The sequence below is a fragment of the Ursidibacter sp. B-7004-1 genome (assembly GCF_053654055.1).
Genome location: NZ_JBSIUP010000004.1, coordinates 1 through 57,671 on the forward strand (window position 1 = coordinate 1; position 57,671 = coordinate 57,671).

General features: G+C 36.6%; 49 protein-coding genes and 1 pseudogene. 37 read left to right on the plus strand and 13 right to left on the minus strand.

The annotated features are described in order from the left end of the window. Positions 1 to 212 precede the first annotated feature (212 nt). The 5 genes from glgC to ACWIW0_RS02100 form a co-directional block, all read right to left on the minus strand. Positions 213 to 1,508 carry a glucose-1-phosphate adenylyltransferase gene (gene glgC, locus ACWIW0_RS02080; protein ID WP_454446495.1) on the minus strand — a complete coding sequence of 432 codons (1,296 nt, stop codon included), beginning with the start codon at positions 1,506 to 1,508 and terminating at the stop codon, positions 213 to 215. Positions 1,509 to 1,533: 25 nt separating this feature from the next. Further along, positions 1,534 to 3,510, minus strand: coding sequence for a glycogen debranching protein GlgX (gene glgX, locus ACWIW0_RS02085; RefSeq protein ID WP_454452009.1), 1,977 nt, complete (start codon positions 3,508 to 3,510; stop codon positions 1,534 to 1,536). Positions 3,511 to 3,610: 100 nt separating this feature from the next. Then, positions 3,611 to 5,899, minus strand: a complete 2,289-nt coding sequence (glgB, locus tag ACWIW0_RS02090; RefSeq protein WP_454452010.1) for a 1,4-alpha-glucan branching protein GlgB — start codon at positions 5,897 to 5,899, stop codon at positions 3,611 to 3,613. 307 nt (positions 5,900 to 6,206) lie between these two features. Continuing rightward, positions 6,207 to 6,416, minus strand: coding sequence for a cold shock domain-containing protein CspD (gene cspD, locus ACWIW0_RS02095; RefSeq protein WP_454446505.1), 210 nt, complete (start codon positions 6,414 to 6,416; stop codon positions 6,207 to 6,209). A 111-nt stretch (positions 6,417 to 6,527) separates the two neighbouring features. Further along, complete coding sequence (locus tag ACWIW0_RS02100; protein ID WP_454452011.1) at positions 6,528 to 7,097, minus strand: DUF1439 domain-containing protein; 570 nt, start codon at positions 7,095 to 7,097, stop codon at positions 6,528 to 6,530. A gap of 101 nt (positions 7,098 to 7,198) precedes the next feature. Here ACWIW0_RS02100 and ACWIW0_RS02105 point away from each other — a divergent pair, with 101 nt between their 5' ends. The 14 genes and pseudogenes from ACWIW0_RS02105 (at position 7,199) to ACWIW0_RS02170 (ending at position 23,318) form a co-directional block, all read left to right on the plus strand. Next, the gene (locus ACWIW0_RS02105; RefSeq protein ID WP_275895808.1) at positions 7,199 to 7,330 is read left to right on the plus strand and encodes a hypothetical protein; all 132 of its coding nucleotides are present in this window, start codon (positions 7,199 to 7,201) and stop codon (positions 7,328 to 7,330) included. Between the two features lie 77 nt (positions 7,331 to 7,407). Continuing rightward, the gene (gene lolA / locus ACWIW0_RS02110; protein ID WP_454452012.1) at positions 7,408 to 8,046 is read left to right on the plus strand and encodes an outer membrane lipoprotein chaperone LolA; all 639 of its coding nucleotides are present in this window, start codon (positions 7,408 to 7,410) and stop codon (positions 8,044 to 8,046) included. A 77-nt stretch (positions 8,047 to 8,123) separates the two neighbouring features. Then, positions 8,124 to 8,432 carry a trp operon repressor gene (trpR, locus tag ACWIW0_RS02115; RefSeq protein ID WP_454446508.1) on the plus strand — a complete coding sequence of 103 codons (309 nt, stop codon included), beginning with the start codon at positions 8,124 to 8,126 and terminating at the stop codon, positions 8,430 to 8,432. Next, positions 8,419 to 9,189, plus strand: coding sequence for a monofunctional biosynthetic peptidoglycan transglycosylase (mtgA, locus tag ACWIW0_RS02120; RefSeq protein ID WP_454452013.1), 771 nt, complete (start codon positions 8,419 to 8,421; stop codon positions 9,187 to 9,189). The genes trpR and mtgA overlap by 14 nt, the downstream gene beginning before the upstream one ends. Before the next feature lie 8 nt (positions 9,190 to 9,197). Then, entirely contained in the window at positions 9,198 to 10,109 is a 912-nt protein-coding gene (locus tag ACWIW0_RS02125) for an ATP-grasp domain-containing protein (RefSeq protein ID WP_454452014.1), read from the plus strand. A gap of 80 nt (positions 10,110 to 10,189) precedes the next feature. Beyond that, positions 10,190 to 11,521 carry a chromosome partition protein MukF gene (mukF, locus tag ACWIW0_RS02130; RefSeq protein ID WP_454452015.1) on the plus strand — a complete coding sequence of 444 codons (1,332 nt, stop codon included), beginning with the start codon at positions 10,190 to 10,192 and terminating at the stop codon, positions 11,519 to 11,521. Between the two features lie 82 nt (positions 11,522 to 11,603). Further along, entirely contained in the window at positions 11,604 to 12,332 is a 729-nt protein-coding gene (mukE, locus tag ACWIW0_RS02135) for a chromosome partition protein MukE (RefSeq protein WP_454452016.1), read from the plus strand. Further along, positions 12,332 to 16,795: a chromosome partition protein MukB gene (gene mukB, locus ACWIW0_RS02140; protein ID WP_454452017.1), complete on the plus strand. Its 4,464-nt coding sequence runs from the start codon at positions 12,332 to 12,334 to the stop codon at positions 16,793 to 16,795. Before mukE ends, mukB begins: the two co-directional genes overlap by 1 nt. Before the next feature lie 337 nt (positions 16,796 to 17,132). Beyond that, positions 17,133 to 17,312, plus strand: a pseudogene (locus tag ACWIW0_RS02145) (ACT domain-containing protein); the annotation flags it as partial. A gap of 453 nt (positions 17,313 to 17,765) precedes the next feature. Next, the gene (locus tag ACWIW0_RS02150; RefSeq protein WP_454452073.1) at positions 17,766 to 18,731 is read left to right on the plus strand and encodes a sigma 54-interacting transcriptional regulator; all 966 of its coding nucleotides are present in this window, start codon (positions 17,766 to 17,768) and stop codon (positions 18,729 to 18,731) included. Beyond that, positions 18,731 to 20,407, plus strand: a complete 1,677-nt coding sequence (locus ACWIW0_RS02155; RefSeq protein WP_454452018.1) for an ABC transporter substrate-binding protein — start codon at positions 18,731 to 18,733, stop codon at positions 20,405 to 20,407. The genes ACWIW0_RS02150 and ACWIW0_RS02155 overlap by 1 nt, the downstream gene beginning before the upstream one ends. 22 nt (positions 20,408 to 20,429) lie before the next feature. Next, a complete protein-coding gene (locus ACWIW0_RS02160; protein WP_454452019.1) occupies positions 20,430 to 21,389 on the plus strand; it encodes an ABC transporter permease in 960 nt (319 codons plus the stop codon). Beyond that, the gene (locus ACWIW0_RS02165; protein ID WP_454452020.1) at positions 21,379 to 22,269 is read left to right on the plus strand and encodes an ABC transporter permease subunit; all 891 of its coding nucleotides are present in this window, start codon (positions 21,379 to 21,381) and stop codon (positions 22,267 to 22,269) included. Before ACWIW0_RS02160 ends, ACWIW0_RS02165 begins: the two co-directional genes overlap by 11 nt. 2 nt (positions 22,270 to 22,271) lie before the next feature. Continuing rightward, on the plus strand, positions 22,272 to 23,318 hold the full coding sequence (locus ACWIW0_RS02170) for a peptide ABC transporter ATP-binding protein (RefSeq protein ID WP_454450203.1): 1,047 nt from the start codon (positions 22,272 to 22,274) through the stop codon (positions 23,316 to 23,318). 43 nt (positions 23,319 to 23,361) lie between these two features. Here ACWIW0_RS02170 and ACWIW0_RS02175 read toward each other — a convergent pair whose 3' ends face one another. After that, positions 23,362 to 23,703 (minus strand): helix-turn-helix domain-containing protein, encoded by a 342-nt coding sequence (locus tag ACWIW0_RS02175; protein WP_454452021.1) that lies wholly within the window; start codon positions 23,701 to 23,703, stop codon positions 23,362 to 23,364. A gap of 127 nt (positions 23,704 to 23,830) precedes the next feature. Here ACWIW0_RS02175 and ACWIW0_RS02180 point away from each other — a divergent pair, with 127 nt between their 5' ends. Together ACWIW0_RS02180 and ACWIW0_RS02185 are read left to right on the plus strand one after the other, a co-directional pair. Next, positions 23,831 to 24,790 carry a GTPase family protein gene (locus ACWIW0_RS02180; protein ID WP_454452022.1) on the plus strand — a complete coding sequence of 320 codons (960 nt, stop codon included), beginning with the start codon at positions 23,831 to 23,833 and terminating at the stop codon, positions 24,788 to 24,790. Between the two features lie 5 nt (positions 24,791 to 24,795). Beyond that, entirely contained in the window at positions 24,796 to 25,533 is a 738-nt protein-coding gene (locus ACWIW0_RS02185; protein WP_454452023.1) for a GTPase family protein, read from the plus strand. A gap of 416 nt (positions 25,534 to 25,949) precedes the next feature. Here ACWIW0_RS02185 and guaA read toward each other — a convergent pair whose 3' ends face one another. The 5 genes from guaA to guaB form a co-directional block, all read right to left on the minus strand. Beyond that, positions 25,950 to 27,521: a glutamine-hydrolyzing GMP synthase gene (gene guaA, locus ACWIW0_RS02190; RefSeq protein WP_454452024.1), complete on the minus strand. Its 1,572-nt coding sequence runs from the start codon at positions 27,519 to 27,521 to the stop codon at positions 25,950 to 25,952. A gap of 39 nt (positions 27,522 to 27,560) precedes the next feature. Continuing rightward, positions 27,561 to 28,436 carry a DMT family transporter gene (locus ACWIW0_RS02195; protein WP_454452025.1) on the minus strand — a complete coding sequence of 292 codons (876 nt, stop codon included), beginning with the start codon at positions 28,434 to 28,436 and terminating at the stop codon, positions 27,561 to 27,563. 129 nt (positions 28,437 to 28,565) lie between these two features. After that, positions 28,566 to 29,006 carry a GFA family protein gene (locus ACWIW0_RS02200; protein WP_454452026.1) on the minus strand — a complete coding sequence of 147 codons (441 nt, stop codon included), beginning with the start codon at positions 29,004 to 29,006 and terminating at the stop codon, positions 28,566 to 28,568. A gap of 49 nt (positions 29,007 to 29,055) precedes the next feature. After that, positions 29,056 to 29,676 (minus strand): DUF1919 domain-containing protein, encoded by a 621-nt coding sequence (locus ACWIW0_RS02205; RefSeq protein WP_454452027.1) that lies wholly within the window; start codon positions 29,674 to 29,676, stop codon positions 29,056 to 29,058. A 235-nt stretch (positions 29,677 to 29,911) separates the two neighbouring features. Continuing rightward, on the minus strand, positions 29,912 to 31,375 hold the full coding sequence (gene guaB / locus ACWIW0_RS02210; protein WP_454452028.1) for an IMP dehydrogenase: 1,464 nt from the start codon (positions 31,373 to 31,375) through the stop codon (positions 29,912 to 29,914). Positions 31,376 to 31,628: 253 nt separating this feature from the next. Between guaB and hisC the strand changes: the two genes are divergently transcribed. The 15 genes from hisC (at position 31,629) to yciH (ending at position 46,531) form a co-directional block, all read left to right on the plus strand. Further along, complete coding sequence (hisC, locus tag ACWIW0_RS02215; RefSeq protein ID WP_454452029.1) at positions 31,629 to 32,723, plus strand: histidinol-phosphate transaminase; 1,095 nt, start codon at positions 31,629 to 31,631, stop codon at positions 32,721 to 32,723. 88 nt (positions 32,724 to 32,811) lie between these two features. After that, complete coding sequence (gene aroA / locus ACWIW0_RS02220) at positions 32,812 to 34,110, plus strand: 3-phosphoshikimate 1-carboxyvinyltransferase (protein WP_454452030.1); 1,299 nt, start codon at positions 32,812 to 32,814, stop codon at positions 34,108 to 34,110. A gap of 151 nt (positions 34,111 to 34,261) precedes the next feature. Next, positions 34,262 to 34,687: a universal stress protein UspA gene (uspA, locus tag ACWIW0_RS02225; protein ID WP_157394807.1), complete on the plus strand. Its 426-nt coding sequence runs from the start codon at positions 34,262 to 34,264 to the stop codon at positions 34,685 to 34,687. A 162-nt stretch (positions 34,688 to 34,849) separates the two neighbouring features. Next, positions 34,850 to 37,474: an alanine--tRNA ligase gene (gene alaS / locus ACWIW0_RS02230; protein ID WP_454452031.1), complete on the plus strand. Its 2,625-nt coding sequence runs from the start codon at positions 34,850 to 34,852 to the stop codon at positions 37,472 to 37,474. Between the two features lie 60 nt (positions 37,475 to 37,534). Further along, entirely contained in the window at positions 37,535 to 37,726 is a 192-nt protein-coding gene (gene csrA / locus ACWIW0_RS02235; protein ID WP_157394809.1) for a carbon storage regulator CsrA, read from the plus strand. A gap of 41 nt (positions 37,727 to 37,767) precedes the next feature. Continuing rightward, positions 37,768 to 39,132: a phosphomannomutase CpsG gene (locus ACWIW0_RS02240; RefSeq protein ID WP_454452032.1), complete on the plus strand. Its 1,365-nt coding sequence runs from the start codon at positions 37,768 to 37,770 to the stop codon at positions 39,130 to 39,132. Positions 39,133 to 39,205: 73 nt separating this feature from the next. Then, positions 39,206 to 40,093: a UTP--glucose-1-phosphate uridylyltransferase GalU gene (gene galU, locus ACWIW0_RS02245; RefSeq protein WP_454452033.1), complete on the plus strand. Its 888-nt coding sequence runs from the start codon at positions 39,206 to 39,208 to the stop codon at positions 40,091 to 40,093. Between the two features lie 53 nt (positions 40,094 to 40,146). After that, positions 40,147 to 41,178: an outer membrane-stress sensor serine endopeptidase DegS gene (gene degS / locus ACWIW0_RS02250; RefSeq protein ID WP_454446088.1), complete on the plus strand. Its 1,032-nt coding sequence runs from the start codon at positions 40,147 to 40,149 to the stop codon at positions 41,176 to 41,178. A gap of 8 nt (positions 41,179 to 41,186) precedes the next feature. Continuing rightward, the gene (cmk, locus tag ACWIW0_RS02255) at positions 41,187 to 41,858 is read left to right on the plus strand and encodes a (d)CMP kinase (RefSeq protein WP_454446076.1); all 672 of its coding nucleotides are present in this window, start codon (positions 41,187 to 41,189) and stop codon (positions 41,856 to 41,858) included. Between the two features lie 96 nt (positions 41,859 to 41,954). Next, positions 41,955 to 43,622: a 30S ribosomal protein S1 gene (rpsA, locus tag ACWIW0_RS02260; protein ID WP_454446075.1), complete on the plus strand. Its 1,668-nt coding sequence runs from the start codon at positions 41,955 to 41,957 to the stop codon at positions 43,620 to 43,622. Positions 43,623 to 43,684: 62 nt separating this feature from the next. Then, positions 43,685 to 43,966: an integration host factor subunit beta gene (locus ACWIW0_RS02265; protein WP_454446074.1), complete on the plus strand. Its 282-nt coding sequence runs from the start codon at positions 43,685 to 43,687 to the stop codon at positions 43,964 to 43,966. Between the two features lie 41 nt (positions 43,967 to 44,007). Next, positions 44,008 to 44,295 (plus strand): LapA family protein, encoded by a 288-nt coding sequence (locus tag ACWIW0_RS02270; RefSeq protein ID WP_454452034.1) that lies wholly within the window; start codon positions 44,008 to 44,010, stop codon positions 44,293 to 44,295. After that, positions 44,295 to 45,485 carry a lipopolysaccharide assembly protein LapB gene (gene lapB, locus ACWIW0_RS02275; protein ID WP_454452035.1) on the plus strand — a complete coding sequence of 397 codons (1,191 nt, stop codon included), beginning with the start codon at positions 44,295 to 44,297 and terminating at the stop codon, positions 45,483 to 45,485. Before ACWIW0_RS02270 ends, lapB begins: the two co-directional genes overlap by 1 nt. Positions 45,486 to 45,498: 13 nt before the next feature. Further along, positions 45,499 to 46,191: an orotidine-5'-phosphate decarboxylase gene (pyrF, locus tag ACWIW0_RS02280; RefSeq protein WP_454452036.1), complete on the plus strand. Its 693-nt coding sequence runs from the start codon at positions 45,499 to 45,501 to the stop codon at positions 46,189 to 46,191. 28 nt (positions 46,192 to 46,219) lie between these two features. Next, the gene (gene yciH, locus ACWIW0_RS02285) at positions 46,220 to 46,531 is read left to right on the plus strand and encodes a stress response translation initiation inhibitor YciH (RefSeq protein ID WP_454444192.1); all 312 of its coding nucleotides are present in this window, start codon (positions 46,220 to 46,222) and stop codon (positions 46,529 to 46,531) included. A gap of 43 nt (positions 46,532 to 46,574) precedes the next feature. Here the strand turns inward: yciH and bioD are convergent, their stop codons facing one another. Both bioD and ACWIW0_RS02295 read right to left on the minus strand, forming a co-directional pair. After that, on the minus strand, positions 46,575 to 47,294 hold the full coding sequence (bioD, locus tag ACWIW0_RS02290; protein WP_454452037.1) for a dethiobiotin synthase: 720 nt from the start codon (positions 47,292 to 47,294) through the stop codon (positions 46,575 to 46,577). A gap of 47 nt (positions 47,295 to 47,341) precedes the next feature. Then, entirely contained in the window at positions 47,342 to 48,544 is a 1,203-nt protein-coding gene (locus tag ACWIW0_RS02295; protein WP_454452038.1) for an ROK family protein, read from the minus strand. Positions 48,545 to 48,697: 153 nt separating this feature from the next. Between ACWIW0_RS02295 and rnd the strand changes: the two genes are divergently transcribed. The 6 genes from rnd (at position 48,698) to queF (ending at position 57,508) form a co-directional block, all read left to right on the plus strand. Further along, positions 48,698 to 49,843 carry a ribonuclease D gene (gene rnd, locus ACWIW0_RS02300; protein ID WP_454452039.1) on the plus strand — a complete coding sequence of 382 codons (1,146 nt, stop codon included), beginning with the start codon at positions 48,698 to 48,700 and terminating at the stop codon, positions 49,841 to 49,843. A gap of 104 nt (positions 49,844 to 49,947) precedes the next feature. Next, the gene (locus ACWIW0_RS02305) at positions 49,948 to 51,390 is read left to right on the plus strand and encodes a DUF3375 domain-containing protein (protein WP_454452040.1); all 1,443 of its coding nucleotides are present in this window, start codon (positions 49,948 to 49,950) and stop codon (positions 51,388 to 51,390) included. 11 nt (positions 51,391 to 51,401) lie between these two features. Then, a complete protein-coding gene (locus ACWIW0_RS02310; RefSeq protein ID WP_454452041.1) occupies positions 51,402 to 51,986 on the plus strand; it encodes a DUF4194 domain-containing protein in 585 nt (194 codons plus the stop codon). Between the two features lie 14 nt (positions 51,987 to 52,000). Continuing rightward, on the plus strand, positions 52,001 to 55,381 hold the full coding sequence (locus ACWIW0_RS02315) for an ATP-binding protein (RefSeq protein WP_454452042.1): 3,381 nt from the start codon (positions 52,001 to 52,003) through the stop codon (positions 55,379 to 55,381). Continuing rightward, positions 55,374 to 56,555, plus strand: coding sequence for a Wadjet anti-phage system protein JetD domain-containing protein (locus ACWIW0_RS02320; protein WP_454452043.1), 1,182 nt, complete (start codon positions 55,374 to 55,376; stop codon positions 56,553 to 56,555). The genes ACWIW0_RS02315 and ACWIW0_RS02320 overlap by 8 nt, the downstream gene beginning before the upstream one ends. Before the next feature lie 110 nt (positions 56,556 to 56,665). Then, entirely contained in the window at positions 56,666 to 57,508 is an 843-nt protein-coding gene (gene queF / locus ACWIW0_RS02325; RefSeq protein ID WP_454452044.1) for an NADPH-dependent 7-cyano-7-deazaguanine reductase QueF, read from the plus strand. The last annotated feature ends 163 nt before the right edge of the window (positions 57,509 to 57,671 follow it).

Here is a 57,671-nt window from a genome sequence, read left to right on the forward strand (position 1 = left end):
ACCAGTGTCTAAGCACTCAGGGACGCCACAATTTACGGTTATGCTTGGTGGTAAAATAATACGTTTTTATTTTACCAATTTACAGTTGAGTAAGATACAAGGGACGCCACGCTTGGCGTCCACTTATTAAATACAACAAATTAGGGTTTGTCGTCAGTCTGGAACACACTGAGTGTGTCCGTTCTTATAGATTATATCTAAGTATATGATATTTAAGCCGTTTGAGATGCTTTTTCTTTAGCTAATTTATCCAACATTTTTTGGCAAACTAACACAATGCCGTTTTTACTGATACGGAAATATTTTGCATCTTGTTCAGGATCAACACCGATCTGTAAACCGTCAGGAATATCACAATGGCGATCGACAACGGCGCGTTTAATCACACAATTTCGACCAATTTTTACCTGCGGTAAGATAACGGATTGTTCAATAATACTGTCTTCATTAACGTGTACACGTCCAAATAAGACCGAGTTACTGATTTCCGCATCAGTAATAACACAGCCACCCGCAATTAAGGAATTATCAAGAGTATGTGCACGCGATTTTTTATAGAAGAAACGAGCAGGAGCTGTCTGTTGTGGACGTCCGTGAATTGGCCAAGACTCATCATAAAGATCGAGCTGTGGTTTTTCACTAACTAAATCCATATGCGCTGACCAGTAACTGTCAATAGTCCCTACATCACGCCAGTAAATTGCACCTGTGGTATTGCGACCTTCGCACGAACGTTCAAATGGGTGAGCGTAGATTACACCTTGTTCTACGGCTTTTGGAATGATGTCTTTACCAAAATCGTGAGAAGTATCAGGATTGCTAACTTCTTGTTCTAACATTTCATAAAGATAATCAGCATCAAATACATAAATTCCCATTGATGCCAGTGATGAATTTGGTTTATCTGGCATTGCAGGTGGATCGCTTGGTTTTTCAACAAATGCTTTAACTTTTAATTTTTCATTAACCGCCATTACGCCAAATTCCGTAGCTTGTTCTCTTGGTACTTCAATACAACCAACAGTACATCTTGCTCCAGAATCAACGTGATCTTCTAGCATCTTGTTGTAGTTCATTTTATAGATGTGATCACCTGCTAAGATTACAACATATTTTGGACGGTAGTGCGATTTCATCATTTCCATATTTTGATAAACCGCATCTGCCGTACCACGATACCACGTTTTATCATCAATTTGCTGACGTGCGGGGAGCATATCAATATATTGATTACGTTCATAAGGTAAGAATGACCAACCACGTTGTAAATGGCGGAGTAGTGAGTGAGCTGCATATTGAGTAATAACCCCAATTTTCAGTAGATTTGAGTTAATACAGTTAGATAATGCAAAGTCAATAATTCGGCGACTTCCCCCAAAATAAACGGCAGGTTTTGCACGCATATCGGTTAGTTCATAAAGGCGAGAACCACGCCCCCCCGCAAGAATTAACACAAGGGTTTGAGCGGCTAAGTTACGTCTGTCTGTTGATGCTTCCTGTTTTAACATAGTTGTTATCTCCAAATTGAATAATTTATGAATTCCGTTGAAGGACGCATACTCCATAATTCAGAGTAACGGCAGGCGTCGTCAGCGTTGCTTTTTCTAAGCCCAGACGGACGAGCCACCGTCCTTCGGGGAGTAAAAATTGTTGTTCGGAATGAGCACTGTTAATTAAAATTAACCAGTGATCATTTAACTGAATTTGTAAACTACGAATTCGTTCATTATGCCATTCGTGATTTGAGATTAGATTACCGTCCGCTTTTCTCCATCTAACATCTTTTTCGCGCCACCACTGATTGCGGGCAAGTTGTGGAATTTCTTTACGAAGTGCGATCAATTCTGCGGTGTAATCAATAAGATCCAAATCTGCATTTTCCCAATCAATCCAAGTTATTTCATTATCTTGACAGTAGCCATTATTATTACCTTGCTGACTATTGCCCAATTCGTCACCAGCCAATAACATTGGAGTGCCAGCGGAAAGAAATAATATTGCCAATAGAGCACGGCGTGCAGCATTTCGCTTTGAAAGTATCATAGGATCATTTGTATGACCTTCCACTCCGTGATTGTTGCTGATATTGTGAGAGTGTCCGTCGTAATTTTTTTCACCGTTAGCATAGTTATGCTTTTCGTTATAACTTACCAAGTCTTGTAGTGTAAAACCATCATGAGCTGTAATAAAATTGATACTATTATGCGGTAGACGATTATGTGCAAAAGTTGTATCGCTACCAGCAAATTTGCAAACAAAATCACTTAACTCACCGCTTGCAGCTAAAAAGAACTCTCTCATTTGATCGCGATAACGATCGTTCCATTCAGCAAAAGGTTTTGGAAATCCTCCCATTTGGTAACCACCAAATAATCCTATATCCCAAGGTTCTGCAATCATTTTTACATTCGCAAGGTTCGAATGACTGGCTATTGCCGTAAAAAATGCTGCTTTTTGTTGAAAACTTGGGGTTCTACCTAGAGTTGCTCCTAAATCGAAACGAAAACCATCAACTTGGCAATCTTCTACCCAGTAATTTAAGCAATCAATTACCCAACGTAATACATTATTTTCACTATTTACATTAAGTGAATTACCGCATCCACTCCAATTGTGATAATTACCTTCCTCATTCAGCCAGTAATATGCACTGTTATCAATACCTCGCTGAGAAAGCATAGGACCATCTTTACCCGCTTCTGCGGTATGATTAAAAACCACATCTAAAATTACTTCGATACCGTGTTGATGTAATGTTTTTACCATTTGTTTGAATTCAAGCAATGGATTTTGTTTATTTGTGGCAAGCGTAGTATCAACGGCAAAATGTCCTAATACGTTGTAACCCCAATAATTTGATAGACCTATTTTTTGTAGGTGGGGTTCGTCAATGTGGTAGCTGACGGGAAGTAACTCTACTGCTGTAATTCCTAATTTTTTTAAATGTTTAATAGATTCTGAATGGGCTAAGCCTGCAAAGGTTCCTGATATATCGTTAGGAATATGCGGGTTAAGTTTACTAAATCCTTTAACATGCATTTCATAAATTATAGTTTCAGCCCAAGGTGTATGCGGTTTTTCAACACCCTCCCAATCAAAAGTAGTATCGATAACAACAGATTTTGGAGCTAAAACAGCATTATCTCGCTCATCACTCCAAACGAATAGCGCTTGTTTTTCATCGTTACTTAAATCTGGTATTCCAACAATTGATTTTGCATAAGGATCAACCAAGAGTTTCTGCGGATTAAATATATCACCGGTTGCTTCATTAACATTTCCGTAAACACGATAACCGTATTGACAACCAGCTTGAATATTTTCGACAAAAATGTGCCAAATATCATCGCTTTTGAACATTGGAAATCTAATTTCACTTTGTTCTTCAAAAATACAGAGTTCAACAACCGTTGCATTACGTGAAAAAATCGCAAAATTAACACCTTGTTTACCATCAAAAGCCATTAACTGACTACCAAGAGGATAAGGTCGTCCTTTCAGATACAGCATAAAAATCCTTAGGTTACTACTCAAATACTACAAAGGGCGAATTTTCGCCAATGACCATAATTAGGTTATTATTGATATTTAACAATAGTCAGATAATTACCTAAATTTTATTTTTAGATATAGTTTTTTTAACAACTTTTTTAGTCTTTAAAATTTCAATATTTTTTGTTTTTTTAGTAATTTTCTTAACTGTATTTTCTTTCTCAATAAATAGAGTCGAGAGAGGTGGTAAAGTCAGGCTAATTGAATATGGCTTGTTATGCGATTCTATTTCTTCACAATGAATCATACCGAAATTACCTTCATTGCTACCCATATAATAAACGGAATCTGAGTTAAGAACTTCTTTGTAATAGGCATAATTATTTACACCTATGCGATAGTTATAACGAGTAACAGGTGTAAAATTACTTATGACAATCATTGATCTACCATCTTTTGCTTTACGTTCAAAAGCAAAAACGGAATTTTCACTATCATCTACTACAAGCCATTCAAAACCGTCAGGGGAATAATCTAATTCATAAAGAGCGGCTGTTTTGGTATACAGATGGTTGAGATCTCGAACCCAACTTAGCATACCTTTGTGCCAGCCACCACCTTCTTCGCCGAGTAAGAACCAATCTAGGCTTTCTTGGAAATTCCACTCACGACCTTGTGCAAATTCATTGCCCATAAACAGTAATTTTTTACCAGGGTAACCCCACATATAGCCGTAATAAGCACGCAAATTCGCAAATTGCTGCCAACAATCCCCAGGCATTTTACCCAACATTGAGTATTTACCGTGAACAACTTCATCGTGCGAAAGTGGAAGCATAAATTTCTCGCTATATTGGTACATCATTCCAAATGTCATTAAATCGTGATGATATTTACGATAGATAGGATCGGTACTCATATAACGTAGCGTATCGTTCATCCAACCCATATTCCATTTATAATCAAAGCCTAAACCATTACTTTTTACACAATGAGTCACTCCAGCAAATGATGTAGATTCTTCAGCGATGGTAACACTACCAAGATTTTCAGCTTGTAGCATAGTATTTGTGTTACGCAGAAAATCTAAAGCTTCTAGGTTTTCACGTCCACCGTATTTATTCGGAATCCATTCACCGTCTTTTCGTGAATAATCTCGATAAATCATTGAGGCAACAGCATCGACCCGTAGTGCATCAATGCCAAAACGTTCAACCCAATAGAGAGCATTTCCCGATAAGTAGTTTTGTACTTCGTGGCGACCATAATTAAAGATTAAGGTATTCCAATCTTGGTGATAGCCTTCTTTAGGATCAGAATGCTCATAGAGGTGTGTGCCATCAAAATAGGCTAGTCCGTGTTCATCAGTTGGGAAGTGTCCAACAACCCAATCTAAAATAACATTTATCCCTTCTTCGTGTGCTTTACTGATTAAATGACGTAATCCGTCAGGCGAACCAAATCGGCTTGTTGGTGCATAAAGCCCAGTTGGTTGGTAACCCCAAGAACCGTCAAATGGAAATTCTGATATTGGTAATAACTCAATATGGGTAAATCCCATCTCTTTGACATAAGGAATAAGTTCATCGGCAATTTCTTGATAATTTAGCCAATAATTATTTTCTAGATTACGACGCCACGAACCTAAATGAACTTCATAAATGGAAATAGGTTGGTCAGGCTCATTTGCTTTACGACGTTGCTCATTAGGCTCAATTTTGGCGGGTAAACCCGTTGCAACAGATGCAGTATCAGGACGAAATTGCGAAAAGAAAGCATAAGGATCGGATTTTAATCTAAGTTTGCCATTATGATCTAAAATTTCAAATTTATAGAGTGTCCCTTTTTTAGCGTTAGGGATAAAAATGTCCCAAATACCGCTATTACTATGATAACGCATTGGGTGGCGACGACCGTCCCAGAAATTGAAATCTCCCACTACCGATACCCGTTTCGCATTTGGTGCCCAAACACTAAAATGAATACCACCAACTTCATTTTGGGTGACTAAATGAGCTCCTAGTTTTTCATAAGGACGAGTGTGTGAACCTTGGGAGAGTAGCCAACTATCAAAGTCAGAAAAATGGGATTGGAAACGGTAAGGGTCTTCCATATCAAGGGTAATGTGGGCATATTCAACGAGTAAGCGGTAAGATAAGTCGGTTTTTTTACCACTTAACTCAACGGCAAAAAAATTACGCTCATCTATTTTTTGCATTTGAGCGATAGGATTAGCTTGCTCGTCAATAATTGTTACCGTTAAAGCTTCAGGTAAATAGGCTCGAATAATGACACCTTTAGCAACAGAGTGAATACCTAAAAAAGCGAAAGGATCTTGGCATAAACCTAAAGAGAGTTGCTCAATAAAAAGAGCATCTTTATCAGATAAGTTAATCATTTTTTTCATTTGCTCTCCTTAGCTTGTAGGCAAAATATAGAAAAAAAATAGATAAAACTATTGCTTGGATTGTATCAAAAACAAGTTTACAAAACAATAGTAAACTTTGAATTAGATCACAAATTGGGAAGATAAATATTTAGAATGAAATCAAAAGGTTATTTTAATAAAAGGAAGATATTGTTTGAAATTTAATATATTATTGAATAGTTTTTGTGGGAAATTTACTACTAGTTTATTACAAAAAGCGGTTGGATTTATAAAATTTTTTACATATCCCACCGCTTATTGAAATGATATATTCTATTCATTCACACTATTCAATAATAGGAATAATGCGTGAAGCTGAAGCACCTTTATCACTGTTAGTAAATTCAAATTGAACTTTTTGTCCCATTTTTAATGAGCGATAACCTTCACCTTCAATGACAGAAAAATGGGCGAAGATATCACCTTCAAATACGTCAGATGTAATAAAACCAAACCCTTTTGCATTGTTGAACCATTTAACGATGCCAATTTCCATTAGAAAATCTCCTTTGTTATCTAAGTAACTTAATCTTAATTGAAAATAAGTTATTATTAAATTAGCAATTTTTAAAATATCGACATAGATCACAAAATTTTAATAATTTCTTTAAAAAATTGACGTTTCTAATTGTAAAACACCTTTTTCAATTACGATTGATTTACCTATTTTTTTAAAGATAGCCTCTTTTGTTTTATTTTCATCTAAGGTATAAACTGGATAATGTTCTAAAACATCAGCTAAACCGCTTTCAAGTGCGGGTAAAAATGTTTGTAGTTCATTTTGATATTTTTCAGGAGTAATATACCAATTTTTTAAGCGTACATCTTTAAGAAAAATTGCCCCTTTGGTTTGATCGTAAAAAGGTACAGTATCTAAATTTAAGTGTGCTTTAATATTATAAGATTTACCTTTTAACCGCAGTAAACCATCAACAATTCCTCCAATTTCAACACGTTTTTCAGGTGTTTGCCCAATTTGAGTGGCAAGATTATGTAAGTGGTAATCTAATTCAAATAAATTGGGAATACCAATACTATCTTTTAACGGAATTTTTTCGGCTAAACGTGTATCTAAATATTGATTGATCTCTTGTTGAGTAATGCTTAATAAACCAGCATTTGCGACAGTTGCACTTAAAGAAAGCAACAATAGAGCAGATTTACCTAATTTTTTCATAAAAACTCCTTTAAAAAATTGGTTTATAAGAAATAAACCAAGTAGAATGTTTGAATTATGATGTAAACGGTATAATAGTTTTATAAGAAAAGGAATAAAAAATGAAAAAAATTTTTATTATTGCATTCGCATTATTCATTTCTGCTTGTAGTCTTGGTGGCAGCGTGAGTGCAGGCGGTGGTTCGAATGGAATGGGTGTTGGATTAGGAATTGGCACTGGTATTCGTTTTTAACTTTTAAGATTTTACTCGGAATGAACTTTTTGCCAGAAACCTGTCAAAAAGGCACTTTTATGAGAAAAGGATAAACAATGAAACAACTTATTAAGAAATCATTCATCAGTTTAGCGTTATTTTCAGCTAGTTCTTTTACTTTTGCAGATGCACAAGCCGTAGTCGAGCTACAAAAGCGTTTAGAGCTTGTTAGTCAATATAGTGCAGACTTTGAACAGACTGTTCGTTCAAGTAAAGGTAAAGAAGTCCAAAAAGGTAGTGGGAAATTTCAGGTAAAACGCCCGAACTTATTTCGAATGGATACCAAAAGCCCGCAAGAGAATTTAATTGTGTCTGATGGGCAAACATTATGGTTTTACGATCCATTTGTTTCTCAAGTAACCGCAAATTGGGTAAAAGATGCGGTTAATAATACACCTTTTGTATTATTAACTAGTAATGATAAAAGCCACTGGGATCAATATGACGTTCAACAAAATATGGACGCTTTTGTCTTAAAGCCAAAATCTAAGAAAAGCAGTATTAAACAATTTGATGTGCGTATTGATGCAAACGGTTTATTAAAGGGTTTTAGCACTATTGAGCGTGATGGGCAAAGTAATTTGTATGTATTGCGAAATATCACAACTGCACCATTATCTGCTGATTTATTCAAATTTAATGTGCCGAAAGGGGCAGAACTAGACGATCAACGTAACAAAAAGTCGAAAAAATAATTAAATTGTTGGAGCGTTTAATTGACGCTCCATCAAGATTATAAAATCTCTTTTTTCTTATTTATTTGGTAACAGCAATGAAATCACTCTATCAACAACGCGATCCTTCAGAATGGCAACAGTTTATTGATCTACTTAAACAGGCTGTAAATGAAGATAAAACCGAAGATTTGCTTTCAATGTTATTAACTGCAGATGAGCGAAATGCGTTAGGTTTACGCGTACAAATAGTCAGTGCATTGCTTGATAATCAGGCTTCTCAACGTGAAATTCAACAACAACTTAATACCAGTGCGGCTACTATCACAAGGGGTTCTAATATGTTGAAAACCGTTGAACCGAGCATTCGTGATTGGGTAAGTGAAAAACTCAATGGCAAAGCGTAAAAAAAAGAAATCACTATGGGCTAAATGGCTGAGACCTTTCTTTTCAGTAAAGAAAAATGCGTCTATCAAAGAATGGGCTTGGTTTTTATTTAGTCGGGTAGGATTTGCAATAGCAAATTTTTATCTCTGTTTAACCTTAATTTTCTCTGTTGTACCCGTTCCATTTTCTGCTTATATGTTACAAAAGAAAGCAGAAAATCTGCTGCAATCAGATTATCGTATTCACTATGATTGGGTCAGCATTGATGATATTGCTTGGCAAATGCAAATGGCAGTAATTGCAGGAGAAGATCAGCGTTTTGACAATCATTTTGGGCTTGACCTTGATGCGATTTTACTTGCCTTAAAGCGGAATAATCAAACCCACAAAAAGCCCATTGGTGCATCAACCATCTCTCAACAAACAGTAAAAAATCTCTATTTATGGCACGGTACAAGTTGGATTCGTAAAGGAGTAGAAATTCCATTAACTTTGCTGGTTGAAACGGTATGGTCAAAAAAACGAGTATTAGAAGTTTATTTGAATATTGCCGAATTTGGTAAAGGTATTTTTGGGGTTGAAGCAGCAGCGAGACATTATTTTAATAAATCGGCAAAGCAATTAACAATGCAAGAATCTGCATTGTTGGCGGCTGCTTTGCCGAATCCGTTCATTTATCAAGTAAAAAGCCCAACACAGACAATGCGAAAGCGTCAACAATGGATTATTCAACAGATCCATAATCTAGGTGGAAGGGCTTATTTAACTAATTTATAGGTAGTCAAATGCGATTTTTAATGTTGTGTCGTGAACCCCGTTTATATAGTTGCCAACGCTTATTGTCAGTAGCTAATCAACTTGGGCATTCAATGGATATTCTTGATCCTAATCGCTTTCTACTGAAACTCTCACAAAGGCAATTTGAATATTATTACCAACAGGGCGATCTCTATGATAAGCATCGCCCTGAGCCGATTAAATTAGATCAATATGATGGTGTTATTCCCCGTTTTGGCACAACAAGTACGGAAATGGGTATTAACGTACTGTATCATTTCCAACAGCAAGGTATCAATGTATTAAACTCTGCGGAGTCATTCCGCTTAGCAAGAGATAAATGGCAAAGTTTACAGGCATTGGTTGGAGCAGGTATTGCTATTCCTGATAGTGCAATGGTTGGAGAGTTATATTCACTTAATCCAAGTGTTAAGCAGTTTCAACTCCCCCTTGTAATCAAAACCTTATCAGGCTCTCAAGGGGTAGGTGTAATGCTTGCAGAAAAGCCAAGTAGTGCCGTAAGCCTATTAGAAACCTTAAAAATGGCAAAGGTAAATTGTTTACTACAACACTTTGTTGCCGAATCGACAGGAGAAGATATTCGGGCTTTTGTGGTCGGCGATAAGGTTGTGGCATCAATGGTTCGTTATAGTACAAGCGGTGACTTTCGTGCCAATATTCACCAAGGCGGACGAGCGGAATCAATCTCTCTTTCAGAGCAAGAGCAACAAATTGCGATTGGAGCGACTAAAGCACTTGGGTTAGACGTGGCAGGAGTGGATCTTATTCGATCACAAACTAAAACATTAGTGTTGGAAGTGAATGCAAGCCCTGGATTAGAGATGATTGAAAAAGTAAGTCAGCAAGATATTGCAACCAAGATGGTCAAGCATTTATTGCAAAAAATCGAAAGAAACTAACCGCTTATCTTTCCTATTTTTATAGGATTAGGTTAGAATAACGGCTATTTTTGATAATTAAAGGGTAAATGTAGTCGCCTATGTATAATGAATTGGCACAAACACTTCCAGAATTGATTTCGTGGACAAAAGATCGTGAATTTTCACTCTCGCTTTCAACCGAACGCTTAGCTTTTCTATTGGCAATATCCCTTTATAACAATGAGAGAACAGATGGCGAATTACTCGAATCTGATTTACAAGATCTTTTCCGCCACGTTTCTACTGTTTTTGAACAGTCCGATAGCACTCTAACTCAACGTGCAAACAATGCCATTAACGAACTTGTTAAACAGCGTTTTCTTAATCGTTTTAGCAGTGAATTTACCGAAGGATTAGCAATTTATCGCTTAACGCCATTAGGGGTTGGCGTTGCTGACTACTACGTCCGCCAACGTGAATTTTCTACATTACGCCTTTCAATCCAACTTTCTATCGTTGCCGATGAAATTCAAAGAGCATCAGCATCTGCCGAAGAAGGTGGAGATGAGCGTTTTTGGCGTCAGCAAGTTTTCGCCCCATTAAAATATTCAGTTGCAGAAATTTTTGACAGTATCGACCTTTCACAACGAATGATGGACGAAAATCAACAGCAGATCCGAGAGCGAATTGCGGCATTATTAAGCCAAAATTGGCACCAAGCAATCGCTACTTGTCAGCAATTACTTGATGAAACATCACTGAATTTACGAGAATTACAAGATACACTTAATGCCGCAGGGGATAAATTACAAGCTCAATTATTGCGTATTCAAAGCTGTTTAATTGGACGTGATGATCTTGAATTTGTTGATGTACTCGTGGTTAATCTACAAAATAAACTTGACCGTATCATTAGCTGGGGACAACAGTCGATTGATTTATGGATCGGTTACGATCGCCACGTGCATAAATTTATTCGTACTGCCATTGATATGGATAAAAATCGTGTCTTTGGTCAGAGATTACGCCAATCAATCCAAGATTATTTTGAACAACCTTGGCAACTCTACTTTACCAAAGCTGATTCACTACTGGATCTGCGTGATGATGAAACCGAATTTAATGAAGCGGAAGCAATAGGTGAATTACCGACCGAATTAGAGTATGAGTCGCTTTCAGAAGTCCAAGAACAAATCGTTACTATTATGCAAGCACATCTTGCCCCATATCGAGAGCAAGGCAAACCAATTGATTTAAGTGAAATTTTGCGTGAGCAACTCGCAAAATATCCACTTTCACGCCACTTTGATGTGGCTCGCATTATCGTTGATCAAGCGGTTAAACTGGGTATGGCAAGTCAAGATAGCCAAGCGGTTTACCCACAGTGGCAATCCATTAACCATAATGGTGCAGAAGTACAAGCGAATGTGATTGATCAATATAACCCATAATAAATTTCTAAGTAATTGAAGCGGTAAGATTCCGCATAAATTTTGAAAAAGGTGATGATTCACCCTAATTGAGATATAAGAAATGACAGACACTCAAGAACTTATCCCGACCAAATTAGCACAAGCGATTGCTAATCCTATTTTTCCTGCGTTGGATAGCCAGTTACGCTCGGGGCGACACATTAGCCTTGAAGCCTTAGATGAACACGCTTTCCTAATGGATTACCAAGCAGAATTAGAACTCTTTTATCGCCGTTATCACGTTGAGTTAATTCGTGCACCTGAAGGTTTTTTCTATCTTCGCCCGAAAGCATCAACCTTAATTACCCGTAGTGCGATGAGTGAAATGGAAATGTTAGTCGGTAAAGTGCTTTGTTATCTCTATCTCAGCCCAGAGCGTTTGGCACAGCAAGGCATTTTTAGTTACGATGAAGTTTACGATGAGTTACTGAATTTAGCTGATGAAAGTAAATTACTTAAAGCAATTAATCCACGTTCAACAGGATCGGATTTAGATAAAGCAAAACTCGCTGAAAAAGTCGGCGGAGCATTACGCCGTTTACAACGTTTAGGAATGATTGTGCGTGTTGGTGATCAAAACAGCAGAAAGTTTGTGATTTCTGAATCAGTATTTCGTTTTGGTGCGGATGTTAGAACAGGGGACGATCCAAGAGAAGCCCAACTTCGTTTAATTCGTGATGGAGAAGCCACTACGCCTGAATTACTGGCTCAACAAGCGGTGAGTTTTGATGAAGAAATTACAAATGATACAGAAACAGAAGATGAAATAGAACAAGGCGGGGAAGAGTAATGGAAAATATCGAATTGCAAAATAATCAACCAATCGCACCGCTTGCACGCCCTGAAGGGATTGTTCGTGGCAAATTCCGTTCTCTAACATTGATTAACTGGAACGGTTTTTTTGCTCGTACCTTTGATTTAGATGAGCTAGTAACGACCTTATCAGGCGGAAATGGTGCGGGTAAATCTACCACGATGGCAGGTTTTGTAACGGCATTGATCCCTGATTTAACTTTAATTAACTTCCGTAATACCACCGAAGCAGGTTCCACATCAAGTTCTCGTGATAAAGGCTTATATGGTAAGCTCAAAGCAGGTGTGTGTTATGCGGTTTTAGAAAGTGAAAATTCACGCCAACAACGTGTGATCACAGGCGTGCGTTTACAACAGATCGCAGGGCGAGATAAAAAAGTCGATATTCGCTCTTTCTCTATTCAAAATATCCCAGCCGAACACTCAGTGATCTCTATTTTTACTGAGCAAGTCGGCGATAAAAATGCTCGAGTTTTAGCACTCAATGAATTAAAAGATCGTTTTGATGGTTCAGAAATTCAGTTTAAACAATACAGCTCAATTACAGATTATCATAGTTTTTTATTTGATCTTGGGGTTATTCCTAAACGTTTACGCTCATCGGGCGATCGCAGTAAATTCTATAAATTGATTGAAGCATCACTTTACGGTGGGATTTCCAGTGTAATTACCAAATCTCTGCGTGATTATTTACTCCCTGAAAATTTAGGGGTTCGTCAAGCCTTCCAAGATATGGAATCCGCATTGCGTGAAAACCGAATGACCCTTGAGGCGATTAAAGTTACTCAGTCTGATCGTGATATGTTTAAAAAGCTGATTACGGAATCAACTAACTATGTTTCAGCAGATTTTATGCGTCACGCAAATGAACGTCGTGGTAATGTACAGTTAGCCGTTGAAAAACGCCAAGAATGGTATCAAGCTAAATCACAAATTCTACTGGAACAGCAACGCTTTGTGGAATTTAGCCGAGAAGCAAATGAACTCGCAGAAAATGAAGGGACGTTAGAAGCGGAATATAATAGTGCGTCCGATCATCTTAATTTAGTAATGAATGCGGTTCGCCATCAAGAAAAAGTAGAACGCTACCAAAGTGAAGTTGATGAACTTAACGAAAAGTTAGAAGAACAACAAATTGCTGTTGAAGAAGTGGCAGAACGTACCGAACAGATCCAAGCTCGAGCAGAAGAGAGCGAAGAGGTGGTAGAAGGGTTACGTTCACAAATGGCAGATTATCAGCAGGCTTTAGATGCACAACAAACTCGAGCATTACAATATCAACAAGCCATTAACGCCCTTGAAAAAGCTAAACAACTTTGTGGTTTACCGCATTTAGATTTACATAATGCGGAAGATTACCTTGCGGAGTTTTCGGCTCAAGAAACGGAAATGACCGATCAGGTGTTCGATTTAGAACAACGTCTCTCTGTTTCTGATATGGCAAAAACACAATTCGATAAAGCCTATGAACTCGTTTGCAAAATTTCGGGCGAAACGGACCGCTTACAAGCGTGGGAAGAAGCGAGAAAACTCTTAGCTCACTACCCAGCCAAAAAAAATCACGCACAACAAGCGGTAGCATTACGTCAGAAATTAGCCGATCTTGAACAGCGTTTACATCAGCAACAAAATGCACAACGCCTACTTACAGAATTTAATCAGAAAGCACAACTACAGCTAGAAAGTGCCGAAGAATTAGAAGTTTACTATGAAGAGCAACAAGCCAAAGTTGAAGATTTAGAAGCAGAGTTAGCGGAATTTGTTGAAATCCGTTCTACCCAACGACAACAGCGTGAACAGCTTAACCAGCAATATCAACAACTGGCTCAAAATGCTCCTGCGTGGCATACGGCACAATCTGCCTTATTACGTTTACAAGAACAATGTGGTGAAACTTTTGAAGCAAGCCAATCAGTAATGCAGTTTATGCAAAACATCCTAAGTCGTGAGCGTGAAGCAACCCTTGAACGTGATAACTTAGCCCGTTATGAACAGCAGTTAGAAACACAAATTTCACGTTTAAGCCAACCTGATGGGGCGGAAGATATTCGTTTAAATCATCTTGCTGAAAAATTCGGAGGGGTATTACTTTCAGAACTTTATGATGATGTGTCATTAGAAGATGCACCCTATTTCTCTGCGTTATACGGCGAAGCTCGCCACGCTATCGTTGTGCGTGATTTAGAAGCAACTAAAGCCCAATTAGCCCAGTTAGATGATTGCCCTGATGATCTTTACCTGATTGAAGGCGATCCAAACGCTTTTGATGACAATGTATTTAATGCGGAAGAATTAGCAGATGGTGTGGTTGTTCAAGTCTCTAATCGTCAATGGCGTTACTCTAAATTCCCTGAAGTACCATTATTTGGACGAGCATCTCGTGAAAAGCAACTAGAAAAGCTCAAAGTAGAACGAGATGAAACCGCAGAAAAACACGCAGAACGAGCTTTTGATGTGCAAAAATGCCAGCGTTTACATCAACATTTAACACAATTTGTTGGTACGCATTTAGCGTTAGCGTTCCAACCAGATCCTGAAGTGGCAATGCAACAAATTGCTCAAAAACGAGCTGAAATTGAACGTGAACTTAATCAAGCAAACGGACTGGAACAACAAATTCGCCACCAGCTTGATAATAGCAAAGCTCAACTACAACTATTAAATAAAGTGTTGCCACAGCTCAATGTGTTGGCGGACGAAACTTTAGAAGATAGAGTAGAAGAGTGCAAAGAGCAGTTATTGTCGGCACAAGACGATGAACAATATATTCGCCAATTTGGGCAGTATTTAGCACAACTAGAGCCGATTGCGTCAGCATTAAAGAGTGATCCAACACAATTTGAACAACTTCAAGAGCGTTACAAGCGGTCAGTTGAGCAACAAAAATTGCTTAAACAGAAAGTCTTTAGCTTGTCTGATGTGCTTCAACGCCGTTTACATTTTAGCTACCAAGAAAGTGTAGGGATAGAAGGCTCGGCATTAAATGAACAACTTCGCCAACGTTTAGAGATTGCTCAACGAGAGCGTGAGCTAGTACGTGATCAGCTCCGCCAAGCACAAACTCAACTAACACAGTACAACCAAGTTCTGACATCATTACGCAGTTCTTATGATGCAAAAAATCAGATGTTACAAGAACTTCTGCGTGAAATGGACGAGTATGGTATTCGAAATGATTTAGAAGCCGTTGAACGAGCAACTTTACGACGTGACGAATTACAACAACGTTTGAGCCAACAACGTATGCGTAAGAGTTATCTTGACAAGCAAGTCGCCGTAATTGGGGCAGAGATGGATAATCTGACTAAAGCGATGCGTAAAGCAGAGCGAGATTATCATAGCCAACGTGAAATTGTGGTACAAGCGAAAGCAAGTTGGTGTCTAGTATTACAAATGTCACGCAATAGTGATGTAGAAAAACGCCTAAATCGCCGAGAGCTGGCTTATCAATCTGCTGAAGAATTACGCTCTATATCTGATAAAGCATTGGGAGCATTACGCCAAGCTGTTGCTGATAATGAATACCTGCGTGATAGTCTGCGTGCATCGGAAGATAACCGTAAACCAGAAAATAAAGTTGCGTTCTTTATTTCAGTGTATCAACATCTACGTGAGCGTATTCGTCAGGATATTATTAAAACCGATGATCCGATTGATGCGATTGAGCAAATGGAAATTGAACTTTCTCGCTTGACTAATGAATTGACTAGTCGTGAGAAAAAATTAGCAATCAGTGCAGAAAGTGTGGCTAACATTCTACGCAAAACCATTCAACGTGAACAAAATCGTATTTTACAGCTTAACCAAGGGCTACAAAATATTGCCTTTGGTCAAGTAAAAGGCGTGCGTTTAGTGGTGAATATTCGTGATACTCACGCTATTTTACTGAATGCACTTTCAAGTGAACGAGAACAGCATACTGATCTATTTGAAAATCAGAAATTAAGTTTCTCAGAAGCCTTAGCGATGCTTTATAAACGAGTAAATCCACATTTAGAAATGGGACAACGTACTCCACAAACGATAGGCGAAGAGCTACTAGATTACCGTAATTACCTTGACTTAGAAGTGGAAACTTTCCGAGGTGCAGATGGTTGGATGCGTGCAGAAAGTAGTGCATTATCAACAGGGGAAGCGATTGGTACTGGTATGTCCATCTTACTTATGGTTGTACAAAGTTGGGAAGAAGAATCTCGCCGTTTAAGAGCGAAGGATATTCTGCCTTGTCGTTTACTCTTCTTAGATGAAGCAGCTCGACTTGATGCAATGTCTATCAATACGTTATTTGAACTATGCGAACGTTTAGATATGCAATTATTGATTGCTGCACCTGAAAATATTAGCCCAGAAAGAGGGACAACCTATAAACTAGTGCGTAAGATTGCAAATAACCAAGAATACGTTCACGTCGTTGGACTAAAAGGATTTGGACAAGTATAGTATAAGCTAATTTGTAAAGAAAAGCGGTCAAACTTATTATGATTTGACCGCTCGGATACAAAGTTTTTTTATTCGGACGCTCTGCGTCCGTTATTTTTATTTTCAAATATACTAATTTAAAAACGGTATAAAAATTAAATAACTATACTAATATAACGGCATTTATCAATGCCCGTATTGCATTTGTTGAGGATAAAGACAACAGTGGGTTTCAATACTAAAATACCAACATAGAGGAAATTATTGTAAACAAAAATTTCCAAAATGTGAATTTGGCGGTATCATAGGCATCTATAAGCGATAAGATTTGGCTTGAAATTTGCAAAAGGATAGAACAATGAGATTAGCGATAACCTGTGTAGAAAGAGTAGGCGTAGCCCAAGATATTTTAAGTTTATTAGTAAAAAATCAGATAAATTTAGAAGGCATTGAACTACAAAAATTTGCAGATAAAGGAGTGGTATATTTACGCACCGAAGTTGTAGATGAAAATGTACAGCCTAAATTACTCAAAGAAATTACTAAAATCTCAGGGGTAACACAGGTTCAGCATATTCATCATTTACCCCAAGAACGTAAAAATTTAGAGTTACAAGCGGTATTAGGTGCTTTACCTAATCCTGTTTTATCCATTGATTTACAAGGGAATATTGAGTTTGCTAATCAACAGGCGATTAAGTCTCTATTGCCTGTGTATAAACAAAATTTATCTAAACGTAAACAGGATAAATTACAGACACTCAATGGTATTCCATTGAATGATGTATTAGCAAATTTAAATAAAACCAAATGGTATAGAGCTTTTCTTGAACAAGGTGCTGCTGCACAGCAAGATACCTTACAACCTATTTTCTATCCAATTCAATTTGATAATCAGATGTGGCGTATTGATTTATTACCGATCGAATTATGGGAAACCGATCAAAATCGCCCATTAGGTTATGTGGTGGCATTGCAATCACAACAAGCGATGCAACTCGATTTACATCAATTTATGGCAAATCAAACCAGTGAATTTGATGCAATGATTGCAACTAGCCCTAAAATGAAACTGGCAATAGAACAAGCTAAGAAGTTTGCTATATTGAAAGCTCCTTTACTCATTCAAGGGGAAACAGGGACTGGTAAAGATTTATTTGCTAAGGCTTGCCACCAATTTAGTTTTAGACGAGATGAGCGTTTTATTGCCGTAAACTGTGCGGGCTTGCCCGAAGATGATGCCGAAAGTGAAATGTTTGGTTACAACATTGAAGGCAAAGAGAGAATGGGCTTTTTTGAATACACTAATGGTGGTACGGTTCTGCTAGATAATGTTGCGGAGCTATCTTTAGATATGCAAGCTAAGTTGCTACGTTTTTTAAATGATGGGGTATTCCGTAGAGTGGGTGCTGAACGAGAAATTCAGGTTGATGTAAGGGTGATTTGTACCACTCAAAAACCATTAGCACAGCTAGTAAATGAAGGAAAAATGCGAGAAGATCTTTATCATCGCCTAAATGTTCTTACATTAAATTTACCGCCACTGCGTGAGCGACAAGCCGATTTGCCTTTACTTGCCGATCATTTTATTAGCCAAATTAGCCAGCAGCTTGGCATCAAAGAGCCGAGCTATGACGAATTTTTCTTACAAGCCTTACAGCGACACCGTTGGGCAGGAAATTTACGAGAACTCTATAATGCAATTTATCGTGCTTGTTCTTTGGCAAATCAACAACTCCAAGTTAAAGATTTAGATTTGCCTGAAGAATCGTTGCCTGATGCAGAAATGTTAAATTTAGAGCAAGCTTCTCTTGATGAATTACTCAATCAATTTGAGTCTTCACTATTACGCAAATTCTATGCGGAATATCCAAGTACTCGTAAACTTGCACAACGTTTAGGGATTTCTCACACTGCAGTGGCGAATAAATTGCGACAATATGGAATCGGTAAATAATGAAACGCTATCAACAAGCGGTTGCTTTATGCAGTTTTTTTGCAATATTTAGCTTAAATCCAACCGCTTATTCCGCCCCGAGTATTCCTCAAGCTTTGCTAAATAATAGCGTGGTTTATTGTACTGATGGTTCAGATTTCTCTTTTAATCCCCAACGGGCAGAAGTGGGGAGCAATATGAATATTGTAACGGAACAGCTTTACGATAAATTGATTGAGTTTGATCCCGTTACCAATAAATTGAAACCCGCTCTAGCAGAACGATTTGTAGTCAGTGATGATGGTTTAACTATTACATTTTACTTGCGTAAAAATGTACCATTTCACCATACTCCTTGGTTTACACCAACTCGTAAACTAAATGCAGAAGATGTAGTATTTTCATTAAATCGAATGATGGCGAGGGAGTTTGAGTTACCAGAGTTAAGTACTGAGCAACAAGCGACTTTAGCTCGTTATCGTATCAATAGCGAAATTGCTGAGCGAACTTATTTTCCCTATTTTGACAGTGTAAGACTAAAACATCGTATTGAGACAATTACTGCTCCAAATAGCCACACTGTAACGATTAAATTAGTGGCTGCCGATAATGCTTTATTACATCATCTTGCGAGTCAGTATGCGGTTATTTTATCGAAAGAGTACGCTTTACAATTAAATGCTGATGAAAATCTCGCTCAGTTAAACCGTTTACCTATTGGTACAGGAGCGTATCAAGTGGAACGTTATGTGCAAGATGATCACGTTCGTTTAATTCCAAACCCAAATTATTGGGGGAAGAAAGCTCACATAGGGAATATGATTGTTGATTTTTCAACGACAGCGACAGGGCGAATGGCAAAATTCTTAAATAAAGAGTGTGATATATCCGCTTTTCCTGAGCCTAGCCAGCTATCTGTTTTAACCGACAAGCAAGCGATTGTGCAAAGTGATGGAGCAAACTTAGCGTATTTAGCCTTTAATTTTCGCCAAGAAAAGATGCAAGATATTGCACTTCGTCAGCAAATTGCACAAGCTATTGATCGCCAGCGATTAGCAAAATTACTGTTTTATTCAATGGCGGACGTTGCTGAAAATGTATTACCCAAAGCGATTTTTCCTGAAACAAACCTAGATGGTTATCTTTATCCGCACATTGTTCGCAAAAAATCAGCGGAAACTGACCGCTTGAATCTATGGGTGGTAGATGAGAAAAAAGTTTATAATCCACATCCATTAAAAATGGCGGAACTGATTAGGGCGGATTTAGCCAAAGTTGGCATTACTGTTCAGGTTCGTCAAGTCAGTCGAGCTTATCTAGTACAGCAATTAGAGAATAATCAAGCAGACTACGATCTCATTTTAGGTGGCTGGCTAGCGAATAATTTTGATGCTGACGGTTTTTTGTCGCCTATTCTGAGTTGTGATGCACAAAATGCAGTAACTAATTTATCAAATTGGTGCGATCACGATTTTGATGCGTTGCTACAAAGTGCAAGGTTAAGTGAAGATAATTTTGTACAACGACTACTGTATCGCCAAGCACAAATGTTATTGCAACAGCAACTGCCGATCCTACCGCTTGTGAATACTAAAAGGGTGTTATTAGTTAGCCCTAAAGTTGCCAAGGTCAATATTAGCCATTTTGGGCAAGTGAAGCTAGCTGAAATCACTTTAAAGACGTTATCTACTCACTAGTAACGCAAAGAGAAATTTAAAGATGTTATTTGCATTGATTAGAAAATTATTTTTAACCTTGATTACGCTGATTATTTTATCTTTTATCAGTTATCATATTTTATTGCGAGATCCGCTAAATAACTTAGTTGAAAACGATTTCATCGCATATATCAATTATGTTCAGGCTTTATTACAAGGGGATTGGGGGATTAACCATAACACAGGAGAACCATTAGCTAAACAGATCTTAAATGTGTTTCCTGCTACGATTTCACTTTGTTTATCGGCATCATTTTTATCTCTATTACTAGGGATACCTTTAGGCTTTTTTTCAGCAACACAACGACAACATCTTATTGGGAAATTACTTTCAACATTAGGTTCACTTAGTTTAGCTGTGCCAGTATTTTGGTTGGCAATTTTGTTGCTTGCTTACGCTTCTGCAAACCATTGGGCAATTTCGGCAGTAGGAGAAATTCACCCTATTTATGCAGTGCCTTCAGTTACGGGGGTAACTTTTATTGATATTTTATTTTCAGATTCCCCCTATAAATTAAAAATGATGCAAAGTGCGTTACAACATCTAGCTTTACCTACTTTAATTCTAGCATTACCCGCAACATTAGAAACTTTACGCATTACAGAGCAACGGACGCTATATGTAATGAAACAGAATTACGTTAAAGTTGCTCGTGTGCGTGGCTGGTCGCCATTAAAAATTTGGTGTAGCCATATTATTCGTAATACACTACCTGCATTAGTACCAATGATCGCTCGCAATATAACACTTATTTTTGCTTTTGGAATGTTGATTGAAAATGTGGTGAGTTGGGACGGTGTTGGGCGTTGGATAATCAATGCGTTATCTATTCAAGATTACCACGCGATTTCTGCTGGGGTTGTGGCAATCGGTTTATTTGTTTTGTCGGTGGATTTACTAGCCAGTTTAATCACTACTTTATTAGACCCTTCACAGAAGAAAGATTGGTATGCTAAATAATAAAGATCCTGAACAATTTAGAGAGTCTGCCTATTTTAGTCAATTTTGGGCGGAGCTACGCCAAGATACCATTGCCTTAGTGAGTGTTAATCTATTTCTTGCATTGCTTGGCTTAACATTATTAGGCTATTGGATTGCTCCTTATTCTGCGGAACAACAGTTTATTGGTTTAGAGTTGATGCCACCATCTTGGAATGATGAAGGACAAATTAGCCACTTCTTTGGTACTGATGATTTAGGACGAGATATTTTTAGTCGGATTTTATCAGGTTTTTATTATACCGTAGGCTCGGCATTAGCCATTACGGTAGCCATTGCAATTATCGGTGGTATGATTGGTATTTTAGCTGGAGCAAAAAAGGGGAGTTCCTTTTTTATTCTTTCACACCTATTTGATACTTTTTTATTTACGCCCATTCTATTAATTGCAATTATTATCGCTACCTTAATGGAACCTAGCTTACCGAATGCAATGTTGGCTGTTTTTTTGGCGATGCTACCGCATTTTATCCATAAAATTTATCAAACCACTCAGCAAGAATTAAAGCGGGAATATGTTGTTACCCTTCGTTTAGAAGGGGCAAGATTTAGAGATCTTGTGAAAGAAGTGATCTTACCCAATTTAACAGTGATTGCAGTGAAAGAACTTTCTCATATTTTTGTGATAGCAGTGCTAGATATTAGTGCATTAAGTTTTATTTCACTTGGGGCAAAAAGCCCAACACCCGAATGGGGAACAATGATTCGAGACTCAATGGAATTAGTTTATATTGCCCCTTGGACAGTGATTTTACCTGGGGTTGCAATCGTCTTTGTGATCTTAATTATTACACTATTGGGTAATAGTATTGTGCGTGTTTTAGAGAAATATCGGTATTAGTTATGGCATTGTTAGATATTCGTCATTTAAGTATTGAAATTGAAACACCAGAAGGGCGAATTAAAATGGTGGATAACATCAATCTCACACTAGATAGCGGTGAGATTTGTGGCTTAGTTGGCGAATCAGGTTCAGGTAAAAGTTTAATCGCTAAAGTTATTTGTGGACTAGTTAAAGAAGAGTGGATTATTACCGCTGACCGATTTCGTTTTAATGATGTTGAGCTTTTAAAACTCTCACCATCACAACGTAGGAAATTAGTGGGCGATGATATTTCAATGATCTTTCAAGATCCGCTTTCCTGTTTAGACCCAAGTTTACCTATTGGTAAACAATTGAGCCAAACTATCCGCTTTAAAGGTAAATGGTGGCAATGGTTTGGCTGGAAAAAACGTAAAGCCATTGAGTTACTACATCGTGTAGGTATTAAAGATCACCAAGATGTAATGCAAAGTTACCCAACGGATTTAACCGAAGGGGAAGCTCAAAAAGTGATGATTGCTATGGCTGTGGCTAACCAGCCCCGTTTATTAGTGGCTGATGAACCAACAAATACAATGGAAGCCACAACACAGCTACAAATTTATCGCTTGCTTTCCAGTATGAATAAGAATTTAGGTACATCAATCATTTTAGTTAGTAACGATATGTTGAGTATTCATAAATGGGTTGATTCCTTTAATGTGCTTTATTGCGGTCAAACGGTGGAAATCGCCACGAAAGAAACCATAATGGAAACCCCATTTCACCCTTACACTTCAGTGTTATTACATAGTGTTCCTGATTTTTCTCAGCCTTATCCATTTAAGGGGCGGTTAAATACCCTAAAAGGAAGCGTTCCAATGCTTAAAGAGATGCCGATTGGCTGTCGCCTAGGGCCACGTTGCCCTTTTGCTCAGAAAAAATGTGTGGTTAAACCGCCATTAAGAAAGTTCCGCCAGCACGAATTTGCTTGCCATTTCCCGATTAACTTTCGTGAGCAAAATTTCTTGAAAAAATCTGAATTTATCCCTGTGGTTGTGAATGATAAGCCTGAGATGAGTGGGTGAAAGAAAATAAGTGAAAAAATACAGACGACTGGCTATAACCTAATTATTTATCTTGCTTCCACTCAACCATTGCCTCTATAAAAGTGAGCAATTTAGCCCGATCTTTGGCATTTAATTGTGACAGTAATTCATCAAATTGACGTGATTGGTCTTGTAAACGATGGCTTTGCTTCAGAAAATCAGAAGGTTCGCAACCAAAAAGTTCAGCAAATTCAAACAGACGAGGAACATTCGGTACGATATTTCCTCGTTCTATTCGTGAAATAGAATCAATACTTAAATCTAATAATTCTGCAACCTTTGCTTGAGAAAGCCCTACTTGTTTTCGATATTTGGCAATCATCATTCCTACATTTTTGGCAATTACTGCATTTTCTTCTGTCATACGAATTTCCTTCTGAACTAAAAGGATCGTATCTCTTCACAAAAATATCAAAAGGGATTAAAATGCCTACATAAGATTAAAAATCTTATAATACATAGAAGAAACAGTTAAATTATAGGAAAAAATTATGTCGCAAGCCCATCTCAATGATTTTATTAACAAAATCCAAAATGATCCTTCGTTAAGTGATGCAGATAAAGCCAAAGTTTTACAAAATGCAGCTGCATTACGAGATACTAAAGTCAATATTCTTATTACTGGTGGAACAGGTGTAGGAAAATCTTCTACTATCAATGCATTATTTGGTATGGATAAAGCAAAGGTCGGTATGGGTGTTGATCCTGAAACAATGGATATTAAAAAATTTGAACTCAGTAATATTACTTTATGGGATAGCCCTGGGTTAGGGGATGGAAAGGATGCTGATGTTCGTCATTCAAAAGGTATCATCAATACATTACTTGAAAAAGATAGTAACGGCGATTTATTAATTGATCTTGTTTTAGTTATTTTAGATGGTGGTAGTCGTGATTTAGGCACATCTTTTGAGCTAATTACAAATGTGATTATTCCTAATTTAGGTAAAGATAAAAAGCGTTTATTGATTGCGATTAACCAAGCGGATATGGCAATGAAAGGACGAAATTGGGATTATGATAAAAATGAGCCATTACCACCATTAGTTAAATTCCTTGATGAAAAAGTAGAATCAACTCGTAAGCGTATTTTAGAAGCAACAGGGGTTGATGTCACACCGATCTATTATTCAGCAGGTTATCAAGATGAAACAGGTTCTCAGCAACCGTATAATTTATCTAAACTATTAGCGTTTATTTTACGTCATACAAAAGAAGAAAAACGTATTGTTTTTGCTGATGAAATCAACAAAGATCCACGAATTTGGGAAAAAGATGAAAATGTTGAAAAACATCAAAAAGAAATAAAAGAATCTTTTCTTGAATCAGCGATTAAAGTTCTTGGTAAGGGCGTAGAAGCAGTGCTTGAGCCTGTTAAAGATCTCATTGAAGCTGGAACTAATTTCCTAAAAGAAGTAGGAAATGTCATAAGTAAATTCAAATTTTGGTAAATAAAATGTATTGGTCAAAAATTTGGGGGGAATTTGAATCCTATAACGAATTTACCTCACAGCTCCGCACTGAAAAACTAGAAAAAATCAGGTCAATTATTTCTAATAGAGGGTTACATTATCCTTTAGATGTGGCTCTCGTGGGAGCAACTGGTGTAGGAAAAAGCTCAACCATAAATGTGTTATTTGGTGAAACCCTAGCAAAAGTAGGAACAGGTGTAGAACCTGAAACACAATTTATCACTGAATATCAAACTGAGCGATTTCGTTTACACGATACCGCTGGGCTTGGTGATGGATTAGAGACAGACAAACGTCATTCTATGAATTTGACTGATTTACTTCTTAAAACTTATAGGAATAGTGATGTTAATTACCATCTTATCGATCTCTGCCTTGTTATTCTTGATGGCTCTAGTCGCGATATGGGAACAACCTATAAAACATTAGAGCAAGTGGTACTACGATGCATTGAACCCAAAAGAGTTATCGTAGCCATTAATCAAGCAGATATGGCAATGAAAGGGCGAAATTGGGATTATGTACTTAATCGCCCTCAATGTGAATTGACAGACTTTTTGAATGAAAAAGCACGTTCTGTTCAAGATAGAATCAAAGAAGCAACTGGATTGAGTATTAGTAAACCTGTTTTTTATAGTGCTGAAAAGAAATGGAATGTGGATAAGCTAATGGATCACATCATTGATCATATTCCTTATGACCGCCGTAGGGGTGAGGCATAACTTGGTGTAATGGACAAAATAGTTGCTAACAACATAATAAAAATATTATTAGCAACTATTTTGTCCATTACATCCCCACTTTTACTTCTATAAAAGTGGGTTTATTAGTGGTTTGGAGCGAACCATTTGGTTCGCTTTTTTAATTTGGTGTGAGTGTGAAGATTTGCACTTCATAGCGTTGCTACTCATCCCTTAAGAAAATATTGATTTAAACTTAATCTCTCAATTCAATGTGAGGTTGGCACTCACAGAAACGCTACCACTACACCAACAACATTTGCAATCAATTTGGGTTCTATTTTCATATTAATATCCATTCCTTCTAATGAAAAAGATAATTCTAAATTTGATAAGAATTTAGATACATAGGGAATTAAGACTAAATAGTCAATATTTACTAAAGTTCCGAATTCTTTTTATTCCCACTCAATCGTTGCAGGTGGTTTTCCTGAAACGTCATATACTACACGGGAAATACCGTTTACTTCGTTGATGATGCGGTTTGAGATTTTACCAAGTAAATCGTATGGTAAATGAGCCCAATGTGCAGTCATAAAGTCGATGGTTTCTACGGCACGCAGTGAGACAACCCAATCATATTTTCTACCATCGCCCATTACGCCTACTGATTTCACTGGTAGGAATACGGTGAAGGCTTGGCTAACTTTATAGTACCAATCGGATTTATATAGTTCTTCAATAAAAATTGCATCAGCTTTGCGTAATAAATCGCAATATTCTTTTTTCACTTCACCTAATACACGCACGCCTAAGCCTGGGCCTGGGAATGGGTGGCGATTTAACATATCGGCAGGTAAGCCAAGGGCTAAGCCAATTTTACGCACTTCATCTTTAAATAATTCACGCAATGGCTCAACTAAACCAAGTTTCATATAGTCGGGTAATCCACCTACATTATGGTGTGATTTAATAACGTGTGCTTTACCTGTTTTACTTGCCGCAGATTCAATAACATCTGGATAAATTGTACCTTGAGCTAACCATTTTACATTGGTGAGTTTTTTCGATTCATCATCAAAGACATCAACGAATACTTTACCGATAATTTTACGTTTTGCTTCAGGATCACTGATACCTTTTAGTGCATCTAAGAAACGGTCTTCCGCATCAACACGAATAATATTTAAACCGAATTTATCGCCAAACATATCCATTACTTGATCGGCTTCGTTTAAACGAAGTAAACCATTATCTACGAATACGCAGTGTAAGTTTTTACCAATAGCTCGGTGTAGGAGTAGAGCAGTAACAGAAGAATCCACACCGCCAGATAAGCCTAAAATAACTTCATCATCGCCTACTTGTGCTTTAATACGAGCAACTGCATCATCAATAATGTTTTCAGCCGTCCAACGAGTTTCACAACCACAGATACCAACAACAAAGTTTTTGATTAGCTCTAAACCACTTTTGGTATGGGTTACTTCTGGGTGGAATTGTACCCCGTAGAAACGGCGGTTTTCGTCTGACATTGCGGCAATAGGACAGGTTGGGGTAACGCCTGTGATTTGGAAATTTTCAGGCAAACGGGTAACTTTATCACCGTGACTCATCCATACGTCAAGTTTTGGTGTAGAAGCGGTCAGATCGTCATTTAATTTTGCAAATAAACTGTCTGTTGCTTTTAATTCTACCGAGGCATAACCAAATTCACGATGATCAGAATTTTCAGTTAATCCGCCTAATTGCATTGCCATTGTTTGCATTCCATAGCAGATACCAAGCACAGGAACGCCTGCATTGAATACATATTCAGGTGCTCGTGGGCTATTCTCTTCAGTGGTACTTTCTGGGCCACCTGAAAGAATAATCCCTGTTGGGTTAAACTCACGGATTTGCTCTTCCGTTACGTCCCAAGCCCAAAGCTCAGAGTAAACGCCAATATCACGAATACGGCGTGCAATAAGTTGGGTATATTGTGAACCGAAGTCCAAAATTAAGATTTTGTGTTTATGAATGTTTGTCATTGTTTTTTCTCTGTGATTTAAATAGATTAAAATAATTAACTAATCAGCTTTGCTCTTGACTGAGCCTAAATAAATTGCAAAAAGGGTTAATATAGCCCCACACCATTGCAATGAACTAATTTGTTTTTCTAACAGTGTACTGTCAATCACTAAAGCTGCAACAGGTTCGCTGAGTAATAATAAGCCTGTTAAACTTAAACTAAGTTTAGGGATTGAGTAGGCAATTAGCCCCCAAGCAATACATTGCATTACTATTCCATATATTAAAACTAGCCCAATATCAGAGACTGTTTTGGGATATAAAGTATCACTATTAAAATAGAGTGATGGAAGTATTAGCACAAATGCACCACTTAAACTGATTAACCACATCATTGGGAAAATCGAGATAGTTTCTTCTTTATGTGCTTGTCTAATGGTTGCCATTGATCCTGCTAGGCAAGCCCCTGATAATAAGCCGATAAAAATACCGTAAGCACCATCAACATTATGGGTTAATTCAGGGCTTGCTATAAGTATTACGCCAACAACTGCAATAAATAAGCTCAATAATTGTAATTTTGTTTGTTTTTCATTAAAGAAAATCCAAGCAATTCCTGCTAGGAAAAATACCTGTAAGCTATTTAATAATGTTGAAATACCAGGGCCAACCGCATAAATGCTTTCGTGCCAAAATGCTAAATCAAACGCAAGCAATATACCCGAAAATACAGCCCACATAATTGCTTTGGGGTTTTTAGGTAAATGCTTACGATAAATCTTCATCAGTACCCAGAAAATTCCCGTCGCAATAAGTAATCGCCAAAAGGCAATGGCATAAGCACCAACAGGCACAAATTTAACAATAAGGCTTCCAAGCCCAAATAAAATACAACCAATAATCAATAAGACTGCTGATTGGTTATGGTTTTTCATCGATATATTTATCCTTGTTATTCCGTTAGTTCAAAATCCAAAGTTCAGAACATATACTAATATCACGAATATATCGTGCAATATTCACAAATTTAAGATTTTTGTAAAAATTAGATTATCACTACCTATTTATTCTAAGCCTAATTTGGCTAGAAATTCTTTCTCTGTGAATTTAGGGACATCGTTACCTAAATAATAGAAAGAGGGTTTACGATCAATATAAATTTCTTGCTCTAAGATAAGTTCGTTTTCTGTACTGAATAGACCCGCAGATAGCTCATAATTATCTGTACCGAGTAAATGATAATATAAATGTGTTCCGCATTGTTTACAAAAAGCACGTTCTGCCCATTCAGAAGATGAATAACATTGGATGAAGTCTTTACCTGAAATATCTAACTTGTGCTGATAGCTCAAAGAAAATAATGGACTACCGTTCCAACGAAAACAAGTACCGCAATGGCAAGCATGAACATTTTTATTTTCTGGTACGGTAATCGTAACCGAACCGCATAAACATTGACCTTTCATATAATGCTCCTTTGTTTTTTCAAACAGTTTAATACTCATTGTATATTCCTATGATATATAAAGAGAACTGCAAAAAATTTTAGTTATCCTACCGCTTGTTAAACCATTCAACATAATCAAACTGATCGTAATAACGTTTTCCGTTTAAACCTGTGTATTCAAATAAATCGCCAACTTGCTCTTGTTGCTCAAAACCTTTGATATAAAAGGCACTTTTTAACTCTGGGTAAGGTTTGTGAGTAAAAACGATTTTGTGTTTAAAAGGCAAATTATCAAATTCGACTAAGTCTTGATAAGTACAACCATCACGCTCGGTCATTATAATGAATAATTGGGCTAAATTCATTCGTTGCGTGCGTTGTTGCCATTTATTTTTTGCTTCTTCAACTGTGGCATAGTGCATAAAATGAATGGTTAGATCATCTAATTTCGCAACAGGGTAACGATTTTCTGTTTCAATAAAGGTTAAAGATTGCTGTTGATAATATTCAATATTTTTGAGATAGCGAATAAAGTCCGTTGGGATTAAATACAAATTTACAAAAGGAGAATTAAAACGCAGGTTTAGATCGTGCAACATAAACGCCCCTGTACAATTACTTGAAATGATCGTGAAGTCGCAGTTTAATAGGCGTTTTTGGTTACGATAATTCACAATCTTTCTGATATAACTATTTAATTTATCTGTAATTCGTTTTATCTGTTGCATTTTATTTCCAATATAAGCGGTAAGATTTGCTGATTTTTTTGTAAAAATTAATTTGTTATATTTAATAAACGAACACACGCAGTGTGTCCGAATGAAAAAAGACTTTGTCAATAATCTAGGGGCTAATGTAATTAGCCCCTACGAGTATGGATATATATTGGTTGTGATACCACTATATTCGGTAACTGTAGGGGCAAATCATATTTGTCTTTAATTATCTACCCATTATAAATGATTAGCTCATTCGGTAGTTTGGAGCTTCTTTGGTAATGGTCACATCGTGAACGTGGCTTTCTTTAATACCAGCACCACTAATACGGACAAATTGTGCTTTTGTGCGTAAATCATCAATTGTTGGGCAGCCTGTTAAACCCATACAAGAGCGTAAGCCGCCCATTTGTTGATGAATAATTTCTTTTAAGAAACCTTTGTATGGAATACGACCTTCAATACCTTCAGGCACTAATTTATCTGCTGCATTATCAGATTGGAAATAACGGTCTGATGAGCCTTTTGACATTGCACCTAATGAACCCATTCCACGATAAGATTTGAATGCACGACCTTGATAAAGCTCAATTTCGCCTGGTGCTTCTTCTGTACCTGCAAACATTGAACCTACCATTACACAACTTGCACCTGCTGCAATCGCTTTAGCAATATCGCCAGAGTAGCGGATACCACCGTCAGCAATCACAGGGATACCACGATCTTTTAATGCCGCTGCCGCATCTGCAATAGCGGTAATTTGTGGCACACCAACCCCTGTTACAATACGAGTTGTACAGATAGAGCCAGGCCCAATACCGACTTTAACTGCGCTCGCACCTGCGTCAGCAAGTGCAATTGCACCTTCAGCAGTAGCTACGTTACCGGCTACGATTGGTAAGTTTGGATATTTCGCACGAGTTTCACGTACACGTTGTAGTACACCTTCTGAATGGCCGTGAGATGAGTCGATTAACAGCACATCTACGCCAGCTTTCACAAGGGCTTCAATACGTTCTTCATTGCCTGGACCTGCACCAACAGCTGCACCCACACGCAAACGACCAAATTCATCTTTACACGCATTCGGTTTGCTTTCCGCTTTTTGATAATCTTTTAAGGTGATCATTCCTTTTAGTTTAAAATTATCATCAACAACGAGTACTTTCTCAACACGATATTCGTGCATTAAATGGAAAATTTCTTCACGAGTTGCATTTTCTTTAACGGTAACTAAACGATCTTTAGGCGTCATAAAATCAGCAACGGTTTTATTTAAGTCAGAAACAAAACGAGTATCACGTCCTGTAATAATACCCACTAAATTGCCATTAGCATCAACCACTGGATAGCCTGCAAAGCCATTTTTCTTCACAATTTCAGCTAATTCTGCAAGGGTAACATCAGGAGAAACAGTAACAGGCTCAGATACAATTCCACTTTCAAATTTTTTCACTTTGCGCACGCGATCTGCTTGGCGTTCAATCGTCATATTCTTATGAATAAAACCAATACCCCCTTCTTGAGCAAGAGAGATAGCTAATTTAGTTTCAGTTACAGTATCCATTGCCGCAGAAAGCATAGGGATATTAAGACGAATTTCTTTGGTCAGTTGAGTTGAAAGGTTTGCGGTATTAGGTAGCACAGTAGAATGTGCTGGGACAAGTAAAACATCATCAAATGTTAGTGCTTCTTGTTTGATTCGTAGCATTGCAATAGTTCCTTAAATAGAAATTTTAAAATTAAACTGGAAAAATTGCGGGCGGATTATACAGATGTTAGCGTAATTTGTAAATTTGCAAGCGGTGAGTTTTTATGAATTTTTGCATAAATTTTAATGAGTTGGTAAGACTTGGAATATTAGTGTAATAATTTAATAGAATATATCTAGAGCCATTGCTTAATATAGCAATATTTTGTTATATAATAGTTAAAATCAATAATTTTCATATTAAGGACATTATATGCAATTTATCAAGATCGCTAATGAAGGCGTTAAAAATTTATCTCCATATCAAGCAGGAAAACCAATTGAAGAACTAGAACGTGAACTTGGTATTTCTAATATTATTAAATTAGCCTCAAACGAAAACCCATTTGGTTTCCCAGAAAGTGCCAAGCAGGCAATTCAAGCACAATTAGCGGATTTAACTCGCTATCCTGATGCAAACGGCTATTACCTTAAAGAAGTTATTGCAAAAAAATTCGGTGTTGCATTAAATCAAATTACCTTAGGAAATGGGTCAAATGATCTCTTAGAGTTAATCGCACATACCTTTGCGACAGAACAAGATGAAATTATCTTTTCACAGTATGCCTTTATTGTTTATCCATTAGTTTCTCAAGCGATCAACGCAAAATCAATTGTGATCTCGGCTAAAGATTATGGACACGATTTAGATGCCTTTATTGCGGCTATTACGCCTAAAACAAAATTGATTTATGTTGCGAACCCTAATAATCCTACGGGGACATTTTTAACGCATCAACAAATTGCTGAATTTTTAGCAAAAGTTCCTGAGAATGTGATCGTTGTGCTTGATGAAGCCTACACAGAATTTACACACCCAGATGAGCGGGTAGATTCATTCAAACTTTTACAACAACATTCAAATTTAGTAATTTGTCGCACTTTATCTAAGGCTTATGGTTTAGCAGGGCTACGCATTGGCTATGCAGTCTCAAACAATGAAATTGCAGATTTATTCAATCGTGTTCGCCAACCGTTTAACTGTAATAGTTTAGCGTTAGCAGCAGCGATTGCGGTAATGCAAGATGATGCGTTTGTGACACAAGTAGCGGAGAATAACCGTATTGAAATGGCTCGCTATGAACAATTTTTCCAACAAAATGGTTTGGAATATATTCGCTCTAAAGGTAATTTTATTACCGTTGATCTGAAACAGCCAGCAGCCCCTATTTATGAGAAACTTCTTCATCAAGGTGTTATTGTTCGTCCTATCGCTGGGTATGGAATGCCAAACCATTTGCGTATTAGTATTGGTTTACCTGAAGAGAATGATCGTTTCTTTAATGCTCTTCTCAACGTATTAAACTAATTAGCAAGCGGTAAGATTTTCATTCTGTTTTGCAAAATTTTGTACTAATCTTACCGCTTACCAAATCAATTTATCACTCGGAATTTCTATGCAAACATTAACATTAAACCCAATTAGTCGGGTGGAAGGTGAAATCAATTTACCTGGTTCAAAAAGTTTATCTAATCGAGCCTTATTATTAGCAGCCCTTGCAGAAGGCACAACAAAAGTCACTAATTTATTAGATAGTGATGACATTCGTCATATGCTCAATGCGTTAAAACAACTTGGTGTAAATTACCAACTTTCAGATGATAAAACGGTCTGTGAAGTAACAGGTGTTGGCGGTGCATTTGAGTGGCAAAGTGGGTTAGCGTTATTTTTAGGTAATGCGGGCACTGCAATGCGTCCATTAACCGCAGCACTCTGTTTAAAAGGAAACACTGAAAGTGAAGTAATTTTAACAGGCGAGCCAAGAATGAAAGAGCGTCCAATTTTGCACCTAGTTGATGCGTTACGTCAGCTTGGGGCAAATATCACTTATTTAGAAAATGAAGGATATCCGCCGATTGCTATTCGTAATACGGGGTTAAAAGGCAATTATGTTAAAATAGATGGTTCAATTTCATCGCAATTTTTAACAGCATTGCTAATGGCTGCACCTTTAGCTGAAAATGATATGACGATTGAGATTATTGGTGATCTGGTTTCAAAACCTTATATTGATATTACTTTAGCGATGATGCGTGATTTTGGCGTGACAGTGTCTCATCAAAACTATCAATTATTTTCAGTCAAAGGTCAGCAAAAATATCATTCCCCACAGCAATATTTAGTGGAAGGCGATGCTTCTTCAGCATCTTATTTTTTAGCTGCTGGGGCTATTAAAGGCAAGGTGAAAGTAACAGGCATTGGTAAAAATTCAATTCAAGGCGACCGCTTGTTTGCAGATGTACTGGAAAAAATGGGGGCGAAAATCACTTGGGGCGATGATTTTATTCAAGCTGAACAGGGTGAGTTAAAGGGCATTGATATGGATATGAACCACATTCCCGATGCTGCAATGACAATCGCAACTACAGCATTATTCGCTCAAGGGGAAACCGTTATTCGTAATATTTATAACTGGCGAGTTAAAGAAACAGATCGTCTAACAGCGATGGCAACAGAATTACGCAAAGTAGGTGCAGAAGTGGAAGAAGGCGAAGATTTTATTCGCATTCAACCTCTTACGTTAGCGGATTTTAAACACGCAGAGATTGAAACTTATAATGATCATAGAATGGCAATGTGTTTTGCATTGATCGCATTATCCAATACACCAGTTACCATTTTAGATCCAAAATGTACTGCTAAAACTTTCCCTACTTTTTTTGACGAATTTGAGAAAGTCAGTGTTACTGCATAGTAGAGTAGTGTGGGCTTCAGCCCACCATATTATTTTAACTTCTTAATTTTTTCTAAATGATTTTTCAAATTTGCGATCTGCTTCAAATTTTAAACTATAAGAGTATGATAGTATTCAGCATAGTTAAATGTCATACAGCAAGGAGCTTATTATGTACAAACATATTTTGGTTGCCGTTGATCTTTCTGAAGAAAGTCTTGTATTACTTCGTAAAGGTGCAAAACTCGCAGAGAAATGTGGTGCTAAACTGTCATTAATTCACGTGGACGTGAATTTTTCAGACCTTTACACAGGCTTAATTGATATCAATATGTCATCAGTACAAGATTCTGTATCAGAAGAAACACTTAAAGCCTTAGAAGAATTGGCACACAAAGTCGAATATCCAGTAACAGAGCGTCTAAATGGTAGTGGAGATTTCAGTCAGGTATTGGAAGATGCCGTAGAAAAATATAATGTTGATCTACTTGTTACGGGACATCACCAAGATTTTTGGAGTAAATTTATGTCTTCAACTCGTCAGGTGATGAATAATGTATCCGTAGATATGTTAGTTGTACCTTTAGCAAGTGAGTAATAATATTTAACCGCTTATATTCGTTATAAGCGGTTAGTTTTGATAAATTTTTTACTTATATGTCGATAACCTAGCACAGTATCTAAAAAAATGTGTAGAATAGGCAGGTTACTGTTTAGAAACAGAATTTTATACAATTTTTTATATATTTAGAGTATTGAAATGAAAACGACTTCAGAGATTAGACAATCCTTCTTAGAATTTTTCCAAAGTAAAGGACATACTATTGTACCAAGCAGTTCGCTTGTTCCCGAAAACGATCCAACGTTACTATTCACCAATGCTGGAATGAACCAGTTTAAAGATGTATTTCTAGGTTTAGATAAACGTAGTTATAGCCGTGCGACTAGCTCACAACGTTGTGTTCGTGCAGGTGGTAAACATAATGATTTAGAGAATGTAGGTTATACCGCTCGTCATCATACTTTCTTTGAAATGCTAGGCAACTTTAGCTTTGGTGATTATTTTAAACAAGATGCGATTGCATTTGCTTGGGAATATTTAACATCACCACAATGGCTTGGTTTACCAAAAGAAAAATTATGGGTAACCGTATATGAAACCGATGATGAAGCATACGACATTTGGAATAAAGAAATCGGTGTACCTGCTGAGCGTATTGTGCGAATTGGCGATAACAAAGGTGCACCTTATGCATCGGATAACTTTTGGCAAATGGGCGATACAGGTCCTTGTGGGCCTTGTACTGAAATTTTCTATGACCACGGTGATCATATTTGGGGCGGCCCACCAGGGTCTGCTGAAGAAGATGGCGACCGCTATATCGAAATTTGGAATGTGGTATTTATGCAATTTAACCGTCAAGCTGACGGCACAATGGAGAAATTACCAAAACCGTCTGTTGATACAGGTATGGGCTTAGAGCGTATTAGTGCGGTGTTGCAACACGTTAATTCAAACTATGAAATTGACATTTTCCAAACACTTATTAAAGAAATCGCCAACTTGTTAAATGTACAAGATTTAGATAACAAATCATTGCGTGTTATTGCAGATCATATCCGTTCTTGTGCGTATTTAATTGCTGATGGTGTTGTGCCATCAAATGAAGGTCGTGGTTATGTACTTCGCCGTATTATTCGTCGAGCAGTGCGACACGGTAATATTTTAGGTGCAAAATCTGCTTTCTTTTATAAATTAGTACCTACTTTAGCAAAAGCGATGGGTCAAGCAGGTGAGATTATTACGCAAAAACAAGCACATATTGAGAAAGCCTTAAAAGCAGAAGAAGAGCAGTTTGCTCGTACTTTAGAGCGAGGTTTAACACTGCTAGAAGATGCTTTAGCAAAAGTAGAAAACAACCAACTTTCAGGCGAAGTTGCCTTCAAACTTTATGATACCTATGGTTTTCCATTGGATTTAACCGCTGATGTGTGTCGTGAACGTGATATTACTATTGATGAAGCAGGTTTCGAGCGTGAAATGCAAGCTCAAAGAGCAAGAGCACAAGCAAGTAGCAATTTTGGTACAGACTATAATAATGTGATTAAAGTCGATGGTTCCACTGTTTTTAAAGGCTATGATGTTACAGAAACAGAAGCGACAGTGGTTGGCTTGTTCAGTAATGGTAAATCCGTAGAGCGTATTGATTCTGGTGAGAATGCAGTAATTATTTTAGATCAAACCGCATTTTATGGTGAATCGGGTGGGCAAGTTGGTGATAGCGGTCAGATTTCATCAGAAACTTGCAATTTTGATGTTAAAGATACACAGAAATATGGACAGGTATTTGGACATATTGGTCAATTAAGCTCAGGTTCATTATCCGTTGGCGATAAAGTTTTCGCACAAGTAGATACGACACGTCGGCACGCTATTACCTTAAACCACAGTGCAACTCACTTATTACATTCTGCATTACGCCAAGTGTTAGGTGATCACGTTGCACAAAAAGGCTCTTTGGTTTCAGAAAATACATTACGTTTTGACTTCTCTCAACCTGAAGCTATTGCGAAAGCAGATTTAGAAGAAATTGAGCGTATTATTAACCGTAAAATTCGTGAAAATAATGCAGTAACCACACAAGTAATGGACTTAGATTCTGCAAAACAAAAAGGTGCGATGGCATTATTTGGTGAAAAATATGGCGATAAAGTCCGAGTGGTTGATATGGGCGAATTTTCCATTGAGCTTTGCGGTGGTACACACGTTAAACAGACCGGGGATATTGGCTTATTTAAGTTTATCTCTGAAGGTGCAGTTGCCGCTGGTGTTCGTCGTGTAGAAGCGGTTACAGGCGAAAATGCGATTGATTTATTACATCAGCAACAACATATTTTGAACCAAAGTAGTGAATTGTTAAAAGCAGATAGCCATACTTTAGTAGAGAAAATTCAACAATTACAAGAGAAAAGTAAGAAAGTTGAAAAAGAGCTACAACAGTTAAAAGAAAAACTGGCATCTCAAGCAGGTGGAGAATTAGCCAAACAAGCTCAACAGATCAATGGCGTAAATGTTTTGGTTCAACAACTCGAAAATGTAGATGCCAAAGCATTAAGAACAATGGTTGATGATTTGAAAAATCAATTAGGTTCAGCTGTTGTTGCATTTGCAACACATTCTGAAGGCAAGGTGAATTTAATTGTCGGAGTAACTAGCAATTTAACTTCAAAAATCAATGCGGGTGAATTAGTTGGTTTAATGGCAAAAGAAGTTGGTGGTAAAGGGGGCGGTAGAGCAGATATGGCTATGGCTGGTGGTAGCCAACCTGAACATATCAATAATGCCTTAACTCTTGCAACAGACTGGATTCAAGCAAAACTTTAATAATAAAAAATGCAAGGTAAATAAAATTACCTTGCTAATACAAATTAAAAGGAGATAGTTATGCTGATCTTAACGCGTAAAATAGGAGAAAGTTTATTAATTGGTGATGATGTTGAAATCACTGTATTAAGTGTTCGCGGTAGTCAAGTTAAATTAGGAGTCAAAGCTCCTAAAGAGATTTCTGTTCATCGTGAAGAAATCTATCAGCGGATCAAAGCATTAGCAGAAGAAACTGCCGAAGATACGAAATAACGTATTATATAAAACTCATATTTTCATATAAGGAAATCATTATGGAAAAATTAACTTGCTTTAAAGCCTATGACATTCGAGGGCAATTAGGCACTGAACTAAATGTTGATATCGCTTATCGTATTGGTCGTGCATTTGGTCAATTTTTAAAACCAAAGAATATTGTTGTAGGTGGTGATGTTCGTTTAACCAGTAATGAGCTTAAAAGTGCCGTAACAAACGGTCTATTAGACTCAGGTGTTGATGTCATTGATTTAGGACAAACAGGTACAGAAGAAGTTTATTTTGCCACATCATATCTAAAAGCAGATGGTGGAATTGAAGTAACAGCAAGCCATAACCCAATGGATTATAATGGAATGAAATTGGTTCGTGCTGGTTCTCGTCCGATTAGTGCCGAAAGTGGCTTAGCAGATATTCAACGTCTTGCAGAAGAAAATAATTTCCCCCCAGTAACTCAACGTGGTACTTATACACAAAAAAGCGTTTTAGGTGAATATGTAGAACATTTACTGTCTTATATTGATATCAAAAAACTCACACCGAAGACATTGGTTATCAATTCAGGCAATGGTGCTGCAGGTAAGGTTATTGATGCGATTGAAGCTCAATTTAAAGCAAATAATGTTCCTGTTAAATTTATCAAAGTACACAATAACCCAGATGGTAACTTCCCAAATGGTATTCCTAACCCGATTTTACACGAAAATCGCCAAGACTCTATTGATGCAGTCTTAGCGAATAAAGCGGATATGGGGGTGGCTTTTGATGGTGATTTTGACCGCTGTTTCTTATTTGATGAAAAAGCGGGCTTTATTGAAGGCTACTATGTAGTTGGGTTGCTTTCTCAAGCATTCTTACAAAAAAATCCAGGAGCTAAGATTATTTATGACCCACGCCTAATTTGGAATACGGAAGAGCTTGTAAAAGAAAGTGGTGGTGAAGCTGTAATGTCTAAATCAGGTCACTCATTTATTAAAGAGAAAATGCGTGAAGTTGATGCTATTTATGGTGGAGAGATGAGTGCTCACCACTATTTCCGCGATTTCTTCTATTGTGATAGTGGTATGATTCCTTGGCTATTAACCTTAGAATTACTTTGTACCACAGGAAAAACTTTAAGTGAATTAGTCGGCGAACGCTTAGATAAATATCCATCACCAGGTGAAATCAACAGTAAATTAGCAGATGCGAAAGTTGCGATTGAACGTGTATTAAATGCTTATAAAGAAAATGCCAAATCAGTCGAAACATTAGATGGAATTAGTGTAGAATTTGAAAACTGGCGTTTTAATTTAAGAAGTTCAAACACTGAACCAGTTGTTCGCTTAAATCTTGAAACAAAAGGTGATAAAGCATTAATGCAGCAAAAAACAGATGAAGTATTAGCATTACTTCGTCAATAGTTACAAAATTTTTTAACAATGAAACCGCTTGCGTTGGTAGGCGGTTGATTATTTTTTATTATAAGGATTTCCAATGAAAGTGATTATTCCTGTTGCAGGGCTAGGTACTCGAATGCTTCCAGCAACTAAAGCAATTCCAAAAGAGATGCTGACAATTGCAGATAAACCATTGATTCAATATATCGTTAATGAATGTGTTGCTGCAGGAATTAAAGAGATTGTCCTTGTTACTCATTCATCTAAAAATGCTATCGAAAACCATTTTGATACATCATTTGAATTAGAAACAATGCTTGAGAAACGTGTTAAACGTCAGTTATTAGATGAAGTTCGTTCTATTTTACCTAAAGATGTTACTATTATGCACGTTCGCCAAGGGCAAGCAAAAGGCTTAGGACACGCAGTGTTATGTGGACGAGCATTAGTAGGAAATGAGCCATTTGCAGTTGTTTTACCTGATGTGTTATTAGCAGATTTTACAGCAGATCAGAAATCTGAAAACTTATCTGCAATGATTGCTCGATTTAAAGAGACTGGAAATAGCCAAATTATGGTTGCTCCAGTGGCGAAAGAAGATGTTAGTAGCTATGGTGTAGTGGATTGTCAAGGTGCAGAACTACAGCCAGCGGGTACGGCTAAAATTGTCAATATTATCGAAAAGCCTGCGGTAGAAGATGCTCCGTCTAATTTCGCTGTTGTAGGGCGTTATGTATTTTCTGCAGAAATTTGGGATCTTCTTGCTAAAACACCGATTGGTGTGGGTGATGAAATTCAATTAACAGATGCAATTGATATGTTAATTGAACAACAAGATGTGGAAGCATTCCATATGACAGGTAAAACATTTGATTGTGGTGATAAACTGGGCTATATGGAAGCTTTCGTAGAATATAGTTTAAATCACGATAAATTTGGACAAGCATTTAAAGATTATCTAAAAAAATTAGCAAAATCTTTATAAATTTATAAAAAAGACGCATTTAGCGTCTTTTTACTTCCATTAAAGTATTGATGATGTTAAAGAAAGTATTACAAGCGGTTGGATTTGGTCTTTTTTGTGCAGGGTTAATTCTATATGTTGCTCCTGCCGTTAATACCTATTCAAGCAAGTTTTTCAATCAAGATATTGTAAGCTATCATAATGCGGTTAAATTAGCATCACCAGCTGTTGTGAATGTTTATAATCAATCTATCGATACAACACAATATAATCAGTTACAAGTCAATAATTTAGGCTCTGGCGTCATTATGACTAAATCGGGCTATATATTGACAAATAAACACGTTATTCAAAATGCCGATCAGATTATTGTCGCATTGCAGTCAGGTGTAATTGCGAACGCTATTCTAGTTGGTTCAGATACATTAACCGATCTTGCTGTACTGAAAATTCAAGCTGAAAATCTACCCACAATTCCTCAAAATAAAGAACGGGTAGTCCAAGTAGGGGATGTTGTTTTAGCAATTGGTAATCCATTAAATCTAGGGCAGAGTATTACTCAAGGTATCATTAGTGCCACAGGGCGAAATGCTCTTTCCGAAGGTGGAAGACAAAATTTCTTACAAACAGATGCGTCCATCAATAAAGGAAATTCAGGTGGTGCTTTGGTAAATAGTGCTGGGGAATTGATTGGTATTAATACATTAAGTTTTGGTAAGAACAGTGATGAATTAGCTGAAGGGCTTAATTTTGCTATTCCTATCAGTTTAGCGAATAAAGTAATGGAAAAGATTATTAAAGATGGACGAGTCATTCGTGGGTACTTCGGAGTAAGTAGCTCGCTATTTTATTCTGCTAAACAATTAGGTTTGGGTGAAAAAGGCGTTTTAATTACAAGTGTGACAGAGAATGGACCTGCCGATAAAGGTGGCATTCTTGAAGGTGATATTGTATTAAAAATTGCTGACATTGAAGCTGAAACACCATCACAAATGATGGAAGCTCTTGCTGATATTAAACCGGGGACTGATGTAAAAGTTCTCATTTCTCGTCAAGGAAAACTGATGGAATTGAATGTTGTTATCGGTGAATTCCCTGAAATATAGGAAAAAAGATGAATAAAAATATTGTAATTACTGTTGATGGCCCAAGTGGTGCAGGTAAAGGTACCTTATGCCACGCATTAGCAGAAAAGTTAAAGTTTGATTTTTTAGATTCTGGTGCAATTTATCGCATCTTAGCATTGGCTGCAAAAAAATCAGGAATAGATTTTGCAAACGAAAAACAACTTGCAGAGTTAGGGCGTAATCTTAATGTTCAATTTATTCCTTCAAATGGGGAAATTCACGTTGTTTTAGATGGTGAAAATGTTGGCGATCAAATTCGTACTGCAGAAGCGGGACAGAATGCCTCTAAAATTGCAGTTTATCCCTTAGTTCGTGAAGCCTTATTACAAAGACAGCGTGATTTTAGTACATCAAAAGGATTGGTTGCTGATGGTAGAGATATGGGGACAATTGTCTTCCCTGAGGCTCAAGTTAAGCTATTTTTAGATGCTAGTGCGGAAGAACGTACAAAAAGACGTGTAAAACAGTTGCAAGAAAAGGGATTTAATGCTAACTTTGACGAGATTTTAGCCGAGATAAAAGAGCGTGATTTTCGTGATCGAAATCGTGAAGTTGCGCCTTTAATTCCAGCTAAAGATGCACTTGTTTTGGATTCTACATCTCTTTCTATTGATGAAGTAATTCAGCAAGCATTATCTTATGTTGAAAAACATATTTAGAATAGTTTGCCTAGTAACGGATGATTAGGTTTTTATTATCAACCCCATTTAAATGGATATAAATGGACGTTTTATTTTATTAAAGAAGATTAAATTATGACTGAATCTTTTGCTCAACTATTTGAAGAATCACTAAAAGGTCAAGAAACTCGTTTAGGTGCTATTGTTAAAGGTACTGTAGTTGCTATCCAAAAAGGCTATGTACTTGTAGATGCTGGTTTAAAATCAGAATCAGCAATTCCTGCTGAAGAGTTTTTCAATGCACAAGGCGAACTTGAAGTTCAAGTTGGCGATGTTATTGACGTTGCTCTTGATGCGGTAGAAGACGGTTTCGGTGAGACTAAACTTTCTCGTGAAAAAGCTAAACGTAACGAGTCTTGGGCTGCGTTAGAAAAAGCATTCGAAGAACAAGCAACTGTAGTTGGTTTAGTAAACGGTAAAGTAAAAGGTGGCTTCACTGTTGAGTTAAACGGTGTTCGTGCATTCTTACCAGGTTCATTAGTTGATACACGTCCAGTACGTGATTCACTAAACCTTGAAGGTCAAACTTTAGAGTTTAAAGTAATCAAATTAGATCAAAAACGTAACAACGTTGTTGTTTCTCGTCGTGCAGTAATCGAATCTACAAGTAGCCAAGATCGCGAAGAAGTATTAGCAAACTTAGTTGAAGGTTCTGAAGTTAAAGGTACAGTTAAAAACTTAACTGACTACGGTGCATTTGTTGATTTAGGCGGCGTAGATGGTTTACTTCACATCACCGATATGGCTTGGAAACGTGTTAAACACCCAAGCGAAGTGGTTAATGTAGGTGATGAAGTTACTGTTAAAGTATTAAAATTTGACAAAGACAAAACTCGCGTATCTTTAGGCTTAAAACAATTAGGTCAAGATCCTTGGGCTGCTATTGCACAAAATCACCCAGTAAACAGCAAATTAACAGGTAAAGTAACTAACTTAACTGACTACGGCTGTTTCGTTGAAATTTTAGATGGTGTTGAAGGTTTAGTTCACGTTTCAGAAATGGATTGGACAAACAAAAATATCCACCCATCTAAAGTTGTAAATGTTGGTGATGTTGTTGAAGTTATGGTATTAGAAGTAGATGAAGAACGTCGTCGTATTTCTTTAGGCTTAAAACAATGTAAAGCTAACCCTTGGGAACACTTTGCTGAAACTCACAACAAAAACGATAAAGTTAAAGGTAAAATCAAATCAATCACTGATTTCGGTATCTTTATCGGATTAGAAGGTGGTATTGACGGTTTAGTACATTTATCTGACATTTCTTGGAATGTTTCAGGTGAAGAAGCTGTTCGTAACTACAAAAAAGGTGATGAAGTAGAAGCTGTTGTATTACAAGTAGATGCTGTGAAAGAGCGTATCTCTTTAGGTATCAAACAGTTAGATTCTGATCCATTCACTAACTTTGTTGAAGGCACGAAAAAAGGTGCTATCGTTAAAGGTAAAGTAGTAGAAGTTGATGCTAAAGGTGCTAAAGTTGAATTAGCTGATGGTGTTGAAGGTTATGTTCGTGCTGCAGAAGCAACTCGTGATCGTGTTGAAGACATCACATCAGTAATCAGCGTTGGCGATGAACTAGAAGCTAAATATACAGGTGTTGATCGTAAAGCTCGTATTGTGAATTTATCTGTTCGTGCAAAAGATGAAGCTGAAGAGTCAGCAGCATTAGCACAAGTAAATAAACAAGAAGAAGCTATTCCAAATGCAATGGCTGAAGCGTTTAAAGCAGCTAAAGGTGAGTAATTAGCTCTCTTTATAAAAGCGGATATGTAAGCATATCCGCTTCCTACATTTAAGGAGAAAATATGACTAAATCTGAATTAATTGAGATTTTAACCGCTAAAAATCCTAAATTACCCATTAAATCGGTTGAAGATAGCGTAAAAGAAATTTTAGAACAAATAATGCGAACCTTAGAACAGGGAGAGCGTATTGAAATAAGAGGATTTGGTAGTTTTTCTCTACACTTTCGCCAATCTAGAACAGGAAGAAATCCTAAAACAGGAGAAAGTGTTAAATTATTATCTAAATATGTCCCACATTTTAAAGCTGGGAAAGATTTAAAAGAAAGAGTAGATCATCTTTAATTCTACTTTTTATCACATCAAATAATAGTAATGGAGAACGTATGATAAAATATATTTTGGGATTGGTTATTACTCTTGCTATTATCATTGTTGCGGTCACTATTGGAGCAAATAATGACCAGCTTATTACTTTCAATTATCTTATTGCTAAAAGTGAATTACGTTTATCAACATTAGTTGCAATTTTATTTGGTCTTGGTCTTTTATTAGGCTGGTTAATTACAGGTTTTTTCTACCTAAAATTGAAATTACAGAATATGGCGTTAAATCGTCGTATCAAACGTCAAGCACAACAAATTAATGAGTTAACCTTACCAAAGGCTGAGTAATGCTCGAATTATTATTTCTTCTGCTTCCTATTGCCGCTTTATATGGCTGGTATATGGGGCAGAGAAGTGCGAAGAAAGATCAAGACACTATCAATAATAAATTTTCTCGTGATTATGTCACAGGGTTAAATTTTCTATTATCTAATCAACAGGAAAAGGCTGTAGATCTTTTCCTTTCTATGCTTCAAAAACAAGAATCAGAAAACCAAATCACTACCGATTCGCAATTTGAAGCAGAATTGATGCTCGGAAACTTATTTCGCTCCAGAGGCGAGGTGGATCGAGCATTACGCATTCATCAAGCGTTAGAAAATAATGAAAATTATTCTTTCGAACAAAAATTACTTGCAAAGCAGCAACTTGCCAAAGATTTTATGAGTGCAGGTTTTTATGATCGGGCAGAAAATTATTATATTACGCTACTTGATGAACCTGAATTCGCAACACATTCTCTAACACAACTAATCAGTATTTATCAAAAAACAAGAGAATGGAAAAAAGCGATTAATGTCGCAGAGAAACTATTAAAAATATCTCCTAATACAGATAGAAAGCCACTTGCCCATTTTTACTGTGAGTACGCTCAATCTATAAAAGAAAATAGTAAATTATTTTTAGAATCCTTAAATAAAGCATTAGAATATTTGCCTAACTGTGCAAGAGCATCAATGTTATTGGGCGAGTTTTACTATCAGAAAGAACAATATCACATTGCTTTACAGCATTTAGAACACATCTTAGAACAAGATCCAAGCTATATTAGTGAAGTTCTTAAACAGATTAAGAACTGTTATAATGCTTTAAATCAATTAGAGCAATTTGAATTATTTTTAATTAGAGCTAATCAAATTAAGCATAATAGTAGTGTGGATTTAGCACTGGCAGAATTTATTGAACAAAAAGATGGGGCAGAGGCGGCACAATCAAGTTTATATCAACAAGTGAGACAGTATCCTAATATGATTACCTTTCACCGTTTTATCTATTATCAAATAAATGAAACAGAAAATGGTAGAGGGAAAGATAATTTGGTATTACTGCATAGTATGGTTGGGGACAGAATCCAAAAAGCTTTCCCATATCGATGCTTGAATTGTGGATACCAAAGTTACCGTTTAAATTGGTATTGCCCATCTTGTCGTCAATGGGAAAGCATCAAGCCCATTCAAAGTATTGATGAAGTCATTTAGTTATGAGGAAATTATGAATAGTAAAGTTATTGTTGCATTAGATTATGAAACAGAGCGTGAAGCACTTGCCTTCGTAGATCAAGTTGATCCTTCGCTTTGTCGCTTAAAAGTGGGCAAAGAGATGTTTACTACATTAGGGACAACATTTGTGAAACAACTACAAGAACGCAAATTTGATGTCTTTTTAGATCTTAAATATCACGATATCCCAAATACTGTTGCAAGAGCAGTTCGATCAGCAGCAGATCTTGGCGTTTGGATGGTAGATTTGCACGCATCAGGTGGATTAAGAATGATGGAAACGGCCAAGCAGATTTTGGAACCTTATGGTAAAGATGCTCCATTATTGATTGGTGTTACTGTTCTTACCAGTATGGAAGATTTAGATTTATTACAAATTGGTATTAATGCATCACCAATGGAACAAGTTATTCGTTTAGCTCACTTATGTCAACGTGCAGGATTAGATGGTGTTGTTTGTTCACCACAAGAAGTTGAAGTTTTAAGAGCTCATTGTGGTAAAGATTTTAAATTGGTCACACCAGGTATTCGCCCAGAAGGGAGTGAATTTGGAGATCAGCGTCGTGTAATGACACCAAAACAAGCAATTGAAACTGGTTCGGATTACCTTGTGATTGGCCGTCCAATTACTCAAGCACAAGATCCATTATCAGTATTAAAATCAATCAATAGTTCTATTGTATAAGCGGTTAGATTAGACGGAAATTTTACAAATGACATTAGTTTATTCTACCGAAGTCGGTCGTATTCAACCTGAAAAAGAAAAAGTTGAGCGTCCCAAAGGCGATGGTATTGTGCGAATTCAACGTCAAACAAGTGGACGGAAAGGAAAAGGTGTTTGTGTCATCACAGGACTAGACCTAGATGATAAGGCACTAATGTCTTTAGCTTCAGAATTAAAACGCAGAACAGGTTGCGGGGGTTCAATTAAAGATGGAATTATTGAAATTCAAGGTGACCACCGAGATACTCTTAAACAAATTCTAGAGCAGAAAGGTTTTAGCGTGAAGTTCTCAGGTGGATAACGAATGAGCATAAGGAGTATTAATCTAATACTCCTTTTTTACTCTACTTACTAAAATAGTGCAACAATGGATCAGGATTTTGAATATATTCAGCAAGATTTTTCTTATCAGGGTGACCCAAATAAGGAATTTGACCTAATAGTGGAGCATCAATTCGTTGGCTTAATAACTCAATAAGTTCAGAATAATGACGTAATCCAGGATTAATTCGGTTTGCAACCCAACCAACTAAAGTTCCCCCTTGTTGCTGAATTGCATAAGAGGTTAATAATGCGTGATTAACGCAACCTTCTTTAATGCCAACAACTAGCACCACAGGCATTCGATTTTTTTTGACCCAATCCGCAAAGCTCAACTCTTTGTTGATCGGCGTTAGCCAACCATAAGTACCTTCAACCAATACATTTGTATATTTTTGCTGAAGACGGTTAAGATCTTTATTGAGTTTCTCATCTGAAATATGACGAACAGCATCTAAAGCTGCAAACACAGGTGTACTTGAGTGAATAAAAGAGTAGCTGTTAATTTCTCGATAATGTACAGGGTAAATGCAACTATCTTGAATGATTAACACATCTTTATTATCTTCACACGCATAATCATCTTGATTTGGTTCAGTAGGAAGTGAATCATCACCCCCACAGGCAATAGGTTTATACCCAACAATAGGAATTTCATATTGAGAAATAGTTTGTAGTAATGCACGGGTTACAATGGTTTTTCCAACATTAGTATCCGTTCCTGCAATAAATAAAGCTGGCATTTTTTGTTCTCTCGACAGACACATTTAATACCAGTCTAACAAATTATTTACAATTGAATTATGTTTTGAATCAAATTTCCGTTATAAATTTCATATTTTATTGCCACTGATGGAATTTCTGGGCTATCCCATTCATATTGGCTAGTAACTAAATCAATATTTAACCCCTCTTGACGAAGACTAGCGGTAATTTTCTGCTCAATTTTTGTAAATAGTATATTTTTAATTGATACTAGGGGTGAGCAGAGCATAATTTTTTCTGTTGAAAAAATACTAATTAAATTAAGCAATACATAGGATAAATTATCACAAATATGCTCTAAAATGAGCAATGCAGAAGAATTATCTTCTAAAATAGCTTGGCATAAGTCATCAATTTTAGTTTGCAATGTATTGTTACGATTATCAGGATAGTAATAATCAATCAATTTCTCTAATGCAGAAAAAGTAATCTGATTGATAAGCTGATAGCGTTCAATATCACTTAAATTTTGCCCAACTATATCACTTAATTCACTAAATTTAGGCATTACCATTCGATCAACGTTCATTCGTTTATATTCATTTTTATGAAGTAGCTCCCCACGCAATAGAACACTAAGATTAATTTCATCATCTAGTTGTAGAAAAATCACATCATCGTGGCTAATTAAGCTACCTAGTGTAGATTCTGCGAGTAGCCAAAGCTGAAAATGCTCATTGATAAGAATTGGTTTATTTAGACGTTTTTCTAATATCTCTCTTAAGTTACAATGTAACGAATAATTACCTAATTGAGTAATTACATTCTTCGTTTTATCAAGTTTCCCCACAATACTGACAGAAACAGCACAAAGTCTTTCATCATCAATTGGATTATTTCCTAGAAAATCATCTAATGCGTTTAATAACACCTTATCAATAATCAAATTATCAGGTAGAGGATATTTTGCTTGATAAATTGGTTTGCCTGAAAGTTCACATAAAAAGATAGAAAGTGTTGTAGAAGAAATCGTTATACATAAATAATTCCAGTGAAAAGGGGAGAGCGATAATCCCACTGCCGGACGTCCACGACTAGGTAAATTTTGTGCTGTTCGCTCTAAAACAAGGCGATTATCAATTAAAATTTTAGTAAGCCCTGTAATGGAAGCGGGGGCATAACCTGATAATTTTGCAATATCGGTACGAGAAATTAGTTCAAATTGTTCAATGAGTTGGTAAACTTGCCCAAGATGTTGATATTTATAATCATTAGAAGCGGTTTTCATATATTCCCTTCATTATCACTCCATAAGATAATTTCTTTATTTTGCAATCTTTGGGTAAAATGGCAAACTGTTTTACTCAATTATGCGATAAAGCTCACAAAATTATTTTATCCAACGAAAAAATTATATCTTTTAGCAAAGAAGCGAATAAAAATGAATCAACAGATTGAATTTAATTGGATCCAAACTAATCAAGAATTACAAACTGCCTGTTTATCAATACAGCAACAATCTCTTTTAGCACTAGATACTGAATTTGTTCGCACTCGAACTTATTATCCACAATTAGGGCTAATTCAGCTTTATGATGGTAAACAAGCGTATCTTATCGACCCTTTGAATATTACCGATTTTTCCCCATTTATTGCACTATTAAGTAATCAGAATATATTAAAAATACTGCACGCTTGCGGTGAAGATTTAGACATATTTCAACACTATTTTAAGCAAATGCCTGAACCAATGATTGATACTCAAGTAATGAGTGCATTTATTGGATTAGGTTCATCAATCGGTTTTTCTAAATTAGTGGCTAATTATTGTCAGGTTGAACTGGATAAATCGACTTCACGCACAGATTGGCTAAAACGCCCACTCAGCGAAAAACAACTACAATATGCTGTTTCAGATGTATGGTATCTATTGCCTGTTTATCAGCAAATTAAAACACTATTAGCCCAAACTGAATGGGAATGTGCGGTAAATGAAGAGTGTCAAACACTTAAACAAAAACGTCAAATAGAACTCAATATTGAAAAAGGTTATACAAAAATTGCAAATGCGTGGCAGCTTAACTCCACAGAATTAACGATTCTCAAATTGCTAGAAAAATGGCGAATTGAAGAGGCACAAAAACGAGATATTGCGTTAAATTTTATCGTAAAAGAGCAAGCATTACGGCAAATTGCAAAAGATCAGCCAAAACATACCGCTCAATTATTGGAATTTATGCATCCAAATGAAGTAAGACGTTATGGCAAAAAGTTGTTGTTATTAGTTGAACAAGGGAAAAATATCCCAAAATCTGAACAAGTATCAGAAATTAAGCGTTTAATTGATGAACCGAATTACAAGCGAGATTTAGCTTTTCTTAAAAAATCATTGGAAAAAAATAAACCACAGAATTTAGCGGTTGAGCTTTTTGCAAGTAAACGTCAATTAGATCAATTATTCAAATGGCACATTAAAGGACAATGTGAATCGCATTTACCAGAATTACTACAAGGCTGGAGAGAACCTTTTGGTAAAAAATTATGGGAAAGTTACCGCTTGTTTTTGAGTGATACGAGTGAAAAATGAGAAAAAAGTGGAAACAAACAAGAAAAAATATAACAATCTCACAACTAGCTGAAGATAACCAGAAAGTGATTGAAGCGATTGCTACTTTAATTTAAGGAGATGCAATGTCATTTGACTTTTTTACCCTGAAAACTTACCGAGCCAATCACCCTGCGTGGCGATTACTTTGTTCTGATCACGCACCGTTAATTGTAAGCTTTTTACATAAATCTTTTATTGAACCAAATGAACGCTTAATGGAAGAATCTAGATTAAGTGAAATGCTAGAAGATACACTATTTCAATTGCGTGAACAGCTAGGCGAAAAAACCTTTCCCAAAACAGCAAAAGAGTACCTTAATGATTGGGCTGCAACAGAAAATGCTTGGCTACGTAAGTTTTATAAAACAGGTAGTGATGAAGCACAATTTGACTTAATGCCTGCCACTGAAAAGGCGATAAGTTGGTTAAATCAGCTTGCTAGCCGCCAGTTTGTGGGAACCGAATCACGTCTTTTAACCCTGTTTAATTTGCTCAAAGATATTCGTCAAGGCAGTGAGCTTACCCCTGAAAAACGTATTGCCGAATTGGAAAAACAAAAATACGAAATTGAACAAGAAATTGCCAAAGTGCGAGCAGGAGAACTTTCTTTATTAGATGACACTGCAGTCAAAGAGCGTTTTTTACAATTCAGTCAAGGGGCAAAAGAATTACTTTCTGATTTCCGAGAGGTTGAACACAATTTCCGCCAACTTGATACTAAAGTTCGCCGTCAGATTGCGTTATGGGAGGGTAGTAAGGGAGAGTTACTTGCCGAAATTATGGGAGAACGTGATGCCATCTCAGATTCTGATCAAGGGAGAAGTTTTCGGGCTTTTTGGGATTTTCTACTTTCACAGCAACGTCAACAAGAATTTAGTGAGCTACTTGAACATATTCTTTCCTTACCCGCTATCCGTTCGTTACACAGCGATCTACAACAACATATTCATTATGATTGGTTGGAAGCGGGCGAACACACTCAGCGTACCGTTGCTCAGCTATCCCAGCAACTCCGTCATTTCTTAGATGATAAAGCGTGGCTGGAAAATCGCCGAATTATGGAGATATTTCGTAGTATTGAGAGCAAGGTATTTGAGTTATCGGAAGACACTATTAGAGGAGATGCAATGAATCTCGATGAAGCAAAAATTGAGTTAGCATTGCCAATGGAGCGCCCTCTTTACGCACCAGTACAAAAAATGCAACTAGAGAATACAATGCTTGAGTTAGGAGCAGAAAACCTTGCTGATGCACAAGCTTTATTCCAGCAATCTCGAGTGGATAAAACACAACTTATCCAACATATTCGTCAAAGTTTACGTACTGAAAGCCAAATATCTTTACAAAAAATTATCGAAAACCGACCGCTTGAGCAGGGGTTGGCAGAATTAGTCAGTTATTTGCAGCTTGATCAACAACCTTATTTTAAATTGGTTATTGATGAAGAACACCAAGAAAAAATTAGTTGGCAAAGTGGAGATAAAATCCGAAATGCAGTATTGCCGAAAATTATTTTTACTAAATAAAAAGGGAGGTAATGGTGTTTAATAAAGAAGATTCTACCTTATCGGATATTCTAATTGCCTTGATTAAAGGCATTGTTTATCGAGAAAATAATGAAAAATTGTGGGGCGAGTTATTGAATAAGCATAATGAAGTCAGCGATTATTTTTCATTACTACACTTAAATTTAATTTTAGATGAAGCAGAGGGTTATGCTTTTTTAAAAGGTAAACCTGATACTGATGAAATCATTTACCCTAAACTTACTCCTCGCCGTCAATTAACCTTCCAAGTCTCGCTTCTACTGACATTGTTACGCAAAAGTTTAGTTGAGTTTGATTCAGAAAATAGCGATACTCGTTTAATTTTAAGTCAAAGCCAATTAGTGGATTTAATGAAAACCTATTTAAAGGAAGAAACGAATCAAGCCAAATTGTCAGATAAAATCGAAAGCTATGTTAATAAAGTCGTAGAATTAGGCTTTTTACAGAAATTAAAATCCCATCAAAATGAACCGCACTATGAAGTCAAACGTATATTAAAAGCCTTTATTGATGTGGAATGGTTAAATAATTTTGATCATTGGCTGGCAGAATCATTAAATGCGCAAAGAAAATAAAAGGGGAATAAATTATGCAACAGGGCTTAGAATTAGAATTTTTAGAAGATAATAATTTAGCGGGTTTTCGCCTTCAGAAATTGGAGATATTAAATTGGGGAACCTTTAACCAAAAAATCTGGCAATTAGAAATCAATGGCAAGAATGGTTTATTAACGGGCGATATTGGTTCAGGAAAATCTACTGTGGTTGATGCTATTACGACTTTGCTCGTTCCAGCTAATCGTATTGCTTATAACAAAGCAGCAGGGGCAGAGAGCAAAGAGCGGAATTTACGTTCTTATGTGTTAGGTTATTATAAATCGGAGCGAGATAATGAAACAGGTATCGTCAAACCAGCACAGCTTCGCAATAACAGCAGCTATTCAGTTATTCTAGGAGTATTTTATAACGAAGGATATGACCAATATATCACCCTTGCTCAAGTTTTTTGGTTAAAGGAACAGCAAACTCAGCCTGCACGCTTTTTTGTTGGCGCAGAAAAGCAACTTTCCATCAGCGAACATTTTGCAAATTTTGGTTCAGAAATGACCGCTTTACGCAAAAAACTGCGTCAAATGGAAATTGATACTTTTGATACGTTTCCGCCTTATTCGGCTTGGTTTCGTCGCCGTTTTGGTATTCAAAACGATCAAGCCTTAGAACTTTTTCACCAAACCGTATCAATGAAATCCGTTGGTAATTTAACCGAGTTTGTCCGTAGCCATATGCTAGAGCCTTTTGAAGAAACTCAGCAACGCATTGAACATCTTTTACTTCATTTTGATGATTTGAATCGTGCTTATCAGGCAGTGTTAAAGGCGGAAGATCAAGTTAGTTTACTCACTCCAATTGTACAGTCTTGTCAGCAATATCAGCAAATAGAGCAACAAATTGCGAATATTTCATATCAGATTGACCAACTACCGCCTTATTTCAATATGCGTAAATGTCAATTATTAGAGAAACAATTAACGCAATTAGAGCAAGAATGTCAAAACACAAGTGAAAATATTCAAAAGTTAGAATTAGTTAAAGCAGAGCAGGCTAAAAAACTTGATCAAATTAAATGGGATATTCAACAAAATGGCGGAAATCGTTTAACGGAATTAAAGCAGCAAATTCAAGAGAAAGAACGAATTAAAACGGAACGTTTAAGTAAATTTGAACAGTATAAAAAACAGATTACCGAACTAGATGAAATTATAGCCACAAATCAAACAGATTTTATTACGCAGAAGAGCAAACTTGCTCAAAAACATCAGCTAATTGAACAGCAGATTACGGAGCAACGCAACCTAGAGGTTGAGGCAACAACGGATTTACGCCATTTAGAAAAAGAGAGCAGTGGTTTAAATGATGAAATTCAAAGTTTAAAGCAGCGTGAAAATAATATTAGTCGCCGTCAGATTGAAATTCGTCAGCAGTTATGCCAAGCATTAAATTTGAATGTAGAACATTTGCCTTTTATTGGTGAATTATTACAAGTTAAGGAAAGCGAGAAAGATTGGGAAGGTGCAGCAGAACGTTTATTACATAATTTTGCTCTTTCAATGATTGTTTCTGAAGAACATTATGCCAAAGTGGCGGATTGGGTAAATAATAATCATCTCAATGGGCGAATGGTTTATTACAAAGTCAATAAACATCAAACAATGTTAAGCAGTGAATTACACCCTGATTCACTTATTTATAAATTGGAAATTAAGCCAAATACACCATTTTATCAATGGCTTGAAAATGAATTATATAAACGCTTTGATTTTGCGGCTTGTGATTCTGCCGAACAATTTCGTCGAGAAAGCAAGGCAATTACCCAAAAGGGGCAAATTAAAGATAAAACGGGACGACACGAAAAAGATGACCGTTATCGCATTGATGATCGCAGCCGTTATGTTTTAGGTTGGTCGAATGCCGAGAAAATTACAGCTCTAACTCAAACGCTTAAACAATATGAACGCCAATTAAATCAAATTCAGCAGAAAATTATTGGCTATAAACAAACGCAAAGTACATTAGATAAACAGAATAAATTACTGGTACGTTTAGAAGCATTCCAAACTTTTGCGGAAATTGATTTTGAAACAATTGTACGAGAAATTGCTTTATTAAACGATGAATATCAGCAATTACAAGCTAGCTCAAATATTCTGAACCAATTAAATGCTCAATTAAAAACGCTAGAAATTGAGATGAAGGAGAGCGAGAAGAAATATGTTGAGCTTATCGCTCATAAGGGGGGATTAGACAGTGGAATTAACTCAACCAAAACAGATTTAGAAATGACGGTGCTGTTGGTGGAAGAAACACCTATCGCACCTGATTTAATAGAGAAACTCAATCAAGACTTAAATGAATTATTAATGTCGCTAAATCGCCGTAGTTTAACCTTGGCGAACTGTGGTGATATGGAAAATAAATTACGCACTAAATTTACAAGTGAAAACAAGACATTATCGAACAATCAAGAGCGAGAAAGAGATAATATCACCAAAAAAATGTCGCAGTTTAATCATAAATATCCGCTTGAGACGAATGAATTTGATCCGAGTATTCAATCCTATCTAGAATACGAAGCCTTTTTAAATCGCCTCAATGCCGATGATTTACCGAAATTTGTTGCTCAATTTAAAAAGCTATTGAACGAAAATACGATCAATGAGATTGCTAATTTAAATGCCCAATTAAATCGGGAAAGAGAAACCATTAAACAGCGAATAGGCATTATTAACCGCTCACTTGAAAGTATTGATTATAATCCTGATCGTTATATTTCGTTAGAAACAGAAATCAATCCTGATGTAGAAATTCGTCAATTTCAGCTCGATTTACGAGCTTGTACCGAAGGGGCAGTTACAGGATCAGAAGGCAACCAATACTCTGAAGCTAAATTTTTACAAGTGAAGGCTATTGTTGATCGCCTTCGTGGGCGTGAAGGCTTGACAGAGCAGGACAAACGCTGGACGGCAAAAGTTACTGATGTACGAAATTGGTTCTTGTTTTCTGCTACTGAGCGTTGGCGAGCGGATCATTCTGAACACGAACATTATCCTGATTCTGGCGGTAAATCAGGTGGGCAAAAAGAAAAACTTGCTTATACTATCTTAGCTGCAAGCCTTGCTTATCAATTTGGTTTGGAATTTGGTGTAACTCGTTCAAGATCTTTCCGCTTTGTGATGATTGATGAGGCTTTTGGTCGAGGTTCTGATGAGTCAGCACAATACGGACTACGTTTATTTAAACAGCTTAATTTGCAGTTACTCATTGTTACTCCGCTACAAAAAGTGGATATTATTGAGCCTTTTGTCTCTAGTGTGTGTTTGGTGAAAAATCAGGACGGAGCAAATTCTCGTTTATTGAATTTAACCATTGAAGAGTATCAGATACAGAAAGCAGCGGAGCAGTTGAATGCTTAATTGGACAACGGAAAAAACGATTAAAAACGAGTTGATAAAACGCTGGGAAAAGGGGAGTTTTCTAAGCCAAGAAATCTTCCAAGAGTCGATTTTTCCATTGAAGCTAAAATTAGCAAAACCCACATCCGCTGATATTACTAGCCAGTTTGAACAGGTGCGAAAGTGGGTAATGCATTTAACTTCACTTAATTATTTAACGATTGAATGGAAAACCATTAATCATCGTATTCAAGGTGAGCAAAAAATTCCTGAAAGGATTTATATCGCTGATCTTGAAACATTATTGACTTTATTAAATAAGAAAAAAGAACACCGCACTTTTTTACAAATTCTGCAAATTTCTCAACGTATTGAACCGCTTGTGTTACCTTGGTTAGCGAAAAACGCTTTAAAATCTTTAGCATTAGCAGATGATTGGGAGAAGTTACTCTCCGTTGTTATTTGGCGTAAAACACATTCAAAACCGCATATTTATTTACGTCAAGTGAATATTCCAGATGTGCATACTAAATTTATTGAAACTCACCGAACAGTATTAGCTGAATTATTGGATTTAGTGTTAGATGAAACAGAAATCCAGCGAGAATATAGCGGCATTTCACAATTTGTTTTACGCTACGGCTTTTTAGATAAGCCAAAACATATTCGCTTGCGGAATTTAGATAAAGGTTATCCTATTCAGCCAAGCAGTGCATATAGCGATATTTATTTAGACAGCCTAACTTTTTCCCAATTAACACCCAAAATTAAAAAGGTGTTTATTATAGAAAACGAAATTAATTTTTTATCATTTCCCGAAATTCCTCATAGTTGGGCGATATTTGGTGCAGGTTACGGTTGGTGCTTATTAGCAAATGCCACCTGGCTAAATCAATGCCAAATATATTATTGGGGCGATATTGATACGCACGGTTTTGCCATATTAAACCAACTACGCAGTTATTTCCCCAACGCAATTTCATTTTTAATGGATAGCGAAACGCTACTAGCACATAAATCTTTTTGGAGTAAAGAAGCAAAACAGCAAACAGGAGAACTTCAGTATTTAACCGAAGCAGAAAACAAACTTTACGCTGCATTAGTGAATAATACATTTGGAGATAATGTGAGATTAGAACAGGAGTTTGTAGGGTTTGATAAAATAAAAGTTGTACTACGACAAGAAGGTCTTTAGCTCAAAATATAAAATAAGTTTTAAATTTCAATTTTTAAACTTTATAGCAACAAATTTCGCATAATGTAGATTATGTTAAATTATAAGTAAAAATCAGGAAAAATGAAAACATGAAATACGAAGATCAAAGTTTACAAGCCCTAAAATTAGGACAGCAAACAAACTACCTTTCACAATATGATGCAACCTTACTACAAGGAGTACCTAGAAAATTAAATCGTCAAGACTTAGGTATTATTGAACACCAACCCTTCTCTATTGGTTGTGATTTGTGGACAGCTTATGAAATTTCGTGGCTAAATATGAATGGTGTTCCACAAGTTGCTATTGCTGATATTTTTGTTGATTTCCGTAGCGAAAACTTAATAGAGTCTAAAAGTTTCAAGCTCTATTTAAATAGTTTTAACCAAACTAAATTTAGCTCTTTTCGTGAAGTTGAACGAGTTATTCAGCAAGATTTACAGCACTGTGCAAATGGTAATGTTATTGTGAAATTACATTCATTATCAAGCTATACGGCACAGCCTATTGTAGCGTTTTCAGGTGATTGCATTGATGCTCAGGAAATCATCATTGATGATTATAATTTTGATGCTAATTTATTAGCCGATTGTACAGAAAATATTTGGGTGGAAGAAACACTGACAAGTCATTTATTGAAATCAAATTGCTTAATTACTCAACAACCAGATTGGGGAAGTGTTCAAATTCACTATGTTGGTAAAAAAATCAATCGTGAAAAATTATTACGTTATATTGTGTCATTTCGACAACATAACGAATTCCACGAGCAATGTGTAGAACGAATTTTTTGTGATTTGATGCGTTTTGCTAGTCCAGAAAAATTAACTGTTTATGCTCGTTATACACGTCGAGGAGGCTTGGATATTAACCCTTATCGCTCTAACTTTGAGCCCTTCCCTACTGAAAATACGCGTTTGGCTAGACAGTAATCAATTCATATATCAATTATAATAATTACGTTGTCACGATTATAAAAGGTAATTTTTGATATTTGAATAAATATTGATGCTTTTCAAGCTTTTGTAGGGATAATAATTTATTTTAATCCGTAAAAAGTGTATTCTATGCGGGTATTTGCGTTTTACACGTATT

Coding starts and splice junctions, on each gene's coding strand:
- glgC (WP_454446495.1), bottom strand. CDS start 1,508: ATGTTAAAACAGGAAGCATCAACAGACAGACGTAACTTAGCCGCTCAA.
- glgX (WP_454452009.1), bottom strand. CDS start 3,510: ATGCTGTATCTGAAAGGACGACCTTATCCTCTTGGTAGTCAGTTAATG.
- glgB (WP_454452010.1), bottom strand. CDS start 5,899: ATGAAAAAAATGATTAACTTATCTGATAAAGATGCTCTTTTTATTGAG.
- cspD (WP_454446505.1), bottom strand. CDS start 6,416: ATGGAAATTGGCATCGTTAAATGGTTCAACAATGCAAAAGGGTTTGGT.
- ACWIW0_RS02100 (WP_454452011.1), bottom strand. CDS start 7,097: ATGAAAAAATTAGGTAAATCTGCTCTATTGTTGCTTTCTTTAAGTGCA.
- ACWIW0_RS02105 (WP_275895808.1), top strand. CDS start 7,199: ATGAAAAAAATTTTTATTATTGCATTCGCATTATTCATTTCTGCTTGT.
- lolA (WP_454452012.1), top strand. CDS start 7,408: ATGAAACAACTTATTAAGAAATCATTCATCAGTTTAGCGTTATTTTCA.
- trpR (WP_454446508.1), top strand. CDS start 8,124: ATGAAATCACTCTATCAACAACGCGATCCTTCAGAATGGCAACAGTTT.
- mtgA (WP_454452013.1), top strand. CDS start 8,419: ATGGCAAAGCGTAAAAAAAAGAAATCACTATGGGCTAAATGGCTGAGA.
- ACWIW0_RS02125 (WP_454452014.1), top strand. CDS start 9,198: ATGCGATTTTTAATGTTGTGTCGTGAACCCCGTTTATATAGTTGCCAA.
- mukF (WP_454452015.1), top strand. CDS start 10,190: ATGTATAATGAATTGGCACAAACACTTCCAGAATTGATTTCGTGGACA.
- mukE (WP_454452016.1), top strand. CDS start 11,604: ATGACAGACACTCAAGAACTTATCCCGACCAAATTAGCACAAGCGATT.
- mukB (WP_454452017.1), top strand. CDS start 12,332: ATGGAAAATATCGAATTGCAAAATAATCAACCAATCGCACCGCTTGCA.
- ACWIW0_RS02150 (WP_454452073.1), top strand. CDS start 17,766: ATGCAACTCGATTTACATCAATTTATGGCAAATCAAACCAGTGAATTT.
- ACWIW0_RS02155 (WP_454452018.1), top strand. CDS start 18,731: ATGAAACGCTATCAACAAGCGGTTGCTTTATGCAGTTTTTTTGCAATA.
- ACWIW0_RS02160 (WP_454452019.1), top strand. CDS start 20,430: ATGTTATTTGCATTGATTAGAAAATTATTTTTAACCTTGATTACGCTG.
- ACWIW0_RS02165 (WP_454452020.1), top strand. CDS start 21,379: ATGCTAAATAATAAAGATCCTGAACAATTTAGAGAGTCTGCCTATTTT.
- ACWIW0_RS02170 (WP_454450203.1), top strand. CDS start 22,272: ATGGCATTGTTAGATATTCGTCATTTAAGTATTGAAATTGAAACACCA.
- ACWIW0_RS02175 (WP_454452021.1), bottom strand. CDS start 23,703: ATGACAGAAGAAAATGCAGTAATTGCCAAAAATGTAGGAATGATGATT.
- ACWIW0_RS02180 (WP_454452022.1), top strand. CDS start 23,831: ATGTCGCAAGCCCATCTCAATGATTTTATTAACAAAATCCAAAATGAT.
- ACWIW0_RS02185 (WP_454452023.1), top strand. CDS start 24,796: ATGTATTGGTCAAAAATTTGGGGGGAATTTGAATCCTATAACGAATTT.
- guaA (WP_454452024.1), bottom strand. CDS start 27,521: ATGACAAACATTCATAAACACAAAATCTTAATTTTGGACTTCGGTTCA.
- ACWIW0_RS02195 (WP_454452025.1), bottom strand. CDS start 28,436: ATGAAAAACCATAACCAATCAGCAGTCTTATTGATTATTGGTTGTATT.
- ACWIW0_RS02200 (WP_454452026.1), bottom strand. CDS start 29,006: ATGAGTATTAAACTGTTTGAAAAAACAAAGGAGCATTATATGAAAGGT.
- ACWIW0_RS02205 (WP_454452027.1), bottom strand. CDS start 29,676: ATGCAACAGATAAAACGAATTACAGATAAATTAAATAGTTATATCAGA.
- guaB (WP_454452028.1), bottom strand. CDS start 31,375: ATGCTACGAATCAAACAAGAAGCACTAACATTTGATGATGTTTTACTT.
- hisC (WP_454452029.1), top strand. CDS start 31,629: ATGCAATTTATCAAGATCGCTAATGAAGGCGTTAAAAATTTATCTCCA.
- aroA (WP_454452030.1), top strand. CDS start 32,812: ATGCAAACATTAACATTAAACCCAATTAGTCGGGTGGAAGGTGAAATC.
- uspA (WP_157394807.1), top strand. CDS start 34,262: ATGTACAAACATATTTTGGTTGCCGTTGATCTTTCTGAAGAAAGTCTT.
- alaS (WP_454452031.1), top strand. CDS start 34,850: ATGAAAACGACTTCAGAGATTAGACAATCCTTCTTAGAATTTTTCCAA.
- csrA (WP_157394809.1), top strand. CDS start 37,535: ATGCTGATCTTAACGCGTAAAATAGGAGAAAGTTTATTAATTGGTGAT.
- ACWIW0_RS02240 (WP_454452032.1), top strand. CDS start 37,768: ATGGAAAAATTAACTTGCTTTAAAGCCTATGACATTCGAGGGCAATTA.
- galU (WP_454452033.1), top strand. CDS start 39,206: ATGAAAGTGATTATTCCTGTTGCAGGGCTAGGTACTCGAATGCTTCCA.
- degS (WP_454446088.1), top strand. CDS start 40,147: ATGTTAAAGAAAGTATTACAAGCGGTTGGATTTGGTCTTTTTTGTGCA.
- cmk (WP_454446076.1), top strand. CDS start 41,187: ATGAATAAAAATATTGTAATTACTGTTGATGGCCCAAGTGGTGCAGGT.
- rpsA (WP_454446075.1), top strand. CDS start 41,955: ATGACTGAATCTTTTGCTCAACTATTTGAAGAATCACTAAAAGGTCAA.
- ACWIW0_RS02265 (WP_454446074.1), top strand. CDS start 43,685: ATGACTAAATCTGAATTAATTGAGATTTTAACCGCTAAAAATCCTAAA.
- ACWIW0_RS02270 (WP_454452034.1), top strand. CDS start 44,008: ATGATAAAATATATTTTGGGATTGGTTATTACTCTTGCTATTATCATT.
- lapB (WP_454452035.1), top strand. CDS start 44,295: ATGCTCGAATTATTATTTCTTCTGCTTCCTATTGCCGCTTTATATGGC.
- pyrF (WP_454452036.1), top strand. CDS start 45,499: ATGAATAGTAAAGTTATTGTTGCATTAGATTATGAAACAGAGCGTGAA.
- yciH (WP_454444192.1), top strand. CDS start 46,220: ATGACATTAGTTTATTCTACCGAAGTCGGTCGTATTCAACCTGAAAAA.
- bioD (WP_454452037.1), bottom strand. CDS start 47,294: ATGCCAGCTTTATTTATTGCAGGAACGGATACTAATGTTGGAAAAACC.
- ACWIW0_RS02295 (WP_454452038.1), bottom strand. CDS start 48,544: ATGAAAACCGCTTCTAATGATTATAAATATCAACATCTTGGGCAAGTT.
- rnd (WP_454452039.1), top strand. CDS start 48,698: ATGAATCAACAGATTGAATTTAATTGGATCCAAACTAATCAAGAATTA.
- ACWIW0_RS02305 (WP_454452040.1), top strand. CDS start 49,948: ATGTCATTTGACTTTTTTACCCTGAAAACTTACCGAGCCAATCACCCT.
- ACWIW0_RS02310 (WP_454452041.1), top strand. CDS start 51,402: ATGGTGTTTAATAAAGAAGATTCTACCTTATCGGATATTCTAATTGCC.
- ACWIW0_RS02315 (WP_454452042.1), top strand. CDS start 52,001: ATGCAACAGGGCTTAGAATTAGAATTTTTAGAAGATAATAATTTAGCG.
- ACWIW0_RS02320 (WP_454452043.1), top strand. CDS start 55,374: ATGCTTAATTGGACAACGGAAAAAACGATTAAAAACGAGTTGATAAAA.
- queF (WP_454452044.1), top strand. CDS start 56,666: ATGAAATACGAAGATCAAAGTTTACAAGCCCTAAAATTAGGACAGCAA.